Origin of the sequence: Desulfobacula phenolica (assembly GCF_900105645.1) — a bacterium.
Taxonomy (GTDB): Bacteria; Desulfobacterota; Desulfobacteria; order Desulfobacterales; family Desulfobacteraceae; genus Desulfobacula; species Desulfobacula toluolica.
In genome coordinates this window covers 461,372-519,042 of record NZ_FNLL01000001.1, presented here as the reverse complement: position 1 = coordinate 519,042, position 57,671 = coordinate 461,372, and the positions used below count along the sequence as shown (strand labels likewise).

General features: G+C 40.0%; 48 protein-coding genes and 2 tRNA genes (2 of these 50 running past the window's edge). 16 read left to right on the top strand and 34 right to left on the bottom strand.

Annotated elements, in window-relative coordinates; translation table 11 throughout:
- The 10 genes from BLT94_RS02185 to BLT94_RS02140 all read right to left on the bottom strand — a co-directional run.
- Positions 1-782, bottom strand: partial view of a TonB-dependent receptor plug domain-containing protein gene (locus BLT94_RS02185; protein ID WP_175530245.1) — the start only. Its footprint begins 1,297 nt before the window's first position; 782 of the gene's 2,079 nt are visible here — the first part of the coding sequence; its start codon is at positions 780-782; the stop codon falls past the left edge of the window.
- Positions 783-1,094: 312 nt separating this feature from the next.
- Positions 1,095-3,146, bottom strand: coding sequence for a BREX system Lon protease-like protein BrxL (gene brxL, locus BLT94_RS02180; RefSeq protein ID WP_092229956.1), 2,052 nt, complete (start codon positions 3,144-3,146; stop codon positions 1,095-1,097).
- An 11-nt stretch (positions 3,147-3,157) separates the two neighbouring features.
- The gene (pglZ, locus tag BLT94_RS02175; protein WP_092229954.1) at positions 3,158-5,653 is read right to left on the bottom strand and encodes a BREX-1 system phosphatase PglZ type A; all 2,496 of its coding nucleotides are present in this window, start codon (positions 5,651-5,653) and stop codon (positions 3,158-3,160) included.
- Positions 5,654-5,804: 151 nt separating this feature from the next.
- A complete protein-coding gene (locus BLT94_RS02170) occupies positions 5,805-6,602 on the bottom strand; it encodes a hypothetical protein (protein ID WP_014958230.1) in 798 nt (265 codons plus the stop codon).
- Entirely contained in the window at positions 6,602-7,717 is a 1,116-nt protein-coding gene (locus BLT94_RS02165) for an AAA family ATPase (protein ID WP_092229953.1), read from the bottom strand. The genes BLT94_RS02170 and BLT94_RS02165 overlap by 1 nt, the downstream gene beginning before the upstream one ends.
- Before the next feature lie 2 nt (positions 7,718-7,719).
- Entirely contained in the window at positions 7,720-8,868 is a 1,149-nt protein-coding gene (locus BLT94_RS02160; RefSeq protein ID WP_092229951.1) for a DUF262 domain-containing protein, read from the bottom strand.
- Positions 8,869-8,913: 45 nt separating this feature from the next.
- Positions 8,914-12,411, bottom strand: a complete 3,498-nt coding sequence (gene pglX / locus BLT94_RS02155; RefSeq protein WP_092229949.1) for a BREX-1 system adenine-specific DNA-methyltransferase PglX — start codon at positions 12,409-12,411, stop codon at positions 8,914-8,916.
- Between the two features lie 42 nt (positions 12,412-12,453).
- On the bottom strand, positions 12,454-16,035 hold the full coding sequence (brxC, locus tag BLT94_RS02150; RefSeq protein ID WP_092229947.1) for a BREX system P-loop protein BrxC: 3,582 nt from the start codon (positions 16,033-16,035) through the stop codon (positions 12,454-12,456).
- Positions 16,036-16,051: 16 nt separating this feature from the next.
- Positions 16,052-16,663, bottom strand: a complete 612-nt coding sequence (locus BLT94_RS02145) for a DUF1788 domain-containing protein (protein WP_014958235.1) — start codon at positions 16,661-16,663, stop codon at positions 16,052-16,054.
- Positions 16,660-17,295 carry a DUF1819 family protein gene (locus BLT94_RS02140; RefSeq protein ID WP_092229945.1) on the bottom strand — a complete coding sequence of 212 codons (636 nt, stop codon included), beginning with the start codon at positions 17,293-17,295 and terminating at the stop codon, positions 16,660-16,662. Before BLT94_RS02140 ends, BLT94_RS02145 begins: the two co-directional genes overlap by 4 nt.
- Positions 17,296-17,575: 280 nt before the next feature.
- Here BLT94_RS02140 and BLT94_RS02135 point away from each other — a divergent pair, with 280 nt between their 5' ends.
- A complete protein-coding gene (locus tag BLT94_RS02135) occupies positions 17,576-18,175 on the top strand; it encodes an LbetaH domain-containing protein (protein WP_014958237.1) in 600 nt (199 codons plus the stop codon).
- A gap of 265 nt (positions 18,176-18,440) precedes the next feature.
- Here the strand turns inward: BLT94_RS02135 and BLT94_RS22625 are convergent, their stop codons facing one another.
- The 4 genes from BLT94_RS22625 to BLT94_RS02115 all read right to left on the bottom strand — a co-directional run bounded on the left by BLT94_RS22625 (position 18,441) and on the right by BLT94_RS02115 (position 20,535).
- Positions 18,441-18,548: a 4Fe-4S binding protein gene (locus BLT94_RS22625; protein ID WP_175530244.1), complete on the bottom strand. Its 108-nt coding sequence runs from the start codon at positions 18,546-18,548 to the stop codon at positions 18,441-18,443.
- Entirely contained in the window at positions 18,538-18,762 is a 225-nt protein-coding gene (locus BLT94_RS02125) for an aldo/keto reductase (RefSeq protein ID WP_139168966.1), read from the bottom strand. The genes BLT94_RS22625 and BLT94_RS02125 overlap by 11 nt, the downstream gene beginning before the upstream one ends.
- Before the next feature lie 52 nt (positions 18,763-18,814).
- A complete protein-coding gene (locus BLT94_RS02120) occupies positions 18,815-19,660 on the bottom strand; it encodes a pirin family protein (RefSeq protein WP_092229941.1) in 846 nt (281 codons plus the stop codon).
- A 287-nt stretch (positions 19,661-19,947) separates the two neighbouring features.
- The gene (locus tag BLT94_RS02115) at positions 19,948-20,535 is read right to left on the bottom strand and encodes a hypothetical protein (RefSeq protein ID WP_092229939.1); all 588 of its coding nucleotides are present in this window, start codon (positions 20,533-20,535) and stop codon (positions 19,948-19,950) included.
- Positions 20,536-20,580: 45 nt separating this feature from the next.
- On the opposite strand from BLT94_RS02115, the gene BLT94_RS02110 reads away from it, so the two are divergent.
- Complete coding sequence (locus tag BLT94_RS02110; RefSeq protein ID WP_245742905.1) at positions 20,581-20,835, top strand: tyrosine-type recombinase/integrase; 255 nt, start codon at positions 20,581-20,583, stop codon at positions 20,833-20,835.
- 52 nt (positions 20,836-20,887) lie between these two features.
- On the opposite strand, the gene BLT94_RS02105 is transcribed toward BLT94_RS02110, so the two are convergent.
- Both BLT94_RS02105 and BLT94_RS02100 read right to left on the bottom strand, forming a co-directional pair.
- Positions 20,888-20,972 (bottom strand) — tRNA-Leu (locus tag BLT94_RS02105).
- Positions 20,973-20,994: 22 nt separating this feature from the next.
- A tRNA-Leu gene (locus tag BLT94_RS02100) sits at positions 20,995-21,081 on the bottom strand.
- Between the two features lie 121 nt (positions 21,082-21,202).
- Here BLT94_RS02100 and BLT94_RS02095 point away from each other — a divergent pair.
- Genes BLT94_RS02095 through BLT94_RS02060 form a run of 9 tightly spaced genes read left to right on the top strand, consistent with a single transcriptional unit; the run spans position 21,203 to position 29,573 of the window.
- Entirely contained in the window at positions 21,203-22,147 is a 945-nt protein-coding gene (locus BLT94_RS02095) for a bifunctional riboflavin kinase/FAD synthetase (RefSeq protein ID WP_014957001.1), read from the top strand.
- On the top strand, positions 22,134-22,658 hold the full coding sequence (gene def, locus BLT94_RS02090) for a peptide deformylase (protein ID WP_092229937.1): 525 nt from the start codon (positions 22,134-22,136) through the stop codon (positions 22,656-22,658). The genes BLT94_RS02095 and def overlap by 14 nt, the downstream gene beginning before the upstream one ends.
- On the top strand, positions 22,655-23,602 hold the full coding sequence (gene fmt, locus BLT94_RS02085; protein WP_092229935.1) for a methionyl-tRNA formyltransferase: 948 nt from the start codon (positions 22,655-22,657) through the stop codon (positions 23,600-23,602). Before def ends, fmt begins: the two co-directional genes overlap by 4 nt.
- Positions 23,603-24,961, top strand: a complete 1,359-nt coding sequence (gene rsmB, locus BLT94_RS02080) for a 16S rRNA (cytosine(967)-C(5))-methyltransferase RsmB (protein WP_092229933.1) — start codon at positions 23,603-23,605, stop codon at positions 24,959-24,961.
- A complete protein-coding gene (locus BLT94_RS02075; RefSeq protein ID WP_092229931.1) occupies positions 24,962-26,017 on the top strand; it encodes a PASTA domain-containing protein in 1,056 nt (351 codons plus the stop codon).
- Positions 25,957-26,607, top strand: coding sequence for a ribulose-phosphate 3-epimerase (gene rpe, locus BLT94_RS02070; protein WP_092229929.1), 651 nt, complete (start codon positions 25,957-25,959; stop codon positions 26,605-26,607). The genes BLT94_RS02075 and rpe overlap by 61 nt, the downstream gene beginning before the upstream one ends.
- Before the next feature lie 22 nt (positions 26,608-26,629).
- Positions 26,630-26,755: a hypothetical protein gene (locus tag BLT94_RS22480; RefSeq protein WP_281243334.1), complete on the top strand. Its 126-nt coding sequence runs from the start codon at positions 26,630-26,632 to the stop codon at positions 26,753-26,755.
- Positions 26,756-26,760: 5 nt separating this feature from the next.
- Complete coding sequence (locus tag BLT94_RS02065; protein ID WP_092229927.1) at positions 26,761-27,930, top strand: MFS transporter; 1,170 nt, start codon at positions 26,761-26,763, stop codon at positions 27,928-27,930.
- 11 nt (positions 27,931-27,941) lie between these two features.
- Positions 27,942-29,573, top strand: coding sequence for a B12-binding domain-containing radical SAM protein (locus BLT94_RS02060; protein ID WP_092229925.1), 1,632 nt, complete (start codon positions 27,942-27,944; stop codon positions 29,571-29,573).
- Positions 29,574-29,606: 33 nt separating this feature from the next.
- Here the strand turns inward: BLT94_RS02060 and BLT94_RS02055 are convergent, their stop codons facing one another.
- The 4 genes from BLT94_RS02055 to BLT94_RS02040 are packed head-to-tail and all read right to left on the bottom strand — an operon-like array spanning position 29,607 to position 32,829.
- On the bottom strand, positions 29,607-30,392 hold the full coding sequence (locus BLT94_RS02055) for a lysophospholipid acyltransferase family protein (RefSeq protein ID WP_092229923.1): 786 nt from the start codon (positions 30,390-30,392) through the stop codon (positions 29,607-29,609).
- On the bottom strand, positions 30,382-31,263 hold the full coding sequence (gene map, locus BLT94_RS02050) for a type I methionyl aminopeptidase (protein ID WP_092229920.1): 882 nt from the start codon (positions 31,261-31,263) through the stop codon (positions 30,382-30,384). Before map ends, BLT94_RS02055 begins: the two co-directional genes overlap by 11 nt.
- On the bottom strand, positions 31,260-32,630 hold the full coding sequence (gene miaB / locus BLT94_RS02045; protein ID WP_092229918.1) for a tRNA (N6-isopentenyl adenosine(37)-C2)-methylthiotransferase MiaB: 1,371 nt from the start codon (positions 32,628-32,630) through the stop codon (positions 31,260-31,262). The genes map and miaB overlap by 4 nt, the downstream gene beginning before the upstream one ends.
- Complete coding sequence (locus BLT94_RS02040; RefSeq protein ID WP_092229916.1) at positions 32,620-32,829, bottom strand: DUF4911 domain-containing protein; 210 nt, start codon at positions 32,827-32,829, stop codon at positions 32,620-32,622. Before BLT94_RS02040 ends, miaB begins: the two co-directional genes overlap by 11 nt.
- Before the next feature lie 195 nt (positions 32,830-33,024).
- Between BLT94_RS02040 and recJ the strand changes: the two genes are divergently transcribed.
- Positions 33,025-34,734, top strand: a complete 1,710-nt coding sequence (recJ, locus tag BLT94_RS02035; protein WP_092229914.1) for a single-stranded-DNA-specific exonuclease RecJ — start codon at positions 33,025-33,027, stop codon at positions 34,732-34,734.
- Positions 34,735-34,911: 177 nt separating this feature from the next.
- Positions 34,912-35,337, top strand: a complete 426-nt coding sequence (locus BLT94_RS02030; protein ID WP_092229913.1) for a hypothetical protein — start codon at positions 34,912-34,914, stop codon at positions 35,335-35,337.
- 201 nt (positions 35,338-35,538) lie between these two features.
- Here the strand turns inward: BLT94_RS02030 and BLT94_RS02025 are convergent, their stop codons facing one another.
- The 5 genes from BLT94_RS02025 to BLT94_RS02005 are packed head-to-tail and all read right to left on the bottom strand — an operon-like array spanning position 35,539 to position 38,886.
- Positions 35,539-36,270 (bottom strand): energy-coupling factor ABC transporter ATP-binding protein, encoded by a 732-nt coding sequence (locus tag BLT94_RS02025; RefSeq protein WP_092229911.1) that lies wholly within the window; start codon positions 36,268-36,270, stop codon positions 35,539-35,541.
- A 2-nt stretch (positions 36,271-36,272) separates the two neighbouring features.
- Complete coding sequence (gene cbiQ, locus BLT94_RS02020; RefSeq protein ID WP_092229909.1) at positions 36,273-37,028, bottom strand: cobalt ECF transporter T component CbiQ; 756 nt, start codon at positions 37,026-37,028, stop codon at positions 36,273-36,275.
- Position 37,029: 1 nt separating this feature from the next.
- A complete protein-coding gene (locus tag BLT94_RS02015; protein WP_092229907.1) occupies positions 37,030-37,506 on the bottom strand; it encodes a hypothetical protein in 477 nt (158 codons plus the stop codon).
- Positions 37,503-38,108: a cobalt transporter CbiM gene (gene cbiM / locus BLT94_RS02010; RefSeq protein WP_092229905.1), complete on the bottom strand. Its 606-nt coding sequence runs from the start codon at positions 38,106-38,108 to the stop codon at positions 37,503-37,505. Before cbiM ends, BLT94_RS02015 begins: the two co-directional genes overlap by 4 nt.
- A gap of 1 nt (position 38,109) precedes the next feature.
- Positions 38,110-38,886 carry a DUF4198 domain-containing protein gene (locus BLT94_RS02005; RefSeq protein ID WP_092229903.1) on the bottom strand — a complete coding sequence of 259 codons (777 nt, stop codon included), beginning with the start codon at positions 38,884-38,886 and terminating at the stop codon, positions 38,110-38,112.
- Between the two features lie 294 nt (positions 38,887-39,180).
- On the opposite strand from BLT94_RS02005, the gene BLT94_RS02000 reads away from it, so the two are divergent.
- The 3 genes from BLT94_RS02000 to BLT94_RS01990 all read left to right on the top strand — a co-directional run bounded on the left by BLT94_RS02000 (position 39,181) and on the right by BLT94_RS01990 (position 44,752).
- On the top strand, positions 39,181-40,947 hold the full coding sequence (locus BLT94_RS02000) for an acyl-CoA synthetase (protein WP_092229901.1): 1,767 nt from the start codon (positions 39,181-39,183) through the stop codon (positions 40,945-40,947).
- A gap of 140 nt (positions 40,948-41,087) precedes the next feature.
- Positions 41,088-42,386, top strand: coding sequence for an amino acid ABC transporter substrate-binding protein (locus BLT94_RS01995; protein ID WP_092229899.1), 1,299 nt, complete (start codon positions 41,088-41,090; stop codon positions 42,384-42,386).
- A gap of 206 nt (positions 42,387-42,592) precedes the next feature.
- Positions 42,593-44,752 (top strand): PAS domain S-box protein, encoded by a 2,160-nt coding sequence (locus BLT94_RS01990; protein WP_175530243.1) that lies wholly within the window; start codon positions 42,593-42,595, stop codon positions 44,750-44,752.
- A gap of 87 nt (positions 44,753-44,839) precedes the next feature.
- On the opposite strand, the gene BLT94_RS01985 is transcribed toward BLT94_RS01990, so the two are convergent.
- The 9 genes from BLT94_RS01985 to BLT94_RS01945 form a co-directional block, all read right to left on the bottom strand.
- Positions 44,840-45,211, bottom strand: a complete 372-nt coding sequence (locus BLT94_RS01985) for a YdbL family protein (protein WP_092229895.1) — start codon at positions 45,209-45,211, stop codon at positions 44,840-44,842.
- An 8-nt stretch (positions 45,212-45,219) separates the two neighbouring features.
- Positions 45,220-45,420, bottom strand: a complete 201-nt coding sequence (locus BLT94_RS01980) for a YnbE family lipoprotein (RefSeq protein ID WP_014956978.1) — start codon at positions 45,418-45,420, stop codon at positions 45,220-45,222.
- 14 nt (positions 45,421-45,434) lie between these two features.
- Positions 45,435-47,951, bottom strand: a complete 2,517-nt coding sequence (locus tag BLT94_RS01975) for an intermembrane phospholipid transport protein YdbH family protein (protein WP_175530242.1) — start codon at positions 47,949-47,951, stop codon at positions 45,435-45,437.
- A gap of 43 nt (positions 47,952-47,994) precedes the next feature.
- Positions 47,995-48,969 carry a rhomboid family intramembrane serine protease gene (locus tag BLT94_RS01970; protein WP_092229891.1) on the bottom strand — a complete coding sequence of 325 codons (975 nt, stop codon included), beginning with the start codon at positions 48,967-48,969 and terminating at the stop codon, positions 47,995-47,997.
- Positions 48,966-49,784, bottom strand: a complete 819-nt coding sequence (locus tag BLT94_RS01965; RefSeq protein WP_092229890.1) for a putative molybdenum carrier protein — start codon at positions 49,782-49,784, stop codon at positions 48,966-48,968. Before BLT94_RS01965 ends, BLT94_RS01970 begins: the two co-directional genes overlap by 4 nt.
- Before the next feature lie 182 nt (positions 49,785-49,966).
- On the bottom strand, positions 49,967-52,420 hold the full coding sequence (locus BLT94_RS01960) for a response regulator (RefSeq protein ID WP_175530241.1): 2,454 nt from the start codon (positions 52,418-52,420) through the stop codon (positions 49,967-49,969).
- Complete coding sequence (locus BLT94_RS01955) at positions 52,401-52,994, bottom strand: chemotaxis protein CheB (protein WP_092229886.1); 594 nt, start codon at positions 52,992-52,994, stop codon at positions 52,401-52,403. Before BLT94_RS01955 ends, BLT94_RS01960 begins: the two co-directional genes overlap by 20 nt.
- Positions 52,991-53,830, bottom strand: a complete 840-nt coding sequence (locus BLT94_RS01950; protein WP_198408368.1) for a CheR family methyltransferase — start codon at positions 53,828-53,830, stop codon at positions 52,991-52,993. Before BLT94_RS01950 ends, BLT94_RS01955 begins: the two co-directional genes overlap by 4 nt.
- A 20-nt stretch (positions 53,831-53,850) precedes the next feature.
- Positions 53,851-57,671, bottom strand: the 3' portion of a protein-coding gene (locus BLT94_RS01945; protein WP_092229884.1) for a response regulator. 310 nt of this gene lie beyond the right edge of the window; only the last 3,821 of its 4,131 coding nucleotides appear in the window; the start codon falls outside the window, past its right edge; the stop codon is at positions 53,851-53,853.

Genomic DNA, 57,671 nt, shown 5'->3' with positions numbered 1-57,671 from the left:
AAACTTGAGACATCATCCAAATCATAGCTCACCTTCCCGAAAACTTTTCCGCTTTCCCTGTGCCTTTTGATCTCGTAGTCTTCAGGATCTTGCGTCATATAAAAACCGTCTGACTCCTCATACCCGCCGGCAATCAGCAGGCCGAAATTATTTATTGTCTGGCTGTGAAAGACATTGCCGGCATAGGTGTCTGAGGTGCCAGCCTCGGCCCGGACAGAGGTCTTGCGATTGATTTCGGATTTTTTGGTGATAATATGAATCACCCCGCCGATTCCTTCTGATCCATACATGGCAGACGTCGGCCCCCTGACAATTTCAATGCGCTCAATGGCCTCCTTGGGGATGTGTCCCCAGGCCACCCAGGCAATGGAGTTGTTAAAATTATCGTTTTGCGGCACACCGTCAACCAGAAGCAGAACCCTGTTTCCGCCGACACCGCGAACGGTGATGGGATTTGAAACCCCGCTTGTCTGTGTTGCAAAATGCCGGGTATTGTAGACCCCCGGAACGATGCGAATAATGTCTTCCACCCGCTCAAAAGGCGAGGCCATGATTTTTTCTTTTGAAAGCACTGTGACACTTTGTGCTGCGTCACTGACCAGTATTTCATTTCGGGTTGTGGATACCACGATTTCATCCAGGCTATAAATTTTTTCATTTTCAACGGAATCTCCGGCAAAAATAAAAACCGGAAAAGCCAGAAGGCCTGCAAGTAAAAGAATAAAATTTGATAAAAAAATTTTATTCCGGGTGGCCGCCTTTGCAAAAAAGATTCGGGGCATATATTCCTCCATTTAATTTTGATAGAAGTATTTGTTACATTGTCTGTTTTTCAGGCGGCTGTCTTTTCCCATAAAAAAAAACCACCAATCCAGTACCGGTTCACCGGGACACTGCCTTCGTGGCTTTGTATTTTTATGATGCTGCTTTATATTTATTTACACTGTACTTAAAAATATATCATCTTCATGATGATGCTTGGCGCATATTAATAAACCATTATTTTTTGTCAACCTGTTTTTTTATCATGCAAAAACATTTTATAATCAAATTGCTTTTGTTCTTATTTTTTATTCTTCCGCAATCCTTTGATATCAGCTGTCAACTCTCAAATAGGTGATCTCAAAAGCCTTGCAGGATCTATATTGCTGAAGCCGGTTGCTCAGGGAGAACGAATCATTCATTTCATAGTGCTGAAAAATATCAAGGCCCCGGTCTAATAGGATTTTCCAGCCATGGTCGGTAACAATATGCCGCGCATGGAGGATCTGGTTTTCATCAAATTCCCACGAAAATCTAACTCCGGCTATGGCGCAATTCTCCTGGATCTTCATGAAATTTTCCACCTGCTGCGGGCCTTTGAATTCATCTTCCGCCGTTATCAGGTGGACTTTCACTTCATCGTCTTTAGGTTTGATCTTGGCTATGGTTTCAAGAAACTCCATGAAGTTTCTGATCTGATAAAAAATACGGATATATGAATCTGTCACTGTTATTTTTCTGGCACCCTGGAGATACTGATCAAAGAGCTTGTCATATGTTACGCCACGTTGATTTTCTTGCACAATGACCTGTCTTTCTTTGAGTTCGGATAATTTTTCCTTGGCAGCGTCTTGAACCCGGGGCTGCTCAAGTTGTTGCGGATCAATTTCAGTTTCAGATTCTTTGTCTTGAAACGAACCAAAATACTGAGGATACTCTTCCTCTTCAAGGCTCTTCACATGGATGGTTTTTCCACCATCATTGCAGGTGTATGCAAATCTTACAGCAGCATAGGTGGAATCAATTTTCATCAGTTGGTCTTTCACCCTTTTTCTGCCTTCAATTGCAAACTGCAGCACCTCTTTTATCTCTTTTTCAGTTGCCTCTTTGTGAGGAAATAAAATTTTCATCATGCCGGAAAAGGTTTTATTTATACCGTCCTTATCCCTGGTTGAAATATCGCTTACCAGGTTAAAGTGTTGAGCATACAGGTCTGAGTAATCATGGTTTCTGAGTGACCTTAAGATTTCAGCAAGATAGTCCACTACAAATCCATATCCATTGGAAAACATCTCTCCACGGATAATGTCCACTTCCCAGCCGGGAAGGTAAAAGTGGATTCTATCCAGGAACGCTGAATCATAATACTGTTCCGGCAATTCATCAAAGAGATCCGTGTGCTTGAGCATATACGGCAAAGTATGCCGGGTGTTTCCAACAAATACCATGGATGCTTCTGCACCGATGGTCTCCACCCCCCGGGAAAAGGATTTGTTGGCCATGTAATTTTTCATGATATCCACAAGTGCTTTGTTCACTCTTTTTTTCTTACCTGCGAACTCATCAAATGCAACTATATCCCAATATCCTACAAGGCCGATTTTACCGGAATTATTGTTTACAAACAACTTGGGTACGGTGATCTCTCCGCCTGATATCAGGATGCCATGGGGAGAAAAGTCGGAAAAGACATGAGATTTGCCTGTCCCTTTTGGGCCAAGCTCAATCAGATTATAATTTCGTTCACAAAATGGTATCAGACGGACCAATTGCAGAAGTTTACTTCTTTTGCCCAGCTTTTCAGGGTTAAAACCGATACTTTGGACCAAAAGGTCTATCCATTCATCCGTGTTGAACTGTTTTCTTGCGGCAATATAATTATCATAATTAAAATGCGAAAGCTGGATGGGTTTGAGTTTGTTGATGATCCAGGGTGAGGTTGACTTGTCCTCGAAATGTTCATACTCCATATCCACAATGGTCCAGACCCCGCTGACAAGAAGTTTGGGATGTTTTTTTACCGTATCTGAATCAACTAAAACTTTTTTGATCCCCAGATTGGCAAAAGATGCTTCATATACATCTTTTGCATCATTAAGGGCAACACTGACTTTATCAATAATCTTATGACGGCCTTTCTCCCTGATAACAGACTTGATCAATCCTGATTCATTCCGATGAACATAGTGCTTTCTTAAGACATCTTTAACAGTATCAATCCCTGTTTTGATGCTTTCTTCATCTGCCGTGGCACAATACTGCCCCAGCAGATATTCAAGAACATAGGAAGGAACAATGGCGTTGCCTTTGACTGTTTTAACCAGATCTTTTCGAACAACGAGTCCTGAAAAATGTTCATTTATCTTGTCATCAAGCGCTGTCATAATAGTTATCCCTAAAAGTCAAAATCACTGGTAAATGATCTTCTTATCACATAACGTGCTGATTTATATTCTTTAAAGTAAGCGGTTCCCGGCTCCTTTTCTTCAAGGCGCAAATAGACCTCCTGTTCATTCTGGTCATCAGCCTTTTGGGTCAGGACAAACCGTATTTTTAATTCTCTTTCTCTTGGATTTTCAGAAGTGAATTCAAAGTTCAGATTGTGGCAGTCTGAAACAAGATCGTTATTTTTTGAATAGATCCCGGCCCGCAATGATCTTGATTGAACTTTATCCGTAACCGGCTGAGCCTGATAAAAAATTACTGCGAACTGGCCGGTGGTTATAAACGATGTAGATCCGCTAAAGATATCAATACCCACTTTGGAGATATCACTCGTCCGTTTTTTATGGATATTGATGACAGGAACAACCACTTCCTGCAATGTTGCCCCCCCATGAACAAACCTGGAGCCAGACCCTTTTAACCGTAATCTGTTAATGGATTTGGGTATCTGGATTTCCATATCACCTTCAATACCGGCTTGTTTTGCAGTAAAGCATTTCATGCCGGTACTCTGTGGCAAGTCTTTACCAAGAAGGAAACGCCTGTCACGATGCAACGCCTCTATGCCGGAGATATCAGTGCCAAGAAAATCACTGTCTTCAAGCACCCGATCCTGATAGATAAACCCATGATCCGAAGTCACTAAAAGATTGGTGGCATTGGCTGAAACCAGTTTCTTTATAATTTTTATTAACGCCTCAAGGGTATCTTCAGCCGCATTAAAAACCCGGCCTTCCGACTCTTTTTTGTCTCCGGTGTCATCAATCAGATTGTGATAGACATAAACCACATCATGTTCCCGAAACAGTTCTCGGCATTCGGTTTTATTCATTCCCATGAGTTCATCCGCTCTCATGGCCCTGGCTGCTCCGCTTACAGCATTCTGGAGAATCTTTGATCTGTTTTCCGTGCCTTGAGTGCTTTTCCCGTCCACAAAAACTGTGGTTGAATGATTGTCTGAAAACCGTATGTCCTTGTTGGGCAACAAAGATGCCATGCCCAACTGGGTGAAGCTGGGAAGTGTGGTCAGCATTGGGGAGATTTTGGCATCAAACCTGTCTTCCTGTCTGATACGGCTGAGAAGTTCATGCCCGATTTCATACCGCAGGGCATCTGAGATAATAACAAACACTTTTTTTTTGTCGTTAAGAAAGGGGACCACCTGTTGCTGAAAAAAGTGTCTTTGAAATTCTATACGGGTTTTGCCCCAGCAGTCACATTTATCAACCTGATTCTGCCAATTATTATTGACCGTCAGCAGATAATTATTGGAATACATATTTTCAACCTTATCTGAGAGCGCCTTGAGCATTGAGACCTCGCCCGATTGTCTGGTATGGAAAATATATTTACGATAAAGCTGATCAAGGCGATACCAATAATTGGCATATTTGGTTAGTCCATCATCCATGGATTCGATGGCAAATTCAGTCTCATCCAGAAATTTGATGAACCGTGCCCCATAATCAATGGCCTGGTAGAGAGCTTTGTATGTTTTGTACCAGTGACTTAACTTTCTTTTTCTGATTAAGCGTTCCCGGTCACCGGATGAAACAGTCTGATCCACAACACTCTTGACCAGATCGCTTAATATTTTCAGATCCACAAGTTCAAAGGAATCAATCTCCTCAAGAGACGCGATGTCTCTTGTCTGAAGATCTTTTTCAATGGCCAGGATATCGGCACATTCTTTTGATAATGTTTCAAACGCCTTCTGATGTTTAACGCTGTCTTTCCAGCGTTTGAGAAATACCAATGCATCAGGAACAAGATTTGAATCATTGCCCAGACTCATGTCGTAGCATGATTTAAACAGCCCAATCGTAAAATCCTTAATCCCGGGTGAATCAGATGTATAACCAAAACTCAATTCCAGCCGGTTCCACAAAAATGCGTCAAGACCACTGTTTTCAATAAGCTTTAGTTTCTCATCCTTTTTAACGGCAGATTCGGAAAGAAGATTTTCAAGAATATCATCTAGCCGTGGCTCTGATGCTGCACATACGGCAAGCATCTTTATCCTGACAGCATTTTGTGTGTCATCGGACGCAAGGATCTTTTTTAATTTTTCTCTTCTTTTAGCGGCGTTAAAAAACACAGCATGATCATTGACAATATCGACAAATTCAATACCCAGACCAAGTTCATTAAGCCGGAGGGCTGACTGGTCTGCCCTGAACTCTCCAAATGCCAGTTGAACATCTAAAAGCCAGTTGTCCAGATCTGAAGGGGCCTCTGCTTCATGGTATAAAAGAAACTTCTTGTCCGGTTCTTCCCGAAGGATTCGATGCTTGACCCTGAACTCGTTATTGTTCAATTCAATTTTTTCAATGTCTTGGAATTCAAGTTCTTCATAATCTTTGCGTAACTCTTTTTTTGCATCGTACCAGAAGACAATTCTGTGTTTTTTAAATATTTTTTCAAGGGATTTGATTATCTGCGTCATCTTAATCCTGTTAAAACTTTATAGGTTCATTTAAAGGTTCAAAATCAGCACTATTTTTGAACCTTTAAATTCTTATGCCCTGTGCCTTTGTACTTTATCTTTGGTTCTTTTTTAAATTTAAATCTTTATGAGTACTAACCTTCTGATATTATCATTTTTCTTTAACTCTGCTGCTTTCATCGGTAAAATTAAGCTGTGTCAGTTTCTTTAATTTTTTGTCAGAATTACATTCAGAAATATTGTCGTTTAGTAATTTAAGATTATTCCAGAGCTGGTTATAATTTGCCCTGTTGATTGACAGGTTAGTAAAATTCTTTTTACAGTCATTGCAAAAAATCAGGTTTGAAAACTCAATATTCCTCTTATCCCAAAGAAGAGTACCCTTTCTACTGCTCTCTTTTCGCTGTTCTTGAAGCTGCTCAAAATGCCTTTTCCAATGTTCAACCCTGGCTGCATTTTTTGCAACACATTTTTTTTTCTCTATCTCTCCATTTTCATCAATTGTATCCCACAATAAAGCGATCCCTGACAAATCCCAAAGATCACTGCTTAAAAAACTGACGGCGACCGCATCAAGCATAAATGCAGCACCAAGGGAAGGCGTTTTGACTGTATTATCTGATGCCAGACAGAATTCCGATAATTTGAAGTGGTCAACACAATTAATATCGTCAATGGGGATTTGAGGGATATCTGTACTGGATATCAGGGATTTAATACGCATGGAATAATCCCTGTCCTGGTTTTTTATCCATTCCCGCAGAAAATAGTTATCAGACAGCAGAATGTTATACCAGTGGCTGTCAAATTGTTCACTCACACGAATGGGACTGACTCTGGCTTGAAATGCAACTTTAACAACCTGAAAAAAGTGAATCAGGTGGTTATTCGCATCAATTTTTGTTTTAAACGGGAGAGATTCTTCATTAAGGATCAGGAACTCATGCATCACAGATGCCCCAGCAACTTATCAAGATTCTTATCCCATTCATCGAAAAAACCTTCAGGCCATTCATCCAGCCTTCCATTTTTATCAATAAAGGGTTGTATCATATCGATTGTATGTTCAATATTATTTAATTGTTTGAAAAAATAAAAAAGTGATATGTTTTCAGGCTCAATTAATTTAGTCAATACCGCTATCCTGGCACCGTTTAAAAAATGATCACTATGGGTCTCAACAATAATCTGTACCCCCTCTTGAGCAGCCCTGGCCATAAGCTTTGCCACTGCTGACTGCCCTGCAGGATGAAGATGAGCCTCAGGATTTTCAATAATTATCAGATCTCCCTTTTTTGATGCAAGTATGGAAGTAACGACCGGCAGAACATATGTTAACCCGAATCCAACATTCTCCGGTCTGAATTTTTCAGTATACCCTGTTCCGGTTTCAAACTCGTAATGAAGACTTGCCTGATTTATATCTTCAATTACATTGGCAGTAATTTTAATTCCCGGGGTAATTTCAGACATCCAGGCATCCACCTGGGCAAGCAGGGTGGCACTTTTGGCTTTTTCATGTAGTAACTTTTTATTTAAAAGCTGTTTTGCACCATTTTCAAAAAGATAGTGGGCAGTATATTCACCATTGTTACCCAGTGAATTAAGAGTTTTTACATCATATTCTGAAACCGGATAACTGTTCTTTGGGCCGGTTCTTTCTGCTGCCAGATATTGAAAATTATCAGAAAACAAAGCTTGTGAGAAATCAAATTTGTCAGGTGTCAGTTTATTTATTGGTTGTAGATTAGATTTGCTTTTATAATTAAAACTGATATCAAGGTTTTTCTTATCTTCCCATTCAAGAACAAAAGAAAACATCTCGTTTTCCGCATCTATGGATAAAGCATCTTTTCCCTTTCCGATATTTATATAGCTGCCGTTAAGCAACAGCCCCCTGTCTGTTAAAACCTTCTGTTCAAAAGACTGCCTGAGCAGAAGCATAACCTGGATTAAAGATGATTTACCCATGCTGTTCAAACCTGAAACAAGGGTCAGGTTACTTAAGTTTAGTTTAATATTTTTAAGAATTTTATAGTTCTCAATGGTTATGGAGTGAAGCATTTTTATGCCTCCTTGACAATAGATTGAACGACCTCATTTACTTTATTGAAACGAAGTCTTACATTATCAGAATATGTAGTAGAAACAGTTATGGCATTATAAAACTCAATGTTATTCAATAAATTTATAAATTTTTGAACACTCTTTTCTTTTCTTGCTTTTAAAATTTCTCTTTCATCATAGGGCAGCAAAGAAAAAACAGTGGTAACAACTTCAAATAATGCCCTGTTGATCATCTTTTTTGACTCTTTTTTAGCAAGGGATTTTCTAAATGCATCAGCTCCAAACAGTTCCCAAGAGAGCATGACAGCATTTTTAAAATCATTTTTTAATGTATCCAATACCTGCTGATCAAGGGTTCCCAGGGTCTCCATGGTATTATTTAAGTGTTTTATCATGGGTTCTCGGTATTGGTTAAAATCTGTAAGTCTGAATGAGACAAATCTTAAAATCAACTCTTTATCCAACATCCTTCTTGAAGAAGCCATGACACACTCTTTAAAATACTCAGCATCGGCAATACTGCTTAAAAAAATTGAAGCCTGCCCATTATTTGCATTCTGGCTTAATGCATGTCGAATTTCCTGGGGATTCAGGGTAAGCCCCCCGGTATTAATACGGTAAAAAAGACTGTATTTAACATTTTTTGGAGTTCCAGGCTTTATAAGATAGAGAGTAACAGGAGCCTCTTCAATTCTACGTTGATAAGCTCTTGGCAGATCTGAATATTTTTTAGTATCAAGTTCTTTTATAAATTCAAGCCCTTTAAGCTTTAAGGTATTATCAACAACAAACTTCTTAATGGTTGAAAGCCGTTGAAGTCCATCTACAACCACCCACTTTTCATCTATTGAAGCATCAAAATAGAATGCAGGGATCGGAAGTTTGATAAGAAGTGATTCAATCAAACGGCACTGAATTTCATTTTTCCAGAGATTTGCAGTTCGCTGAAAATCAGGATTAAGATCAATCTCATCGTGTTTCAACCTTTTAATCAAATTATCCATAGTTGTCTGCTGTATCTGGATATCAATTTGTTTGGGATCAAAAGGTTCTTTTAAATCAGCAATTTCATTGTCAAGATCTTCCTGTTCTTCTATATCAAACTCCATTGTATCCTTATCCTGCAAGATTGTTTTTATCTCTTCCATATTTCATTTGTTCTCCCACAATAGCTTATGTCTTAAAACTGCATATCAACTCAACCCTGCAATTTTTTTAAGCGCTTTACCAAACTTTGGGTAGTTTACCTTTACTCCATCATCAAGGTCAATTTCTATCTGTTTTGTCGCCAGGGGATAGAGGATATCCCGTTCATATTCATTCACCTCATCCAGCACCTTTTTGATTTTTTCGATCTCTTTTAAGGCCTTTGTTTTTTCTCCTTGAGAAGCAGATGTGCTGATACTGATATTTTCAAGGTTGTCTTTTCTGGCAGCCAGCTTGGTTCTAAACTCCCTGAGGTAATCATTGAGGATTATGGAAACCGTATCCGGCCTGTATCTGTGCATGTAGATCAGGGCATTGAAACTGCCCTTTGGCGATGAAAACATCCAGTATATGGGGCGTTTTTTGTACATTTTCACATGATATGTGTAAAAATCTTTGAGAAAGAATTTTCGAATATCCTTGCCAATGGCTTTTTCAATAAACTCAAGGTTTTCCGTGTAGTGTTCTTCTCCGAATGTTACTTTTAAGAATTTTTTAAATCGTTCGGCTATGTCATCTGTAAACCAGTCAACATCCATGATGGGGATTACGTTGTCATTGTCTGGGATAAATGTTGGTTCTGGTATTTTAACAAGATAATTTTCAAGCGTTTCTCCCTGGTTCGCTAATATCAATCCATCACTATCCAATGAGTAACGTCCGAATATACAACCAACTGAGTAAGAAATAAGTTCCCTTATAGTATCAGACAATAGTAATGCTTCAAGTTCTTCACTCGTTTTTTGGCTTCCGTAGCGATAATGGGGATTGCAATTAAGAGTAATCTCCGAAAATGACAAATCAGAAACCAACTCTTTCTGTAGATCATAAATTTCTATAACAATTTTATTATTCTCTTCTTCAAGCTGTTTAAGATGTATTGTTCTTGTTAACCATTTTGCTTTTAATTCTTCAAAAATCTCACCAATATTGTGTGATATTAATGTACGATCAAACTGCTCTTTATATCTTCCTTCAATGTTTCGTGCATGGAGAATCATAGGGGAAGCCAAAAAATCCCATGCAGGTTCGTATGAATTCCAGTCGTTTCGAGATTCATCTATACAAGATTTAGATATTTCTTGTAACTTGGAATTATCAGTCACTTTTTTAAGCTTTGGAATTGATTTTATATCTCTTAATTGAGCATGAAGGGTTGGATTCAGGATAGGAAGTAAATTTTTAGTATAATTCGAGTTTAATAAACATAGATATTTATAAATTTGCTTTAGATCTTTAAAAAATGCTGTAGGTCCTGACATATCAAATGTTGTATTTTTCGGCAAATATCTGAAGCCTGTTCCACCAGAAGTGATATCTGTCCAAGTTATACCATCCTTATACCAAAATTCCTCTGCTATAATCCTGCACGAACTATCTTTCCTGTAGTGCATCCTTGCCTCTTCTGACCAATCTACAACATGTTCTAAATTACCAAACCATTTTCTATAGGCTCCACCTTTTGAATAAAGTAGCCATTTTCTGTCTCTGCCTATATGCTTTCTATTAACTTCCCAATGATTACGAACATATTTATTATTATTTGCAGTCTTATTTTGCCCTTCAGTGATAATATTATTACCCAGTGTGGGCTCATTAAATGTGTCGAGAATACTTTCATCAACCCAATATGCTATTGGGCTCCCCGGAACCTTTTTAAAGTCTGAAGTAGAAACATGATAGAAGACTTTTGGAGTATTATTAACAATAGCATCTATCATCATTTCGTTCTTTTCTTCTTCTGAGATACCATCAACTAATCTTAAATAGACTCCCGGAAATTTATTTAAATAATTTTTGTTTAAAACAAATGCTGTTGTCGAGACAACTTCTCCGCCAATACTATTAAATGCTCGTGGTCCTAAATGCGCCATGGATAATACGGTATTTTTTCCCAATATCTGTTTTCGCAGTTTTTCATAGGAAGAAAGGAACATCCAACTCTGCATCGTTATCATTGAAACGATACCTTGTTTCATGACCATTTTTAAACTTCGTTCTATAAATACTGCAAAGAGATCTGTTTTGCTTTGTGGATAATTATCTTTCACCCATTTTCCCAACCGCCCGTTCATTCCTTTTCCCATATACGGTGGGTTGGTGATGACAACATGATACTTGGGACTTAAATAGTTTGCTTGACTTAATACTTTCAACACCCTCTCATGAATATCCTGAAGGAACATATCATCGGACACTTTTTTTTCATCCAGAAGACGCAATACATCAGGGATATTTGTTAATTCAGGACGAATCAATGAACCAAAATTATCCGCTTCCTCAAACTGATACAGTAAAGTTGAAAGATCCATGGTAAAAAGATCAGGGGCAACTGCATCCATATAACTTTTAACCTCATGCTCTTTAAAAGACACATTTTCAAGGACACAAATATTGGGCTGCACATTCTTTTTAAAGAAACGACGATACTTTTCTCTTGCTTTCATAAACAATGCAAAGGCTGCAAGCTCTCCTGCCCGTTCATCAATCTCAATACCGTATAGATTATTTTCAAGAATGAGCTGTGGAATTTGAGGGGCATCATATCCTTGTTCTTCATAAACGGCATAAAGAATTTCAAACGCATACACCAGCATGTGACCGGAACCGCAGGCAGGATCGCATATTTTTATCTCTTCCGGAGATTTGATCACAAGAAAATCTGTTTCTTCCTGCTCCGGCTTAATATAATACGCCATTTTATCAACAAGCCTGGAGTCTGGATGATTCAAAATCCACAAGCGTCCAAGAGAATTCTCCACCAAATACCGGACAATCCAGTTGGGTGTGAAAAGCTGTGTGGCTGCAGGAATATCTTCCGGTGTCACTTTTTTATTTTTTTTAAGCCCGGCAAACACCTCATCCTTTTTTTCCGAGATATAAAACTGGTACAGCCAGCCAATCACTTCAACATCGGCACAAGCCTCTTCGGACAGGGCTTCACGGGTAGCGGTCAAGATTGAACTGTCTGACAACAAATCATCGGGCATCAACAGTTCTGTAAAGTCTGCAATCTTTTCAAACAGGAACGGCATAATGCTGTTGTAATCGTTACAGACTGCGACCAGCAGCATCCGGTATGCTTCCTGCTGTGGCTCCGGGCTTGGAATGGTTTCATTGAGCAGGCCAAACACTTTTTCTTGATCAATTCTCAACCCGTCATCAATATGGCCCTGCTTGGCTTCCATCAAGATTTCCGGCTGGGAGAACCCCCGGGCAGGTGATACCACACCCATGGCGGTATATCTGTTTGCATCCATGAACCTTAATGCGCAAAACCGGTTGAACCAGATGTAGGCCACTTTTTCTATTACCTGGTCGCGGGATGTCCGGGAGATTTTTTTTTCAAGATCTTTTACGGCTTTTTCCCGTTCTCTTCTGGCCGCACTATTGGTATCCAGCACGATGGACAGCTTTGTTGCAACCAGGTCTATCAATTGTCTTCGCGCATTCTGTGCAAATTGTTTCAGCTTTGATGTGTTCAATTTTAATCTGCTCCGTCAGGATCTTCTGCTATTAAATTCGTGTCAAACCTGTACACGTTTTCCAGCGTTTATTTCCCGGATAATGGCTTTTTTGAGTACGGACAAATAGTCTTCTACTTCAAATTCATTTTCAATCCAGGCTTTGGAATAATTCACTTCAATTTTTTTGATACCCACCACTTCTTTGACAGGTTCATTTTCTTTTTCTTTTGGCTTTGCCTGCCCTTCTTTTATTTTTCCTTTTCCAAGGCAACTGTCTTCAATAGAGGTTTCATAGTCTGTTTGATCTGATTTGGACGGTTTGGGTTCAGGTGATGCCGGTTTCGGTCGGCCAAGGTAACTCAGCTTGCTTAAGATGTTATTGTATTCATCATCTTCAAACCGGCGCAGGGCGTCACTGATCATGGCGATCAGGGTCTGATCCTGCAGTGTCTCAAGTTGTGTTTCAAAAGGTTTTTTCAACTCATCCTGAAGGCTGGCAGACAAGCGTATAAAATCTTCCATGCCGATCATTTTATTGAGCAGGCTATTGATCTTGTCAATTGCCACCTGTCTGGTTGTTTTAAGTTTTTCATCCAATTTATCAGACACTGTTTCAACCAGGGATTTAACCCGGCTCATCTTATTGTTTTTGTAACAACTGCTATCCTTTAATATGTCAAGAATCTGGCCGGATTCATCCCCGTCAATATAAGAAAAATTATGCTCCTGGCGCTTTAAAAAATTGACGGCATCATCATAGATCGTTTTCAAGGGGCCATTCATGAACCTTTGAATAGGATCAACTACATCTTCTTTCATATCCAGCAGGCTGTCTTCAATTTTGTGCAAATCGGTTAAAAAGAAAGTATAGGGTTTTGCCTTGAGTTCTTTGAGTATTGCTGTAATTTTCTCCAACCCGGCCAGGAACGGATATTTATGGCGTTCAGCAGCAAGCTGTGACAGTGCTTCAATCTTTTCTTTAATGGCTTCTGCTGTTTCTTTGCCAAGCGCCTTTGCTTCTGTAGAGGATGTGGGGCTGTCAAAGAATTCTTCGTAAAATTGTTTCAGGCTGCGGATCTGGGCTGCGGTAAAATCATTTAAAGGTTCAATGATCAGGTTTGAATGGACATGGGTATTTAACAATGCTTTTTCAAGCTGGTCATCTTCAAGGATATTACTGTCAAAATTCAACTCCACCTTTCCTGCTGCACAGAGTTTGGCTGCGATGCACAAAACAGCGGCATAATACCAGCCGTAGGATTTTTTCCCAAACCGTTCAATAAGGCTTTTGACCGTGGTTCTGATACCGTTTTTTTTGTTGGCTTTAACAAATGACAGCATCTCCTGTTCTGCTTCACTGAGAAGCGTTACATCATCACCAAACAGATTCCCGCTGTCCTTCAGGCATTTGGTAACATAGCTTTCAGTATAGGTAAAATCTTTAAGCATCTTGAGATTCGGGTAAGTCCTGACAATCAGGTCATGGAATCCTTTTATGATTCTTGCCTGCGGATCTGTACCGCCGATATCAACCAGATTGGCATTGATAAACAATTTTGCTTTACCAAGAAGGTTTTCAATATGCTGTTTAAGATCGTTATACCGTTCCTGGTTCTGTAAAGTTTTGTCTGTTAAGATTCTTTTGATGGATTCTTGCTGGGTGGTGGAGATGTTTTGGCGGATATATTTATTGGTTCTTTCATACATCAGAAGATCACGCATCATGCGTTCATCCGGGGGCATAATCACCAGAAGCTCATCTCTTCCGGCCGACTGCATTTTCAGGACTTGTTCATTGTCTGCATTCTCATTAAAGGGGCTTATGACATGGACGCTCAGTTCATGTTCCCGTCCAAACAGCTTGTCATCCATCTTTCTTGAAAATGGATAGTCCTGGCCATTTTGGTCATATCGTATTTTTCGCAGCTTTATGATGGTGTCAAAAACGATTTTATACAGGTGGTCATCTACAGCAGAGGCTTCAATGTCTGTGTTTTTTATTTCTTCTTCAACATCCTTTTCTTCATCTGTCAAAAATTCAAATACCTGGCCGTTTCTCCGGATATATGTCTGCTGCTCAAGAAGGTTCAATGCTTCAGTCAGGTTCTTGTTCAAATGCCCCATGTCCTTGTTAAATTCATCCAGCATCAGAACCATAAGGTTTCTTTGTGTGGCCCTGAATTCTTTAATATATTTTACAAGAAACAGTGCCTTGAGAACCTGTACTGCAAATTTATTGTCCAGATGTCTTTCAGCAAGCTGTATGGATCTTTGGATCTGGGCTTTTAAGGCACTTCTGATTCCTTCAAACATGAGATCAAATGTGGCAAGCCGGCCCACTTCATAGTCTGAAATGTGAACCGCCACCTGCTGAAAAACCCCGAGCATAGACCGTTCTCCAACAGACCTGTGCTTTCCTTCAAAGGCGTTGTGCATGGACAGATTCTGGATGGCTGTCTGAAATAAGATGAACTGATACGGTATAAAAGGATATGTATGGATAAAGTGGTCCTGATCTTTAAAATTTCTGTATAGCTGGGCACCGTCTGCAAAATCAAACAGGGTTTTTAAATTATTAACCTGATCATCATACACTTTGGACAGTTTATGAATCCCGGTATCATTTTTTTGCAGCAACCGCTTCCGGATAACTTCAGCCACATCCGCACTGGTCAGTTTCATCCTGTTCTCAAATCTGGCCTGGATTTTTGAAAAGTCGTTGCTCTGCTGCTTGTTCATTTCACCGACAAGTGTATTCATGTCCTCCTGAGCCGTCACAATTATCCAGGCTCGCCCACGGCTTTTGGTTGCAAGGCTTTCTGCTATGGTCTGAAGATTGGTCATCAGCTTGACATTGTCCGCAACATATTGGCCGACTTCATCCACAAAGAAGTTTAACCGGAAATTGGTTTCCTGCGTTTCAATATAGCTGTTAACCTGTTCGGCAAAGTCTTCAATGGACAGACTGTAATCACTTCGATATTTATCAAGTATAGCCGTGACCTCTTGACCGGTTACGCACTGGTATGCTTCGTCAATATGGGCTGCCACACGTTTGGCCCTCATCCTTCCCCATTCCCAGTCTTTTGAGGACGCTGTTTTAAAGGCATCTTTAAATTTATCCAGCAGGTTGTCCCGGTCAAGTTCTCTTTCAAACTGGGCAATATAGGCCTGTTTCCCATAATATCCGCAGGATTCGTCAAATACTTTTACAAATACCGCCACCAGCGCATCTATTTGAGTCTTGCTGATCACATCCGCCTTTTGATCAATATTGAACAGGATGCTTTTTGAAGGAATGCTGACAGCTTTTTTCAGGTCACCTTTAAGGATCTGATTATCGCCGCATTTGGGAAGTATAATGTCCAGTACTTTTGCCCCTTCAACCTCACGGTTTTCCATAAGCAAGGCCAGTATCTTCAGCAGATGGGACTTGCCGGACCCAAAGAAACCGGATATCCATACGCCATTTGCTCCGTCATAGTTGTTATATGCGTCAAGAAAGGATTCCAGGCGCTTTTCAACTTCATTGGTTAAAACATATTCTTCAACTTCAAGACGCAGGCTTGCTTGATCATCTGCCTTAATGACACCTTCTATGGATCTGTCTACCGGTTTTTCAAATATGGTTTTTAATGCCATTTTCAAGTTCCTTAAATCAAATCTCGCAGTGATATATATTGAATGCTCTATAGTATTTGTCATCGTGCAGCCTGCCAAACAGGTCCAGGGATGCGCCTGATTCCAGTGAATGGGTATATTCCCCCGGAAAAAACATGACCATGGGGTGGTTCTTGACTGTGCTTTGCAAATTATTCAAAACATTATGAGACCGGATATAGGGGTATACTTCACCTGCACCGGACATAAAAACAACATCGTGGTCTTGTTCTGTTATGGTTTTTGCGATTGCAGGCACCAACACGGTTTCAATATCCAGAATGGACTGTAACTCTTCTTTTAACTCATCTTTGGTCATCTTGGACTCTTCTTCCAGATACCATTCCCAGTCACCATTTTCTTTCAAGATCTCAACAGATATGTCATATAAATTGATCTCCAGAACCTGAACGCCGGTTTGTGACAATTTGTTGGTCAACTGTTTTAGCATCCTTTCCATTTCAACAGCTTCGGAAGGTCGATATGGACAGATAAAAAAAGGAACTTCATTTCCAAGTCCCTGTTTTTTTAAGAATCGATCACTGCTGATCAGTGTCTGAAGATGTTTGAATCTTTCCGGTATTGGTTGTGTTTGCGTATCAACAGTCATTTTATCAACTCCTTGAAATCTGTATCTGAGACCGGCAGTACAAGATATATCCCGGATTTGTCAGTGAACAAAGCCCTGGCAACTCGTTTGGTTAATATTGCGGGCAGTATTATGTTCCTCTCTGATGTGATCTCCGCTTGCCGGAGTATTCTGAAAAGAACCTGTTTGAGTTTTTTTTTTGTTGAGTCTTTGAGCTTTCCCAAATTTTTGTGCCATTCAGCTTTGGTGTCAAAAAAAATAGTATAGTCTTCGTCTGTTATAGAATAGTTCATGAGTAAAAACTTTTCCCGAATTACTTCAACGGCAAAATCACGGATAAAATCATACCGTTTACAAACTGAAATCCAAAGAATCTGGAGTTGCTCCTGCCTTGAACCGTCGTGAATTATTTTTAATTGTTCCGAAGAAAGATTTTTTAGACGGGAGAGTACTTCACGGCATATCCTTTCAAGAGAATTGCTTGTCCTTGCCTGGAATAGGTTGGTTTTTAATATTTTTTCCCGGACTTTTGCCCAGTCTTTAATTTTCAAATATAGCTCTGCTGCTGAGACGGATTCTTGATAAAACAGTCCTCCAACGGTAAAAGACATTCGATATTTTGGTAATGAACCGTTTTTATTATGTAACCCCATTGATAAAAAATTTCATTCCCCTTTCTAACATGCAACCCAGAATCAATTGATACATCCTTTGATTCAACAACTTGAAATCCGTAGGTGATCCTTTCTGAAAAAGTCAAAATTGTCAATATCTATTCCCTTATAGTTTGATTAAGGGCGTCCCTCTTTTCCACAGAAATAAAAATGTTTATATTGTTGACCTTTTTATGTAAAGTGGAATAAAGGATAGGAAAGCGGAAACGATCATCAATTGAACCTTAACGCAAAGCACATATGGAAAGGAGTGATCATTATGGTAGATTTCTGCAGTAACATCCGACCTAATACAGTCGGAGACAGGCCCCAAATTCATCCTTCTGCCTATATTGACCCTGCGGCTGTAATTGTCGGGAATGTCCACATAGCACAGAATGTTTTTGTAGGTCCAACGGCTGTCATCCGGGCAGACGAACCAGGACCGGACGGTAAGGTCTGGCCCGTCACAATAAACGCTGAAACAAATATCCATGACGGGGTGAATATTCATGCTTCAGGAGGAAGCTCGGTTGAAATAGGGTCCCGGGTTACTTTGGCCCACGGTGTAATCATCCACGGACCGTGTACCATCGAAGATGAATGTTTTCTCGCACTTCGGGTCACGGTTTACAATGCCGTTTTAAAAAAAGAAACATGGGTTGGCCTTGGCACAATGATTATGCATGTGACGATTCCTTCCTACACCATGATACCTGCCGGAACGATAATTCGCTCCAAATCAGATGCTATCTATTTCCGGACTGTGAATAAAAAAGAATCCAGATATCACCAGGCCTCTTTAAATGCAACTAATAATTTGCGGGAGGGGTATCTGGCACTTGCCAGGGGAGAAAATTTGAAGGATTTAAAAGAATAATTGAAGGATATTACAGTCAATTATCTCTTTTCCTTTTCCAGCACCTGCTACTAACAGTCATGGCAGATTGAGTTGCAACAACAAAACATGAAGGTCGCTGTTTGGATTTTTAAAAACTTTCATATAAATATTCTTGCCTCTTTGTTCAATTTATTCATTAAGAGATGTTGAGTCAGCTCATAAATAGAATGATAAGCAGGTATTATTTTATGTGCGGTGTCATCATATTTATTATGAGGTATATACTGTTTCAGGCTGTCTCTTATCATTCTTCCCGGATGCGGATCATACGCAGTTCCATTGATATAGCTTCGGCAGGACAACTCGTTACACAAAGTCCGCAGCCGAAGCATGCGTCAATGTTATATTCCATAATAAATTTCACTGTCCATATATACCCGCGCTGAATCAAAATAGGTGATACCCTGTTCATAAGCCTCCTTAATAACAGCCTGTGCCTGGTCTTTTTGTCCAGTTGTCCGAAGGATACCTTCCCCGCCAAGGCCGACCAGGGTAAGCTTTTTATCAGAGTTTTGAAAAAATTTTGATTTTGCAAATTTGATTTTGTTCTCTGGACCATTTGTCATGACGTTCGTCCTTATATTTATTTTACTGTTAACCTTTCAGGCCGGATCATCATTATTTTTTAATAAATGTGCCGTCCCGGTATTCTTGAAAGGCAACCGCCAGTTCCTCCTGGGTGTTCATGACAATAGGGCCTCTCCATGCGACAGGTTCTTTGAGCGGATTACCTGTTAACACCAGAAATCTGAGGTTTTCATCGGCAGCTGTAATTGATAAATATTCCCCTTTTTCAAAAAGAACCAAATTGCCGTTTTCTATAAATTTGTTATCTGTAGTTCCACTGCCGCCGATCACATAAATAAAGGCGGTATAAGTCGGATCAACTTCATGTATAAAGGTTTCCCCTGCCGGAACGGCACAATCCAGAAATTCAGGATCAATTACAATGTCATCCATTGGGCCTTGTACACCGGCGATATTTCCTGCAATTACTTTGATTTTAATATTGTTTTGCGTACTTATTTCAGGAACCTGGTCTGCTGTAATATCACGGTATTTTGGTGAAATCATTTTTTGTGATGCGGGCAGGTTGGCCCAAAGTTGAAATCCATACATAGCCCCTTTTTTATCGCCTTTCGGCATTTCCTGGTGGATAATCCCGCTGCCTGCCGTCATCCACTGTACATCCCCCGAAGAGATGATTCCCTTGTTGCCTAAGCTGTCCCCATGTTCCACATCCCCCTTAAGAACATAGGTTATGGTTTCAATGCCACGGTGGGGGTGCCAGGGGAATCCTTTAAGATAATCTTCAGGCGTATCGGACCGAAAATCATCAAGCATCAAAAAGGGGTCAAACGTTGGCGCTTCATTGTATCCAAACACCCGGCTCAGATGAACCCCTGCCCCCTCTGTAGTTGGTTGACGGGTTAATATCAATTTTACTTTTCTGACATCCTGCATGGTTCCCCTCCATTTACTGTTTAAAGAACTTTGGGCCTCTCTTGCTCTGAGACTGTTATGGTATCCGCCATAAGCAGGTTGCCGAAGATCAGACAGGACGAAAGGGGCGGAAACTTTATGTTAAGCGAATTGAGGTTAGTTCTTCATTTTATATTCAATCAGACCCATGCGCAATACATGATTTGGCAGCGGATAAAATTTTCTTGGGATTAGAAAGAGAGGGAGTGGATTACGAAGAGACCGCAGCCTTTCCCGGTCCAAGTCAAATGAGTTGTTCCGCCCTCTGTTTAAGGTATCCATGTGATAATACCACCATCTGGATTTTGTTGTTTCCATTGCCAAAAAGAATCGATATCACGAATTCCGTTTTCAATAACAGCTTTATATATCTGTATTCCCATCACCTTTTTTCTAATGGGAATATCGTTTTTAATTCTGAGAATTGCTTCACGAGTTTCTTGTGTCAAAACTTTGGAAATACGTTCAGCCACATTCTCAAAATGACCAACATAGGGGGATTCATTTAAAATGTGAATCATATCGATCTGCCAAGAATACCCTTCTTGATCATCATAAAAAGCATGCCACTCGATGCATTTGTCTTCCGCTTCAAGTAGATTTGTGTAGTTAATCGTTTTAATGCGTTTATTCTCTGCAAGTCTGGATATCACTGAAAAACTATCAGCAAGCCTAAATGGGTTTGTATAAATATGAAAATCAATATCCCGATTATTTATCAGTAAGCCTGTTTTTAGTGAACCTACCAAATTGATGGTTGCGCCAATTGAAGACCATAATTCAATTATATTTATATCGTCAATGACACCCCAAGCTTTTTTTTGTATTTGTTCTGCAATTTCTAAAATATGGTTCATTAATATTTATCTCATTTTCAATTCATAGCCGATTAAATAATTTATATGAATCTGCATATCACAGCACATGATTTAAGGCATACCTTCAATACATACATGAGAAAGGCCGGCACCCATGATACCGTGACCATGGATATAACCGGGCACTCTACCCGGGAAATGTTTGACCGGTACAATACAGTTGATGAAAAAAAAAAGGCTGAAGCTGTAAAAAGAATGGAATTTTTTTTATTCAGTCATGGAGATAAGGTCAATAAAAAAAAGTTGACTTTTAGCGGCAAAAGTTTAGCAAATCGTTGACCAAACGCAAACAGAGGTTTAGATTGAACCATCTAAACCTCTGTTTTTATTATGGTACCGAAGAGAAGACTTGAACTTCCACGCCTTGCGGCACTAGATCCTAAGTCTAGCGTGTCTACCAATTCCACCACTTCGGCTTAATCCCTTAAGCACATGATTTGGTGCCGAAGGGGAGATTCGAACTCCCACAAGCGTTCGCTCACTTGTCCCTGAAACAAGCGCGTCTACCAATTCCGCCACTTCGGCTCTAAGCCTTCCATACTGCACATAAACGAGCAATTAAAGATTGCTTAAAAATCATGATTAGGCTATATATATGTGTTTGAAAGCTTTGTCAAGATTATTGTTCCAAATAGAAAAGGTAAATATGGAATTAATTGAAAATATAGATCAGATTAACAGCCCGTTTAAAAATGCGGTCATTACCATCGGCAACTTTGACGGTGTTCACAAAGGACACCAAAGCCTTTTTCAACAAGTGATAGAAAAAGCAAAACAGATCAACGGAACATCCGTTGCCATGACATTCGATCCTCACCCGCTAAAAGCTTTGGGAATTTCAGGCCCGCCCTTGATTACCAGACGTGACCAAAAGCTTGAACTTATTGAACAATGCGGCATAGATGTTTTGTTGTGCATCCCTTTCAACATGGAGTTTGCCGCCATTACCGCCCATGATTTTATTGAAAACTTTCTTGTGAATAAAATCGGAATGAAAGCTATCATTATTGGCGCGGACTATTCATTTGGGAAAGACAGACTGGGTAATGTAGATCTTTTAAAAACAGAAGAAGACAATCTTGGATTTAAAACCATTGTTTCACCATGGATAAATAATACGGATTCGGATCTGGAAAGAATCAGCAGCACCAGGATACGTGAAATTGTCAGTCAGGGAAATGTTGACCAGGCCATGAAATATCTTGGCCGGCACTATCAGATCAGGGGTAAAGTGATCAAAGGTCGCGAACGTGGCGGCAGCCAACTGGGATTTCCAACTGCCAATATCAAACTCCATGATGAGTTGTGCCCTAAACTGGGGGTCTATGCGGTTACGGTGGAAACAACAAAAGGCAATTTCTGGGGGGTGGCCAACATTGGTTTCTCACCTACATTTGGAGACCATATATTTACCATTGAGGTTCATATCCTTGATTTTAATCATGACATTTATGATACCCGTATCCGGGTCAATATGGTTGCAAGGTTAAGGGATGAACAAAAATTTGCCAATATTCACGAACTTTCCGAACAGATTAAAAAAGACATTGAAACAGCAAAGGATATTTTAGAGAAAAATGGCCATTCTTAAAATTTTAACCTATCCTGAAAAATCGCTATTGCAACCATCAGATAAGGTTGGCACCATTGACGATGACATAATAAAACTAACCGAGGATATGGGAGAAACCATGTTTGAGGCACCTGGCGTCGGGCTTGCCGCGCCCCAGGTTGGTGTGAACAAACGAATTATTGTCTATGATTCAAATGCAGCAAATCCGGAAGATGACGGGTCAAAAAAAAAATTTACAGCCTTGATCAACCCCGAAATAATTTCAGCTTCGGGCAGCATTATTTCAGAAAAAGAAGCCTGTTTAAGTGTGCTTGACTATAGCTCTGATGTTAAAAGATATGAGACCGTAACGGTTAAGGCTCTTGATACTGAAGGAAAACAACTTGAATTTGAGGCCCAGGGAATTCTTGCCGTCATCATGCAGCATGAAATTGATCATCTTGATGGTATACTGTTTATTGACAGAATCAGCATCTTAAAAAGAACCATGTATAAAAAGAAACTTGCAAAAAAGTTGAAAATCAAATGAAACAAAAAATACGTGTCATATACATGGGAACACCTGATTTCAGTGTTCCGGCTTTGCAGCACCTGGCGGCACAGGATGATTTTCATATCAGCCTGGTGGTCACGCAACCGGACAGGCCCAAGGGCAGAGGAAAAAAACTTGCACCCTCCCCTGTCAAAACTGCTGCGCTCGAGCTGGGCCTTGATGTTTTTCAACCCGAAAAAATCAACACACAAGAGGCAAAAGACAAACTTTTATCCCTTCAACCTGATTTTTTTGTTGTTGCAGCCTTTGGACAGATCCTTTCACAGGAAATTTTGGACATTCCCAAAGTATATCCCATAAACATCCATGCCTCGCTGTTACCCAAATACAGGGGGGCATCCCCCATCCAGGCATCCATTCTTAATATGGATGAGATCACCGGGGTTACCACCATGGTTATGGCCAAAGGAATGGACACAGGAGATATTCTGCTGACATCAGAAACACCCATATCAGAACATGATACTGCCCAGGATATCCATGACCGGCTGGGGGAAATCGGTGCGGACCTTATTGTGAAAACCATTCATGCCATTTTGGACAACCGCCTTAAACCCATGCCCCAGGATCACTCAAAGGCCACGAATGTCAAAATGCTCAAAAAAAGTGACGGCAAGATCAACTGGAACCTTTCCAACCGACAGATCCGTGCCCATATCAATGCCATGACACCCTGGCCAGGCGCATTCACCCATCTTGAGAATAAATTGATCAAAATTTATACCGCCAAGACATCTGACAAACCGGTCAACCATGAGCCAGGAGTCATTTTTCAATGCGATAAAGAAGGTATCCATGTAACAACCGGAAACGGCTGCCTGACAATTCTTGAACTGATGGGGTCGTCCGGAAAACGATTAAAAGCCATGGACTTTTTATGCGGTCACAAGATTGATCCGCCTGTAAAATTTGATCTTTAGATGATTAAAGATCCCCGACACATCGCCTTGAATGTTTTATGCTCCTGGCACAAGGCATCATTGACCCTTGACAAAAGCCTGGAAAACCATTCAGAAGAGATATCCTGTCTTTCCAAAAATGACAAAAACCTTTGCAATGCCTTGATATTCGGTGTTCTTCGCCATAGGGAATCTATTGATCATACCCTTTGTGCTTTTTCAAATATTCCCTTGATAAAAATAGACACAGCGCCTTTATATCTATTAAGAATAACTTTATTTCAAATTCTGTACATGGACAGAATTCCGGCCTTTGCCGCCATTAATACTGCGGTTGATATTGCAAAAAAAACTTCAGGAAAAAAAACAGCCGGATTTATTAATGCCGTGCTAAGAAATGCGGCAAAAAACAATTCAAAAATCACTTTACCTGACCCAAAGGCGGAACCGGCAAAATTTATTTCCATCCAATATTCTTTGCCCTTATGGCTGTCAGGAAAATGGAACCATGCTTTTGGATTTGAAAAATCAAGCTTGCTTTGCCGACAGATCAATACGATTCCTCCGATTACCCTTCGAACCAACACATTGAAAATTGACAGGCAATCTCTTGCCCAAAAACTTTCTTTAGTCGCAAAAAACATTGATTTGACTGAATATGCAGATCAGGGAGTCAGTTTTACCAACCCCAGTATACCCATCCGGGAATTTGAAGCATTTAAACTTGGATTGTTTCAAATCCAGGATGAAGCCGCACAGATTGTCACACAGTTATTGTCGCCCAGACCCGGAGAAAAAATTCTGGATGCCTGTGCCGGTCTTGGGGGAAAAACCGGCCACATTGCCCAGCTAATGGAAAACAAGGGGATAATTATCGCAGCGGATGTGGAACCCAAAAAACTTGAATTCCTTGAATCAGATGCAAAAAAACTGGGCATTGAGATTATCCGGACAAAACCAATAAATTTGCTAAAAACCTCGATCAAGGATTTTGACTTTTATTTTGACCGTGTCCTGATAGATGCTCCCTGCACAGGGCTTGGCGTACTGCGGCGGAATCCGGATGCTAAATGGAAGCGCTCAAAAAATGATATTGCACGGCTTGCGGCAAAACAAAAAAAAATGCTCAATGCAGCAGCCAATCTCGTCAAACCGGGGGGGATTCTTGTCTATGCCGTCTGTTCGTGTGAAAGAGAAGAAAATGAAGAGGTTATCCACAACTTTTTAAATAAAAGAAAAGATTTTTCAATTGATACCCATTTTAAATCCAACAAATATTCCAGGTTAATGACCCGGGACAAATTTTTAAAAACATATCCCGACACAAACAATATGGATGGTTTTTTTGCGGCCCGCTTAAAGAGGAAATCCAGATCTTAAGTGAAATTGATTTTAAAATATTGTTTTATTTTCCTGTTGGCATTTTCCATTGCAGGCACCATTGGCTTTTACTCGATACGTCTTTTTACCCAGAGTGCGGATGAAATTGTGTTGCCCCAATTAACAGGCAAAAACATTATTTATGTGTTGGAAACCCTCACCAACATGGGATTAAATGCAAAACTTTACGGCACCCGGTATGATGATGCCTTTCCCAGGTATGCTGTCATATCCCAGGACCCTCAGCCGGGGTCTACCATAAAAAAAGGCAGAGATGTCATTATTTATATTTCAAAGGGGGCAAAAGAAAATATTATTCCGGATTTAAGGCAAATCCCACTTGAACAGGCCATGATCCTTCTTGAAAAAAACGAATTTAAAAAAGGGCATGTCTCTTTTACATATTCTGTAAAAACCAAAAACAAATGTGTCATTGCACATTATCCGGAACCTTTTTCCACGGCTTTGAAAGGCTCTTCCTGTGATCTGCTGGTCAGCCGGGGTATCAATCCTGTGGCCGTGATCATGCCGGACATAACACGATTACGTCTTGAAAAAGCATCGGCTGTCATTGAAAATCTTCATCTTGATATTTCTCAAATCATATCAAACGTGGATCCTCATCAGGATTGGGGGATTATTTTATCTTCAACCCCACACGCCGGCAGCCATGTGACTGAAAATACGCCCATAACCCTTTTTGTCAACGCTCTGGAAAAAGGCAGGCATATGTCACCGGACAAATTAAACAGCCTTATCCTTTTGACCCATTCTCTGAGTCCCGGCATATTAAAACAGCATGTCAGGGTTGAAACCGACATGTTCGGACCTATAATAAATCTTTACAATGAATATATGAAACCAGGTGAAGACATTAATATTTTAGTTCCCCCGGCAATTAAAACCAGGGTGAACATATTTATTGATCAAACCCTTGAAAAAACAATTATTATTGATCCTTGGAAAGAGGACATTGACGCAGGAGACAGTATCTTATGGGAATCATCGCCCCTTCAATTTTATCAGCCGATTTCACCCGACTGGGTGACGAATTAATCCAAATTAAAAAAGCCGGTGCAGACTGGATACATATTGATGTCATGGATGGACAATTTGTACCCAACATCACCTATGGCCCAATCATTGTCAAGGCATGCGAACGAGCTTCGGATCTGGTACTTGACGTGCATCTAATGATTGAAAAACCGGATTTGATCATCCCTGAGTTTGCCAAAGCAGGAGCCCATTACATTTCCGTTCATGCCGAAGCCTGCACTCATCTTCACAGAAGTCTTCAGCTGATCAAAAGCTTCGGTGTAAAGGCAGGTGTGGCATTAAATCCTGCAACTCCTCTGTCTTCAATTGAATGGGTTGTGGATCAGCTGGATTTTGTTTTGATCATGAGCGTGAATCCCGGATTTGGCGGTCAAAAATTTATTGAATCCAGTGTTGAAAAAATAAAAGCCTTGTCAAACATGCTTAAAGAAAAAAATTCCACGGCCATAATCCAGGTGGATGGCGGAATCAACAAAGAGACCATTAACAAAGTTTCCAAGGCAGGTGCCACCTCTTTTGTTGCAGGATCTGCAATCTTCAACACTGAAGATTACACAAAAGCCATATCAAATTTACGCCTGAATATGTAACCGGAATATGTGAAGGATAAAAATGAAGAAAATCACAACCCATGCACAAAGCCTTTTAAAAACCTGTTATGCAGTCTATCGTCTTTGTGATCAATTTGTTAAACATGAGGGCTGGATTCAGGCCTCGATCAACAGAACAAAACATTAGCCGCCATGACCCAAATCAAATCCAATGATAACACGGTTAATTACAATATTATTTTTGTCTTAACCCTGATTCATTTTGCCGGTGATTTTTATTCTTCCTTTTTTGCCCCGTTATTGCCTGCTTTTGTTGACAAGCTGGATTTAACCCTTGCCCAGGTCGGGTTGATAACCGGAATGATAAGGCTTCTTTCTTTTATTGTACAACCTGTAACCGGATATCTTGCGGACAGGTATGAAACCAGAAGCTTTGTGCTTGCAGGACTCTTTTTAGCCTTTTTCTTTATCCCGTTTTCAGGCATTGCCCCAAATTTCTGGGTACTGATGACGGTTCTTTGCATAGGGTCAATCGGGTCATCAATTTTTCATCCAGCCACAACAGGCATGGTGCCCTTATATGCCGGCAACCGCACAGGATTCTGCCTGTCCATTTACAACACAGGAGGAATCCTTGCCTTTGCACTGGGCCCGGTATTTATCACTTGGTATGTGGGTCAATTCGGCCTTGAACAAATGCCCTACACTCTTGTTTTAGGAGCGCTTGCCCTGCTTTTCTGTATCAAATACCTGCCGGTTCCCGTCAGCGAGAACCTTTCCCATCTGGGATTTTTCGGATCTATTAAAGATACCCTTGGCAAAGTATACAAATCCATTTTCCTGATATGGCTGGTGATGGTTCTTCGGGCGGTAACCGGGCAAACATTTATGACCTTTATGCCCATTTACCTGACTGACAAAGGCCATAATCTTGTTTCCGTGGGATTGATTTTTTCTCTGTTTATTCTGGCAGGCACTTTCAGCGGCCTTTTGGCAGGCTGGATGGCCGACAGAACGGATTTTAAAAAAATCTTTTTTGTTTCCCATGCCTTTATGACCCCGGCCCTTTTATTATATCTTTATCTTCCGGGCCAGTTTGTTTATCTCGGATCTTTTCTTGCCGGATTTGCGGTTCTGGCATCACTTCCCCTTGGAGTGGTAATGGCGCAAAAATTAGCCCCCAAATCCAGGTCCATGGTATCAAGCCTGATGATGGGTTTTGCATATGGCCTTGGTGGTGCATTGTCGCCTATAGTCGGCAAACTGGCCGATATTTACGGCCTTGAAAATGTTCTTTTTTATTCAGCATTTATCCCTGTTGTAACCCTGATTTTCATTCTTAAATTTCCAAAGGTTAAATAGACGGGTTTGATATGAATCCATCAAAAGTTATTCTGGTTCAACCGCCCATAGAAGATTTTTATCTGACCAAAAAAAGAACCCTGCCCTACGGACTTGCCTCCATTGCAGCCTGTATCAAAAAAAGAGGATTTGATGTTGAAATCCTTGATGCCCTTGCAACCGGCAAATCAAAAACAATTGAATATCCTGAAGAGTTTTCCTATCTTAAACCTTTTTATGGACAAAAGGATGTATCCGCGTTTTCCCTGTTCCATGAATTCAGGCATTTTGGATACTCTTATGAACATATCGGAACAAAAATCAGGGAAAAAGAACCCTTTTTAGTTGGCATCTCATCTTTGTTTACAGCCTATTGCAACCAGGCGTTAAAAACGGCTCAAATTATTAAAAAGTTTTATCCGCAGTGCAAAATCGTATTGGGCGGTCATCATCCCACAATGTTTCCTGAAAAAACATTAAATTGCAGCGCTGTTGATTTTGTGCTGCAAGGAGAAGGTGAAACCAGCATGGGCCTGCTGTGTGAAGCGTTAAAAACCAATTCAGATTTAGAACAAATCCCGGGAATTGCCTTTAAAAAGGATAATTCCGTGTTCATATCACCCCCATCCTGGATGAAAAACCTTAACAGCCTTCCTGTCCCTGCCATGAACCTGATCAATTATAATTTTTACCAAAGAAAAAACAGGCGGGCAACGATTGTTGTTTCAAGCAGGGGATGCCCTATGCAGTGTTCCTATTGTTCCGTATCCGCTGCATCCTCCCATGCCCCCTTCCGGCAAAGAACCGTTGAGGATGTGATCAAAGAGCTTGAAATGCAGACAAAAAATCATGATGTCGGGTTTATGGATTTTGAAGATGAAAATTTATGCCTGAACAAACAATGGTTTGTTGAGCTTTTCTCAAAAATAAAACACCTGGTTGCAGAAAAAAATATCGAACTTCGGGCTATGAACGGCCTGTACCCTCCTGCCATTGATGAGGAAACCGTCTCTTTGATGAAACAAGCGGGGTTTAAAAACCTTAATCTTTCTCTGGGATCAACATCAAAAGAACAATTGAAAAAATTCAGGCGCCGGGATGTAAGAGCATCCTTTGAAAACGCTCTTGACCTTGCCCAAAAGTATGGTCTGGAATGTGTCTCATATATTATTGCCGCAGCACCGGATCAGACCGCACAAAGTTCTCTTGAAGATCTGTTATACCTGGCGCAAAAAAGAACCCTGGCCGGACTCTCTGTTTATTATCCGGCACCAGGAAGTCTGGATTACCAGCTTTGCAAGGACAAAAAAATCCTGCCCAAAAGCTTTAGCCTGATGCGGTCTACGGCACTGCCGTTGAATGACACAACATCAAGAATAGAAGCCCTTACCCTGTTAAGGCTTTCAAGAATTATAAATTTTATGAAACATCTGAAGGATACAACAGGGAACATACCTGAGCCGGAACCTTTTTGCGACTCAAAGACAGATCTGTCTTTTGACCGACAGACCGTATCGCAAAAACTGCTTCAATGGTTTTTGCAGGATGGTAAAATCAGGGGTATTGATGCCGGTGGAAAAATTTATACCCATACTGCCGACAGCAGCTTGACACAGCAGTTTATTGAAAGAATCAAAACCCTTACGGTTGCCGGTGTAAAATAAGCAGGAAACACCGGGCAAGATTTCTATTTTAGATCAGTTCGCTGGTATGCCAATGTATTTTTCCTGTTCAAGGGCAATGTGTTCTTTGACATGGGAGCTGATCATCTTTTGTACCATCTTTGCAATATCATCAATCTCCATATGCTCAAAGGTTGAGAAAGGTATTTCATCCAACACTCTGATCTCCATCCATTGCTTGCCCTGAATCATTAAAGAATGTTTTGGCAAGGCATTCTTTGTATTGTTAATCACCAGAGGAAGAATGGATTTTTTCATTTTTTTTGCAAGAATAAACGCACCCGGTTTAAAGGGTTTTACCCGCCCGGTTTTTGAACGGGTTCCTTCAGGAAACAAGATGATGGAAATATTTTGTTTCAGCAATTTTTCACACTGATCCATCATCTGACGGACACTGTCTTTATCTCCCCGCCTCAATTTCACATACCCGTTCAATACCATGTTCCAGCCGATAAACGGCAGTTGAAACACCTCGGCCTTGGAAACCCATCTAAATGGATAAAAAAGCCGATATGCCACAAGAATATCCAGTTGCGACTGATGGTTGGATACAATGACATAACTATTTTTCATATCCATCTTCTGCCGGCCCGTTATTTTAACAGACCATATGGGCATGCACCACAGATACAAGGAACCCCAGAAAGATGAAAAAAGATTTAACAAAACAAGTCTTCTGTCAAAAGCCTGCGTCAGCAATCTAATCAAACAGGCAACCATAAACATTATAACAGAACTTAAACCAACAAATGCGATATATGCATATGAAAAAAAGGCAGTTCCCAGACTTTTAAAGCTCATAAGGCGTAAGACTTTCCCATCCTGTTTCAGTTACAACTATGGTCTGTTCAAACTGGGCAGACAAGGAACCGTCATTGGTAACGGCCGTCCACCGGTCTTCAAGCACATGGAGATCTCTTTTGCCCAGATTAATCATGGGTTCAATGGTAATGACCATACCCGGAACCAGGGCAAGACCCTTTCCCCTTCTTCCGAAATGAAGAACCTGGGGCTGCTCATGAAAATCAATGCCCACACCGTGACCGACAAACTCTCGAACCACGGAACAGCTCTGAGCCTCTGCATAGCTTTGGATGGCATGACCAATATCCCCCAGTGTAGCTCCCGGAGCAATAATTTCAATCCCTCTTTTCAAAGACTGGGCTGCAACATTGACGATTTTTTTTCCTTGTTCAGTTGGTGTTCCCACAAAAAATGTTTTACTGGCATCAGCATAATACCCGTCCAATATCGGGGTTATATCCACATTGACAATATCACCATCTTTTAAAACACGATCTCCGGGAATGCCGTGGCAGATGACGTCATTGACCGAAACACAGACACTTTTCGGAAAACCCCGGTAATTTAACGGTGCCGGAATTGCACCTGCCTTAATGGTTTCCTCATGAACCAGGGTATTGATATCGTCTGTCTTGAGTCCTGGTTTTATAATTTTCTCAACCTTATTGAGAATAGATATTAAAAGGTCACCACATTTTTTAATGCCTTCTATCTGGTGGGGTTCTTTTAAAGTGATATCATATCTTTGTTTGTATTCTTCTCTTATGCTTATTTCCATTTTTTTATTTCGGCAGCAGTTTTTATATTTTTTTCCGCTTCCACATGGGCAAAGGGCATTTCTTCCGATTTTTACAGCTTTTTTTTTCATCTATACTCACAATCTCCAACAGGATGTCCCCATAATGAATGGGGATAAGCATCTTTAATTCTAATATTGATCCTATCGCCTATTTTGGCATGTTCGGATGGAAAATGCACGATTTTATTGGACTCACTTCTTCCGGTCATCTGTTCCAGATTTTTACCGATTTGTTCAAACCCGTCCCGTTTTTTTCCGCTTTTTCCCTCAACAAGGACTTCCAATACCTTGCCGACCAAGTCTTTGTTCTTTTTTTCAGTATACTGCTCTTGTAATGCCAACAACTGATTTAATCTGTCAAGTTTTTCTTTCTCGTCAATCTGATTGGGAAACTTGGCGGCAGGTGCGGATGAACGGTTTGAATACGCAAACGCGAATATGGAATCAAATTCAATCTCACGCAGCAAATTCATTGTATCATAAAAATCATTTTTACTTTCCGAAGGAAACCCGACAATCATATCCGTTGAAAGAGCAATATCAGGACATTGCTTTTTCAGGTCATAAATCCTGTTAATATATTTTTCCCGTGTATACCCCCGGTTCATTTTTTTTAAAACCTGATTTGAACCCGACTGTACAGGCAGATGAAGATGGTTGCAAACTTTATCAAGATCACGGATTGCATAAATCAAGTCCATGGAAAGATCCTTTGGGTGTGACGTGGCAAATCGTATCCGATAAATTCCGTTGATTTCATTGATCCTGGCCAGAAGTTGAGGAAAAGAGATTCCGCCTTCTTTTTGTCCGTAAGAATTGACATTTTGTCCCAAAAGAGTGACTTCCCTGACACCTGATTCGGCAAGCAAGGTTATCTCTTCCACAATTTTTTCCGGATCACGGCTTCTTTCCCTGCCCCGGACATAGGGAACCACACAATAGGTACAAAAATTTTCACACCCCTGCATAATAGTGACAAACCTGGAAATTTTATTTTCATCAAAACAGGTGCTGTCCGGCATGGCTTCATAAATCATTGACGAGTCTTCAATGTCCACCACTCTCAGCTTACCGGATTTAACCGCATCAATATGCTTGCCAAACCTTGAAAATGCCTGAGTGCCTAAAACTATATCAAGATGCGGAATTCGCTCAAAAGCTTTTTTACCCTCCTGCTGAGCCACACATCCGGCCATGACAGTTATCAGATGTGGTTTTTTCTTTTTGATTTTGGCAAACCTGCCCAAAAAACTAAACGCTTTTTCTTCTGCCTTGTGCCGGATCGAACAGGTATTGCAAACCACAATATCGGCTTTATCCATATCATCGGTTTTTTCAAACCCGTAAGAACTAAGTATCAAGGCCAATTTTTCAGAATCATAAACATTCATCTGGCAGCCAATTGTATAAACATATGCATATCCGCTATACTTCATTAAACAAAAAATCCTTTTTTAAATCTTCAACGATCATTTGGGCTGACTCCATGCGCTCAGGTGCAATGGCAAGCCTTATATGACCTTTTTGAGAATCCAGGGTTGTGGCAATTGCCACACCTTCATGGGCTTCTAAAACAAACCGGATAAATCCTATTTTGGTTTTATCAACCATATACTCTTTATGAACCGTTTTCATATTTTCCCACTCTTATTTTCTTTTAAAACTTGTTAATATATCACTATTTTTACGAACTTAACATAATTAATACAAACCAGATCAAGTTTACGCTATACCACTAAATGTTTCATTTTTAAACTTTATTAATTGATGAAATTTTTATATCAAATTGACTTTCTAATGGTTTACTTATATAAATTCTTTCTAATTAATATGGATACCATACTCAAATATCTTGAACCGGACCGGGAAATAGTCGAACGATTAACCAAAGGTCTGAACTGCCACCCGCTTCTGGCAAAAATGCTTTCAGCCAGGGGAATTACAAATATTGAAGATGCGAACTTCTTTTTAAACCCCAATGTTGAAAATCTTACCAATCCTTTTTTTTTAAAGGATATGGACAAGGCAGTGAAAAGAATCTTTACTGCAATTGAAAACAAAGAAAAAATTCTTATTTTCGGCGATTTTGATGCAGATGGCGTGACCTCCACAGCCCTGCTCAGTGACTTTTTTGAATATTGTGATGCCAATGTGTCATGGTATATCCCTCACCGCATCAAAGAAGGCTACAGCCTTCAGACAGATCATATTCAAATGGCATCGGATCAGGATATTGACCTGATCATTACGGTTGATTGCGGTGTCAGCAGCCACGAAGCCGTTATCAAAGCCAAGCTGGAAGATATTGACGTAATCGTAACCGACCACCATGAACCGGGGATTGACCTGCCTGCTGCCCTGGCGGTCGTAAACCCAAAAAGAAAAGACTGCCGGTCCGGATTAGACTACCTTGCAGGTGTGGGGGTTGCCTTTTTTCTTGTCATGGCACTTAGAAAATTCTTACGGGACAAAGGATTCTGGGAAGACATCAAGGAGCCCAATCTCATAGACTATCTGGATCTGTTTGCCATTGGAAGCATCGGGGACATGGTTCCATTAATCAATGAAAACCGTGCGCTTTGTATTGCAGGGCTAAAAAAAATCAAACAGGGAACAAGGCTTGGATTAAAATCCCTTGCTGATATTTGCCGGGTTGATCTGAAAAAAATTGATTCAGATGATATTTCATTTAAACTTGTCCCAAGAATTAATGCTGCAGGCAGGATATCTCATGCCAGAATCTGTGTTTCGCAGCTGACCTGCACAGATGTTGTCAATGCGGAGAAAACCGCATCCCTTCTGGATCAGTTAAATCTCAAACGGCAAAAGATAGAAAAAGAAATTATCCTTACCATAGAACACAGATTGTTAAAAAAACCGGGCTTGCTGAATAAAAAGCTTCTCTTTTTATGGGATGACCACTGGGATCCAAGTGTTCTTGGAATTGCCGCATCAAAACTGTCAAAAAAACACTATTGCCCTGTAATTTTATTGTCCAGCGCGGGTAAAAAAGCCATTGGTTCAGGCCGGAGCATCAATAACATCAATATTCACAAAGCACTCACAAACAGTGAACACCTGCTTGAAAAATTTGGCGGCCATGCTATGGCTTCAGGCCTTACGGTTAAAAAAGACAATTTAAAGGCATTGTGTCAAAGCTTGAACCGGCATATGGAAAATTTCTATTCTGAAAAAGATTTTCACAAATCAAAGACCATTGACGCCACTCTTGATTTTGAAGATATCAATTTTAATCTGGCCAAAGAGATGGACAGGTTAAGACCTTTTGGTATGGCCAACCCGGAACCGGTTTTTATATGCAAAGATATCTGTGTCGCCTCTTCTTATATCATTGGAAACAGCCACAGAAAAATGATTCTTAAAAGTGCAGGCTCCATTTCTCAGCATCTGGTTGAAGCTTTTCATTTTAACATCAGTGATCCTGATAATCTGCCCGATTATTACCCTAAGATTGCCTTTAAGCTTAAAATCAATAAATTCAAAACACACGCTGCCCAGATAATTATCGAAGACCTTTAGATTTTTTGCTTGAAAAATGACCTGTTTTTATTATATAAATAAAGATTGGTATTTTATGTTTTTTTTTATAACTGCCAAGGGCAGATTTGCTGTTTTATTCAGCGTTGCCCACAACAAAAATTGAAAGTCTCTGTGTTAATTTTTCAAGACTTTCTTATAAAATTTAAGGATAATTTTATGGCTAAAATTTTTTATACCGGAAACAGGGAAGCAAAGCTTCTTTCAAAGATCGAATCCTCTAAAGAACGGGAAAGAATCAAAACCATCAATACAATCCGGGACAACATAGATATTTTTAGCAATAAACTGTCCATGAAACTTATTGAAACCGGCCTGGTTGAAACCGTCTCAAAATCAAGCATTGAAAATCAAATCGCAAGATGTCTTGATACGCTCTGCAAAGCAGAGGATTTTGATATTGATTACATGATTGCACCTTTGAGGACCCTTATTTCAAATCCCAATATTGCCAGCCTTTATCTGACAGCATTTATTGTGGAGAAGCTCATTAATCACAAAGATGTTATTGATGTTTACGGCAGTGATGAAGATATTTATTATTGTATTCAAAAAGAACTTACCGCTATTCTGTCCAATGTCTGATCCGACACGACTTTAAATTCAAATCAAACTTCCAAATAAAATTTGTTTTTATTTGATGTCTTTGTATTCACCCCCCTCCTATTTGTACCGTTAGGTATGCAAATAAAAGAACAATCAAAGGACAAAAAGTTGTTTCCGGCCAAAGGCTATTAATGATCTTCAAGCCCTTCATGGCAAATAATAATTAATTTAAATTAATCATTATTCATGAATATGGGGCTGCTTACCATGTTTGTGAATATGCTCATGACGATGGATGTGAATTTTATCATCAGTTAAAATTCTGCCGTTTTCCATGGAATATATTTTATCTGTCACTGCTTTAACAAAATCGAACTCATGTGAAATCACAAAGTAAGATATATCAAGACCATTGAGAATGTGGATTAATTTTTTTTGAACCATATTATCCAGGCCGGCAGTAGGTTCATCAAGCAACAGGATTTCAGGTTCCATGGCAAGCACTGCAGCCAGTGCCACAAGCCGTTTTTGTCCGCCGGACAGCCGATGGGTCACGCTTTGTTCAAAAGACGGAATTCCAAGTCTTTCAAGGGTTTTTCTTGCAATTTCAATTGCATCGTGTTGTGAAAAGCCAAGGTTTAACGGCCCAAATGCCACATCATCCAGCACGGTCGGACAAAACAATTGATCATCGGAATCCTGAAACAACAAACCTATTTTGGATCGAACCGGTAAAAAATCTTTTTCATTTTTTAACACATTACCAAACACTGTTATTGTTCCGGAATCAGGTTTGCAAAGCCCCATGATCGTATGCAGCAAAGTTGTTTTGCCTGACCCGTTGGGAGCCATCATCCCAATCCTGTCACCTTTATTGATCTCAAGATTCAGGTGATCCAAAACTTTTTCATTTGAGCCGGGATAAAAAAAACAAATGTCTTCTAACTTGATTACGCTTGAATTGTCATTCACTGTTAAACCCAGATAATTTCAATTATGACAAGACTTAAGCTTGCCGCAGATACAATTATTAAAAAGCTGGAGTTTAATCTATTTGACGGGTAAACGTCAAGGGTATGAAATTTTTGATTGAATCCACGGCACAACATGGCCTGATAAACTCTCTGGGCTCTGACAGATGCCCTGACAAAAAGCATACCGGCCAGATAAGCAAATGTTTTATAGGAATGCAGATTGGTTCCGGGTTGAAATCCCCTGAATTTAGCCGCCCGCAAAAGCCGTCTGTATTCCGCCTCAATAACGGATATGTACCGGTAGGACATCAGGATCAGAAAAACCATCTTATCAGGCACATGAATTCTATGAAGTCCGTTTCCAAGGGAAGCTATGGTCATTGTGGCAATAAGGGCTGTAAAAAAAAGCAATATGGTGATGGATTTGATGGTGATCTTGCAGCACAATAGAACACCGGGTTGTGTTATTTTCAAGCCATAATATTGATACAGGGGCTCTCCGTCAAAGGTTAGCGGAAGAATGATCCAGATCATCAACAAAAACCAGAAAAGGGGTTTTAACCGTTTGAGAACATCAACCGGATTCAATCTTGCCATTGCAATTAAAATCATTGAAATACCAAAATAAATCATTGCAAGATTTAAGTTGTCACAAAGAGCTGTGGCAACAGACAAGACAATCGAAGCAATGATGCGTATTTTGGGATCCAGCCGGTGGATAAAAGACCGGCCTGCTGCAAATTTTTCTTCTATCATTTCAGGATGCTTTCCTTTTTAAAAGCCTTATACCCAGAGCCAGCAAAAAAATAATGCCAATGCCCCCGATTATCTTAAACGCAGACGGATTTTTTTCCAGTTTTTCTTTTTCATCCATGGCTGTCCGGATATCCACAGGTGAAGGAACAGCAACCAGTTCATCTTTGGACAGTCGCCACTGTCCCTTATGACCGGTTCCCGCATCAAGATTTAAAATAAGATCTGAATCAATATTTTCAGGAATCTTGAACACATGGTTTCCGTCCTGGTCGGTCTTCCCGGTATAAACAACCATGTCTTTTTCATCAACAACCGTTATTGTGCAGTCTTTGGCCTTTCTTTTCGAGCCAAAGCTGCTCTCAGTATGAATCATTCCATCTTCCACCCAGGCAAAAATGATCACCTTGTGGGCAATGGCACGGCTTGCAGGAATTATCGCTAAAATAAGGGCTAAAATAAGTGTGTTTTTTAATTTCATTTTTTCTTCAACGGTATAATTTCAGGGTAAACTTTTAAAAGGAATGCCACACAAAAGCCGGTTACAATTCCTTCGATGATCATGACGGGAATATGAGCCATGATAATGGTCAGGCTGGTTTCAAAAAAATTTTTGTCCGTGAACCATAACGCCCCGCCCAACAAAAGGGATGACAACAATATGGAGAAAAACCCTGCGCAAAATCCACCGGCAAAAGTCAACCTTGATGATTTTCCCAGCAGGGGCAAAAAAAGATAATGGGACAGCACGGCCGGCACACCCATCACCACAACATTAACCCCTAATGCAGTGAGTCCGCCATATTGAAAAAGAATGGACTGAAGCAGCAATGCCGTCAGGATTGCCGGGAATGCTGCAAATCCAAGCAGCAATCCCACAATTCCGTTTAGGATCAGATGGGCGCTTGCCGGTCCGATATTCACATGTATCAGTGATGCCACAAAAAAGGAGGAGGCCAGGATAGCCACATGAACAATGCGGTCGTAATTGATTTTTTTCAGTCCCAGACCGGTTCCGGCAATGGCTATTGCCGCACCGGCAGCCAATACCGGACCGGAAAGAACGCCTTCTGAAATATGCATCTTATTTTTCCTGCCAATTCTCAAATTTTACCCATAAAACCGCGCCCAACTCTATATCTTTTTGTTGGTTATCCTGCATCATTTTTTCATCGGATGTGTTTAACGCTGCAAAACCCCACCATCCTGCAATCGGTGCGGCATAAGTAAACACTCCGTTGCCGTCGGCTTTTACGGCCTGAGTCACCATATAATCTGTTGGTGCGTGGGCTTTTTTATCCTTATTATAATATTCCACTTCAACCTCTGCATATGGCACAACTTTGCCATCCAGCTTTACAATCCCCTGAAACACGTTTCCGGCATACAGACCAAAGGGCTTGGACAACGGCACGATTTCAGTTTTCAGTCCAAGTTCACTGTCCCATCCTTCATCATCACCAAAGGCTGCCACAATGGTTTTGGTATAATGAACAATAAAACAATCTTCAGCCGGTTCCCAATAGGGCTTTGGTTCCATTACAAAGGCATAGGCCCCGGGTCTTTTAATGGCATACCCTGTCTTCCAGGCGTCATGGTCCATAACTTTTGTTGCTTGAAGTTTTTCATTCAAATCCTGTTGTTTGCCATCTTTGACCACAAAAAAATTTTCCGGCTTGACCAGCGGCATTCCAACTATTTCAAAAGGATGGGAAAAAGACAGTTGGATATCAACTTGTCTGGAATCATCCTGCATGACCATATTGTCTGATGGTATAACCATTCCAAAATGAGCATATGACGACCCAAAAGAACAAAAGAACATTAAAACAGTTGAACAGATCACATTTAAAAATTTCATTTAAACTCTCCTTAAAATAAAAAAACCACAAAGGTGACGGCATTATCCTGCCGATAAATCAACCTTCATGGTTTAAATTGTTTATTAAAAAATATTTTTTTCAAGCTTCTGCTTGAGGTTGGTTTTACTTATCCTTTCATGATCCAAATGTCAACGGATAAAACAATAAACCTCTGTTCTTAAGGATACAAAGCCCTGTTAATATAAATTTATTAAATACACCCTTTAAAAAAGATGCTATAAAGAAAAAATTTTTTAACTTATAAAGAAACAATAAAATTGCAGGAATATTTTATGGAAATGGAAAAATTTTACAGAGCGGTCATGGAACTCAACCAGATGGATGACAATGAACAAAAAGAAAAGGCTGCCAAAGCATTCTTTGAAAAATTAAATTTCATGGAGTTCCCTGAATATTTTAATTGGGTTGAAGAAGTTTTTGATAATATACATGTCAAAGAAAGAGGAGAAAACCTGGCACTGCTCTGGACGGATATTGTTACAAAGGAGACAAAGCGTTATACATACAAAGAATTTTCAGCAAACGGAAACAAATGCCTTAACTATCTTCGAAATGCAGGCGTGAAGCAAAACGACAATATGTACATGATGGTTCCCATTGTCCCTGAAACCTGGTTTGCAACTTATGCCGGCATAAAAGGCGGCCTTGTGGCAGTGCCTACGGCTACGACCATGACCATGAGGGAACTGCAATACAGATTTGAAACATATGAACCGGATGTTATCATCGCTGATCAGTCTTTTACCGATTTGATGGATGAGGCCTTAACCGTAACCGGGATCACCCCCAAGACAAAAATCGTACTTGGCACCAAACCGGGATGGACAAGTTATGCCGATATTGAAAATGAATCATCTACAGCAGATGCTGCCAGAACAAAATCCCATGACCTGTTGTTCTGTTTTTTTACTTCCGGAACCACAGGGCTTCCCAAGCGGGTTGGACACAGCGCAACCTCTTATCCTGTGGGGCATTTGTCCACATCCGTAATGATCGGGATAAAACCGGATGATATCCACCACAACCTCAGTGCGCCGGGATGGGGCAAATGGGCATGGAGCAGTTTTTTTGCCCCCTTGAATGTTGGTGCGGCTGCAACAGGATTCAATTTTACAACCCTTGACGGAAACCTGTACTTAGAAGCTGTTGCAACACACAAAATAACAACATTCTGTGCGCCGCCCACTGCCTGGAGAATGTTCATTAATATGGATATATCAGCATATGATCTGTCCTGTCTGCGCCAGTCCATCAGTGCGGGAGAACCCCTCAATCCGGAGGTTATCATCCAGTGGAAAAAATTCATCGGCACTGAAATCCGTGATTTTTACGGACAGACCGAATCTACGGCAATGATTGGCAATCCCCCCTGGATGACAGGAAAAATGCGTAACGGATCATTCGGATATCCGTCGTTTATGTACGATGTTGCCCTGATTGATGACGAAGGAAATGAAATTTTAACCCCTGACGAGCCCGGTCATATTGTTGTAAAACTGGATAAATTCAAATCCAAAGGCCTGTTTACAGAATATATTGGAAGCCCTGAAAAAATGAATCAGGTGTTTATTGACGATTATTACTATACCGGGGACCGCGCATCATTTGATGCAGACGGGTACTGGTGGTTTGTAGGCCGGGCAGACGATGTTATCAAGTCCTCGGACTACCGTGTGGGTCCTTTTGAGGTTGAAAGCGCCCTGGTTGAGCATCCTTCCGTTGGTGAGGCCGCTGTTATCGGAACACCAGATCCAAAAAGACACCAGCTTGTTAAAGCCTATGTTATCCTGAATAAGGGATTTGAACCTACAAGGGAACTGGCCCTGGATCTGTTTAAACACACCATTGCAATTCTTGCCAAATTCAAAATTCCCAGGATCATTGAATTTGTTCCGGAGGTTCCCAAGACCATCAGCGGCAAAATAAGAAGAATAGAGCTAAGAGAGCAGGAACTCGCACGATTGGAAGACAAAAAAGAAACAAGCCCCAACGAATATTTTTACTGGGATTTTCCCGAGTTAAGTTCAAAAAACAAATAAATCAGCAAAAACTTTGTCAGTCCGGCACACTCTTCCTTGGAAAACAATCTTTCCATTGCATTATTGGGCTGGACTGATTATCATACCCTACCCTGTTGCCATGGAATGTTATTCATAAAATCTTTTCCCCGGAGGCATGAATGCAAAAAAAAATATTTTTTTTATTTTTTATCGCCATAGCCCTGGGCTCCACTCTTATTTTTTTAAGCCGAAAACCAACTGATCCCACAGAAAATAGAATAATATCTCACAATACCTGCTTTTCTGCTGATGACAGGCTTTCACCACTTGAAAACCCTTTGAGCAGAAAAACAATTGATTTTGGTGTTTCAATTTCAAAAACAGGCCGGTTTTCCGTAGAAGGTAACAATGTGATTCAAGGTTACACGCTATGGCAGGAGCATGCAAATAAAGCCGGGGGCATTAAAATTGGAACCCGGTCATACCGGGTGAACATTAAGTCTTATGATGACAAGAGTAACATTGAAACCGTAAAAAAAAATATAACCCGGCTGATAAAAGAAGATAATGTTGATTTTATTTTAGGGCCGTTCTCCAGTGAATTTAATTTTGCCGCCAGTCAAATAACGGAAAAAAACGGTATCATTATGATAGCGTCCGGAGGTGTGTCAGACTCTATTTTTACCAGAAACCAGCATTTTACATTTGCAACTCAAACCTCGGCCAGTTGGTGGTTTAAAGATTTTTTTAATCTGATATCACAGGTCAGGCCAGCTCCCAAAACATATGCTCTGATATCCCCGGATAAACTATTCACCCGAAGTGCGGCCAAAGGGGTTCGAATATGGGCTGCCGCACAAAAAATTCAAGAAGTCTATTATCAAATCATTGACAAGCAAACAGATGATTTTACCCCCTATTTACAGACAATGGCGTTAAAAAGACCTGATATTATAATATTAACCAGCCATTATCAGGATGCCGTGAACTTCAGCAGACAATTGTCAAAAATAAAACAACTGAAACCAAAAGCAGTGGTCATGACCATTGGTCCTTCTGAAACAGATTATGTTCAGGATATTGGTGACGCGTCAGAAGGGATGATCGGTATTGCACAATGGGCTCCCAAAAAATCATTTAATGGACCTGTTTTCGGCACACCCAGGGATTATATAAAAGAATTTAAAGACAAATACGGCCGACAGCCCAGCCAACAGAATGCCACATCAAGTGCCAGCGGGGTTATTTTTCAACTGGCCCTGGAAAAATGTACTGCCCTGAATTCAAAAGAACTGATAAACAACATCAGAAATATGGATGTAAAAATATTTTATGGACGGATAAAATATAATTCAAGGGGAATGAATATCGGGCATCAAATGGCGCTTGTGCAAATTCAACAGGGCAAAACAAAAACCATATGGCCCCCGCAAGCATCTGAAAGCACCATCAATTATCCCCTTCACAGCAAATATTAAACAAAGCCGCTCATATGAAACAAGACAAAGGGATTACGCAAAATAGCACGTTTAAACGAGGCACAGGTCTGTTTGATAAAATTTTAATCTTACACGTTTTTTCAACAACTGTTTTATTTCTTATTATTATAGTTTCATATTATTTTATTGAAAAAAATGATTATGATAATAGCCTATTAAATAAATCTATCTTAATACATGATCTTTTGGAAATTTCATGTGTTGATCCCGTTGTAAGCACCATTGCATATGATAGAATTAGCCCGGCCATTGAAACATTGTATAGAAAAAATCAAGAAATTGTTTATATTGAAATCTATGATGACACAGCAAATATAATAGCTTGCGTCGGAAACTTTCCAGCGCATCACCTGGATATCGAAAAAATCGTCCACCTGTCCAGAAATCAAACCATTTCCGAACTGCAGACAAATAAAAATGATTATGAACTGATCACACATCTAAATGTTGAAGACCGCCATATAGGGCTTATAAGAATAGGAGTTACAAAAGAATATCTTCAAACACAACTGGAAAAAAACATTCTGTATTTTCTCGGTTCTTTTATCATTGCCATTGCCCTCACCAGTCTTGTTTTTTATTGTTTTACCAACAAATGGATTGTAATGCCCATTATTAAAGTCAGCAAGATAATGAAAAATGATGGACATGATTCCTTGCCGACTCTTTTTGACAAAATAAAAAAATACAACATCTCAATAACAAAAGATGAAATCGGGGTGATGTCCATTGCTTTTGAGAGGATGATTTCATCCATCATGAACAGAACAAGGGAAAAAGAGAAAGCAGAAAACCGTTACCGATTAATCGCAGAAAACGTTTCAGACGTTATATGGACAATGGATATGAACTTTGTTTTCACCTATATCAGCCCTTCAATCCATCAACAAAATGGATATACCGTTGAGGAAGCAATGAAAATAACGCCAAAGGACATAATGCCTCCCGACTCATTCAAAAAGGCAACAAACCTGCATCAAAAAAAACTAAAAAGTATTGAATCTGGTGATCCTGAGGGCTGGGAGTCCACCATATTTGAAATAGAACAATACCGCAAAGACGGTACAACAATCTGGACCAGCATTAATATAAAATTTTTACCTGACTTACACCTACAACCTGCAAGCATTCTTGGGATAACCCGCAATATCACAGATCAAAAGCGCGCAGAATCAGCACTTGCAAAAAGTGAGCGCAATTACCGGGAAATATTCAACGCCACCAGTGATGCCTTATTTATATTAGACAATGAAAAAAACAAGTTTTTTGATGTAAACATGTCTGGATTGACTATGTTTGGCTATGAAAAACAAGAACTATTGAAATGCACTGCTACAGATATAAGTTCAGGAATTCCTCCCTATGATCAGAAAGGTATTGATGAAAAAACAAAAAAGGCAGTGGAGGAAGGATCGCATATATTTGAATGGCAGGCAAAGAAAAAAAACGGAGACATATTCTGGACGGAAATAAATCTCAAGTTTTCAAAAATCGGTAATAAAGAAAGGATGCTGTCAGTTGTCAGGGATATTAATGAACGTAAAAAAACCCGGGAGATGATGGTACAATCGGAAAAGATGCTCTCCGTAGGCGGACTTGCCGCAGGCATGGCCCATGAGATCAACAATCCCCTGGCAGGTATGATGCAGACAGCAGATGTAATGAGCAAACGCCTTACCAATATTGAGATACCGGCCAACATGCGTGCTGCAGAAGAAATAGGTATTCATATGGATGATATAAAGGCATTTATGGAAAAAAGAGGCATTCTGCGCATGATCAAAACTATTAACGAATCCGGCGCTCGGATGGCGGCTATTGTCAATAACATGCTAAGTTTTGCCAGAAAAAGCGACACTCAGGTATCTTCACATTCTCTTTCGGAACTCCTGGACATAACCCTGGAGCTTGCAGCCACTGAGTTTGATTTAAAAAAACATTATGATTTTAAAATGATTGAGATTAAAAAAGAGTATGATGACACTGTACCACCTGTCCCCTGTGAGCGGGCAAAAATTCAGCAGGTTCTTCTCAATATCCTGCGCAACGGTGCCCAGGCCATGCAGGAGAATCAAACCCCAAACCCTTTGTTTATTGTCCGAACACGCTTTGAAAAAAAGCGAAAAATGGTTTCCATGACAATACAGGACAACGGCCCGGGAATGAATGAAGAAACCTGCAAACGGGTGTTTGAACCATTTTACACCACCAAACCTGTGGGGATCGGCACAGGCCTGGGGCTGTCCGTATCCTATTTTATCATCACTGAAAACCATGCAGGAGAAATGAGTGTGGAATCCACACCCGGTTCCGGGGCCAAATTTATAATCCGCCTGCCAATATAGCCGGGAACCCGGTGCATAAAACGACACGATCAACCCCTGCCGTTTTCAAATCATCAAATTTTCAGATCGTCAAAATTATTGTTGAAATCACTTTTTGTGCCATGATCCATCCTGATTTTGAAAAAATTCTCCCGGGTCTGCCTTTTCTGCTTTGCGCTTGGCCTGAATTTTTTCAACAACTTCCAGTGAAGTATTCTGCTGTTTTGCAAAATGAGTGTAAATGGCTTTCCTGTCTTGATTTTCAGCGGCAATAACATCTTCCAGTTCCCTGGCAGCGGTGACAAATCCAAGATAGCCTCTGTTATCTTCTCCTATAATGCCTTTTGCTTTCAAACCTGTAATTGCAGGCAGCCGCTGTTTCATTCTTTCTTTAATGCCGGCTGCAAAGGCAACCTGGAATGATATAAAAAAGCAGACCATCAGTAAAACATATATTTTTAAAATATTGCGCATATTCATACTTTCTCCTATTCTTTTATTTCATCTTCAGCCGCTTCAAGGTCATCGAAAAAGTCATCAAGGGCTTTTTCAACCCTGACATTCACATCAATGGTAATGTGAATGGGCTTGATTTCAACAGGCTTCACCTCAATTTCATGGCTTGACTGACACCCTGCAAAGGCAAAAAGAACAATGAACAATGCCATGAAAAAAACTTTTCCGGACATACGCTCTCCTTTTTTTAATTTAGGATTGATTTTAATTTATTACCAAATTTCATCACTTCATTAAAGGGAAGATTTAAATTCACATCCAGTTTTATTCCCTGGAAACTTGATCCGGGACTTGATGCATCCACCCGGATAAATCCTCCCAACTCTTTTCGATATTCAAAGGGTAATAGTTTCGACGGTTTTCCATCAAGCTCCATATTCACATAAAGCATGTCTTCAAATGAATTAAATATAAGTTTTGCCCATTTATAATCAAAATCCTTCAAAGCTTCCTGAGCAATATCGAGTTGCACAAACTGCGGACTGTCCATTGGAATACCCGCTGTAATCCTGCCGGCATTCTCAATCATCACCTTTCCCCCACTTCCCGGAGTTGAGAATAAAAACCCATTGTCAAATGCAATATTCCCGTCAGAATAAATCACGGGAATTCGTCCATTTAATGTGCCGGTCCCCTGGGAATTAAACAAGCCCATCTGTTTTAACAGTTGTGTCAATTCCAGGCGATCACAATAAAGGGTTAGAAAATAGGCATTATTCTTCTGGGGAAACCGTATGGATTCCGATGAAACAAGGCCGTTACACCACTTGAACCGGATGTTTTCAATGAGCAAAGAACTGGCATCTTCCAGACTGAATCGAATTTTTGCATCCGATATTCTGATCTTGTTCGCTTCAATTGAATCGATGGTTAACATCTGACCCGGAACAGTTTCCGGCACCAGCAGGTCATTGAAATCCACGGTGGTATTGATACCTGTTGCAGTAAATTTCATATCCGGCATATGAATTTTACCATCATTTATTTTCACCTGCATGGATGTGTTTAATTGACGATTACTATAATCAGCCTTTCCATTGGCCCAGGCCGTTACTTCAATATCGGCGGAGTCAAGCTTTTGAGGAATCATTTTTTTAATATCCTCATAAGTTAATTTAACAGGATTTATTTTAAAATCCAGTGATGCCCAAAGCTCTTTTTCAAACCCTACAATTGAGTTGAATTGAGCTGTTACATCCTTCACTGTCTTAAAGTCAAGACCTCCGCTGACACGGAACTCTTTTGAATCAGTTTGAATAATTCTGCCTCTTGTGCTGAAGTTATACTGGTTATTGTATGAAACTGCCGGTATAAAATATGTTCCATACGACCTTTTACCGGTATTGGGATAATGGATCGGAATTTTAAAATCAATCCCCGAAGCTTTGATCTTAAACTTTGAAGATCTCAGGTTGCCTTTGGAAGCCTTTAATATCATATTACCGGAAGGGATGTTGTTCCTGTCAAAAAAGAACACTCCTGACCCCTCTGCCAAAGGAAAGGCTGATTGCACTAAATCCGATTTGATTTTGACCTTGTTTGCCGCAAGCATCCATTTTGAGCTTAAACCTTTTCCTTTACCTGTAAGATCGACATCAATATCCAACGATAGTTTTGTATCGGCAAAAGCAAGTTCCTGTTTTTGATTTTGAATGCGGCCTTGTTTCAAATCAAGACTTATTTTACCTTTCCCTTTTGACTGCGTACCACTGAACCCGGCTTTAAATTCAGGCTGTTTGATATCCACAAGAGTTGATCCATGTGCAAATTCACAATGTTGTATTTTACTGTTTTCAAGTGTCACATCAAACTTATGATCTTTTTTCAAATCAAGTGTCACAGAGTATTGCATCCGGGTTAGCGGCAGCATAGGCCAGTCAATATTAAAGGTGCCGCCCGCACTTATTTTTTTGTTGTCAATCAAACAAGTGGCGGCAACATCAGTAACAGACATCTCAACAGGTTGCCCGACAACAACTTGGGAAATATGCATATCCCATTTCTTTTTAGGTGAGGATGATACCAGCTTAAAATCAACCGGACCTTTTAATTGAACACCTTTTGTTTTTTGGAAGAGCAATGTGTTCATATGCTCTAAGTCAAATGAGTTGCCTTCAAGTTTTAAAAACTCAACCCCCTTATGCAGATCATAGGTAATACGAATATTGAGTTTTTCGCCAAAAGGATATAATAAAGCCCGGACAAATATTTTTTCATCTGTTGCGCTCAGGTTGGACAACACATCAAAAGGAATCAAAAACTCATCATCAAATGCGTGTAAAATAATTTTAGCATTCTGCAAGACAATTTTTTTTGGCAAAAAAGACAGCAACGATGTATCCGGCTGTCTGGTTTGATCTTTTGAGGTGCCGGGAATCGTAAATCCATGAATTTCAAACTGATTATTATCATCAAGACTTGCATGAACATTTAATCCCGATACGGTCATTTCACTCAAATGAATGGACGGCAAATTAATACCAGGCAAATATTTGATATCATAATCATAAAATCCATAATCAATATTAAGCAAATCAATAAAAATCCCTTTGCCTATGCGAATTTTGGAAATAACAGTATTTGAAAAGCCTATTTTTTGTATATCAAATTCTATATCCTTGGAATTTAAAACCTGCTGCAATTTTTCTTTGATTTTGGGTTCCACAATATGGGGAAGATTGAGGAAAACAAAAAACAAAACCATAAAAAAAACCAGGAAGAGAAAAAAAACGATTTTTATAGCTTTTTTAAAAAACATTTTTGATATTCACTGTAAGATACATATCCCCTTTGATACCGCCTGGAAAAACCCTTCCCATTCCGGAAAGCCGTAAACGGGTTCCGTGTTTCACTCCGGGAGGAATCCTGACCTTGTAAAGGGGTTTATAAAATCCCCATGGAATCGTCACCATTTTATTGACACCGGTAATGGCTTCAATGGATGTGATTTCAATATCTCCAAAAAGATCCGGGCTGTCCGGCGTGTTTGATGTAACAATCATTTGAAGCTTTGGGGTTCGCTTTTTAGCGGTAAATTGACTGATTTTTTCTCTGGTGCCTGTTTGAGGCAGTGTTTTGTTAACCTTAACCAATAAAAGCCCTGCAACAAATCCTCCAATGTGTGCCCACCAGGCAATACCCGATCCGGCACTGCTGCCGGCTGCATTGAAAAACTGGATTAAAAACCAGACTCCCAGAAAAAGAAAGGCGGGAATTTCAACAAACCAGGGAATAATAATAATTGGAATCACTGTTAAAATCCGTGATTTTGGATACAGCAGAAAATAAGCCCCCATAACACCGGCAATAGCACCGCTTGCGCCAATTGTCGGCACCACGGATACAGGGTTTAAAAAAAAATGGAAAAATCCTGAAATAATGCCGCAAATCAAATAAAACCCTATAAATCTTAATGATCCGAAATATTCTTCAACATTGTCCCCGAAAATATATAAAAACCACATATTCCCAATAAAATGGAAAAACCCGCCATGTAAAAACATATAAGAAAAAAAAGAAAAAAATTGATTGGCCGTTGAAAAATGCCTTGATACTTCATGTACCGTATATTTAGCCGGAACCAATCCGTAAACATAAAAAAATGCCTCATGATCCAGCCCGATTTGAAGTTGCAGCACGAATACCGACGAGTTAATGCCCATGAGAAGATATGTCACGACAGGAAAACAATTGGATGGCTGATTATCCCGAATAGGTATCATTTAACCACTCTTAATATATGGTCTGTTTCAAGATATTTCTTAAACCGTTTTAAAATTTCCATAACAGCATCTTCAATGGTACAGGTATCATCCTCTGTCTTGGAACAACAATCGTTTAAAAGTTCCTGATTTCCACTGTCAAATCCCATTTTATGCCTTAAATAGTCCAGCAGGGTAAAGTACAGCATATGGATCTTTTGACAATCAAATTTTGCAATAAATATCCGGGTCTTGAGCGGCAGGTCGTCACAAAACATGACAACCGCCTCTTCCATGGTTTGAGGGAAACTCTCTTTAACCGGGCCACAAGGAATGCAGTCGTAGATGCCATTGTCCTGATCTATGTCTGAAAAAATAAGGTACAAAGTGACCTCAAGAACAGTTTTTACATCCTTGTATATCCAGGGATGATAACTTAACCTGGGGCCTGCAACATTCAAAATCCGGATTTTATTTTCCATTATAAATGATTTTAAAATCATGGCAGCCTCAAATTCATCTGTCTTTAAAAGATCGATATAACAATTGGGTTTGCCAAGAACGTTTGCATAGGTCTGTGTCAACTTTGATCCGCCGGAAAGATTCCCCCGTGAAATAATAACTGTCCCATGGGAATCAATAATATTTTGTTTTGTTCTTTCCCGGTAATCAGTGGTCTCCATTTCAACCAATTGATATTTCATTGGCAAAGGCCCTTGTTCGGTTATTCTGCCCTTTGGAATCCACCCGCCATGTTCAATATTGAATTTAATGGCAAAATCTAATGCCGCCCTGTCCGCACCGGTTTGTCCGCCTGAAATTATTTTTTTCAACATTTTAATAGTATCACTGCCTTATAAGAATTTTTTTCTATAACTGCCACGGGCAGTCTTAGCCTTTCACCCATGTTTGCCCACAAAAAAACATGAAAGTCACTGTTTGGATTTGATAAGACTTTCATATAAAATACCAGTGAGAAGTATAACTTCAATAAAACTATAACTTCAATAAAATTTTATTATTTTAAATTTTTCTCCAGTACCTCGCGTATTTTATCGGCAAAATCCTTCATTACAATCGGTTTCATTAAAAAACCCTTAATTCCCAGAGCCGCTGCTTTTTCTTTAGAAACAGCTTCGCTGAACCCGGTGCAAAGCAATATAGGAATATCAGGGTTTATTTTTATCAACTGCGCCGATAATTTATCTCCTGGCATATTGGGCATAGCCATATCAGTTATAACCATATCAAATTTATCGGGATCGGCACGAAAAATTTCAAGAGCTTCAATACTGTTGGTACTTGAAACAACTTGATAACCCAACCGTTCAAGCATATGTTTTTCCATTGTAACAATATCTTTTTCATCATCTACAAGCAGAATTTGTTCATTCCCTTTTTTTATTGGACTGTTCTTTTGAACAGGCTGTTCTTTATAAAACTTCTTAAATATCGGCAGATAAACGTAAAATTGAGTACCTTTGCCAGGCATGCTGTCAACCCGTATGGAGCCTTCCATGCTTTTAACAATACCATGCACGACAGAAAGCCCCATCCCTGTGCCCTTCCCTTTTTTCTTGGTGGTAAAAAAAGGATCAAAGATTTTTTCTATCAAATCTTTATTCATACCTGTGCCGGTATCGGCAATTGTCAAGCAGGCGTAAAGCCCCGGTTTTATATCCAAACTCAGCACATCCTGATTGCTCAATTGAATTTGCTTCAAGTTTACGTTCATCTCTCCACCGGTCGTCTCCATGGCGTGATAAGCGTTTGTCGCAAGATTCATCACAATTTGATGAATCTGAGTCGGATCAGCTTTGACTTCACCACAATCAGTATTAATATCCTGTTTGATTTCAATTGTTGTGGGAATTGTCGATCTGATCAATTTTAATGCTTCTTTTATAATAGGCTGCATCTTCATCAATTTCAATTTACCACTCCTTTGACGGGAAAATGTAAGGATCTGTTTCACCAGATCCTTAGCCCGCATGCCACCGGAATAAATTTTATCCAGACTATCACGAAACGGACTGTTTTCCGGGATATCCTGCTGCAGCATTTCAGTATAACCGATAATCGGGAACAGTATATTGTTGAAATCATGGGCTATCCCCCCGGCCAGGGTGCCGATGGCCTCCATTTTATAGGCCTGGCGAAGCTGTTTTTCCACTTCCAGGTCATGAGTGATATCTCGTGCAATACCGATCACATATTTGGTATTTAAAGGGACGCTGCTCAGCTTGGCAATCCTGCATGTACCATCCGGCCGGTAATAGGTGACCCTTCCAAGCTCCCTGACTTCACAGGATTCGGAAATAGCGGCAAGCAGATTATCTGCATCCTTTGATGTAATATCACGGGTGGTCATCTGCTTTAGTTCATCCAATGTTCGTCCGGTAAGATCAAGAGCGGCTTTATTGGCATCTGTGTAGCGGCCCGTGGCTCTTTCTGCAATAAAAATAGCATCGTTTGTTTTCTCAAACAGGGTTCTGTATTGTCTTTCGCTTTTTTGCAATGCTTCAAACGCTTCTACCGCACGCATGGTTTCACAGCTGTACGAGGCCAGTATGATGCCGATTTCCTTATCCTGTTCGGTAAATGGCGGTTGGGTTTTACTGTGAAGGGTCAAAACCCCGGACACCTTCCGGGAGGTTCCAAGAATCGGAAAAACCAGAAGTGAACCATCCAGATATCCACCCCATCCACTGGACTTTATAGTATCATTTTTTGCCACATCATCTACAAGAGAAGGCTTTCCGCTTTCCATAACCTGCCTTAAAATCGAAAACTCATCCAAAGGAAACGACAAATAATCAGGGGCATGGCCAGGGTCAAGGCAATGCAAAAGCCGCAGACCTTCTTCTTCTACAAAATAGAGACTTCCTCCTGAAGCGGTCATGTGACTTGCAAATTCCTCAAGCAGTTTGGGTCCAAAAGAACTGATTTCAATACAACCTGTCAACCCCTGTGTTGTTTCAACAATTTTTCTGAGCCTGGTATTGTTGTCTGAAAGATGGGCGTTTGCCCTCTCAAGTTCCAGGGTTCTCTCCCTCACAAGCTGTTCAAGCCCACTTTTCATTTTATAGATCTCCAGAAATACTCTGACTTTGCTCATCAGAATAAATTCATCCAGCGGTTTAAATATAAAATCAACAGCTCCTTTGCTGTATCCTTTGATCTCTTTGGCATTGTCCCTGTCAATTGCAGTGACAAAAATAATGGGAATATTTTCAGTGCGCTCGTCATCCTTTAAAATTTCCGCTACTTCATAACCGTTCATTTCAGGCATTTGAACATCTAAAATAATCAGGGCAAACTCATTATAAAGAGTGGTTGAAAGAGCCTCATTGCCGGAACCGGCACTTATGATATCGGCATCAAGCTTTTTAAGTATCTTTTCAAGAACAAAAAGATTTTCCGAATTATCATCCACGATAAGTATTTTAGGTTTATGAATTGCAGCCTTCATGATCATCCTCCAATAAACCGGTTATGAAAGAAGGGATATCTTCCAGGGATAAAACAAAATCAACACACTGTGTTGCAATTGCCGAACAAGGCATCAGATTCACCTCTGCCGTGTTCGGGTCCTGTGCTATTGTCAGCCCTTTGTTTGCTTTTATGATTCTGATGCCATTACTGCCGTCACAATTTGCACCCGTAAGAATGATTCCTATCAGATGAGGGCCAAAAGCCCGGGCTGCCGTTTCAAACAAAACATCAATGGAAGGCCTTGCATAACACACAGGTTTGTCCACTGACAGGGAAAGGGTGTGATCTTTTTCAACAAGAAGATGATAATTACCAGGAGCAATATAAATTTTTCCGGTTTTTAACAGTTCCTTATCTTCTGCCTCTTTAATAATAAGTTTAGACATTGTGTTCAGTGAGTTCACAAAAAAATCATCGTCTGCAGGCATTCCATGGTGAACAATGATAACAGGACAGGGAAAATTTTTTGGAAACATGGGAAGCAGGATATTAAGTGCCTTAAAACCACCTGCTGACACTCCCATAACCACGGCATGAAAATCAAATTTCATCTTTTTTCTCCCGGACAGGTTTTTATTTTTTTTTGAAAAATCCTTTGTTTTTTAACAACAGGCACAAAAAAATATGAGATATCTGAAAAATCAATGGTTTCACGGCTTCCCAAACAGAGAAACCCATGATTGCAAAGACTTGTTTTAAAAAGTTTTAACACCCTTTCCTGCAGGTCTTTGTTAAAATAGATCAATACATTTCTACAAAAAATCAGGTTCATCTCCCCGAATACATTATCGGTTGCAAGATTATAGTTTGCAAAAACAATATTTTTCTTAAGGGATCTGTCAATAATAACGGAATCATAATCCGCATGATAATACGTTCCAAACGACTTTTTACCGCCTGCTCTCTGGTAGTTCAGGGTGCTTTTTTTTATATCATCACCTGAATATATTCCCTTTTGTGCTGTTTTAAGTACTATATCGTTAAAATCAGTTGCATATATCAGGGATTTTTCATACAAGCCTTCCTCTTTGAGTACAATTGCCAGCGAGTATACCTCTTCACCCGTGGAAACTCCCACTGACCAGACCTTGATAAAGGGAAAGGTCTTAAGATATGGCATCACCTTTGTTCTTAAAGATAAAAAAAATTTTGGATCACGGAACATTTCAGTGACATTTACGGAAAGATTATACAAAAAAGAACTGAAAAACCTCTTGTCATGAATAATATGAGGGATCATGTCTGAAATGTTTTTAACTCCTGCATCAGACATGCATTTTTTTACTCTTCTTGTAAGGGATGCACCTGCATACTGGCTGAAATCATACCCGTATCTGAGCCGTACAGCCTCCATGAGAACCTTTATTTCTATCTCTTCATTATCCATATAATTCACACCACCCAAGTCTACGAATAAAGCCATATTCTGAGCATGGTCAGCAATTTTGACGTGTCAATAGGTTTGGACAGATAATCGTTTGCCCCGCATTTGATGCATTCCTCTCGATCCGATTCCATTGCTTTTGCAGTTAAGGCAAGGATGGGCAGGCTCTTAAATTCCTTTTGTTTTCTGATTTTTTTCATGGTTTGATAACCATCCATCACCGGCATCATAATATCCATCAGAATAATATCCGGTTTTATGCCTTGATCAAGGATATCAAGAGCTTTTTGCCCATTATCTGCAATCACGACATCCATGCCTTTGGATTTTAAAAACTTGTTGAGCGCAAAGGCATTTCGCATATCATCATCCACCAGTAAAACTTTTTTTCCTGGCAGTATGGATTCACGCTCTCTTAAGCTTTGTATTATTTTCTTATGATTTTCCGGCATATCCTTTTCCACACGGTGCATGAAAAGGGCTGTTTCATCCAGAAGTCTTTCCATGGACACGGCACTTTTCAAAACAATGCTGGAAGAATATCTTTCAAGTTTTTGTGTCTCTTCGCGGCTTAAGTCACGACCCGTATAGATTATCACTGGAATTTTTTGCACAACAGGATCGGTATTAATGATGTCCAGCAATTCAAACCCTGTGATATCTGGAAGCCCCAGATCCAGAATCATACAGTCAAATTTCTGTTTTTTTAACAGCCCAAGTGCCTTGTTCCCGGTTTCAACGGCAACTGCATTGATGTCATTGGTTTTCATAAGCTTGAGGATGCTCATCTTAAGCTCTTTATCGTCTTCAACAATAAGAAGTTCTTTGACATCGCTTGCCAGGACACTTTCAATCCTGTTGAGCGCTTTTTGAAGACCCCTGGTATCAACAGGCTTGGTAAGGTATCCCACAGCCCCTTTTTCAAGCCCCTGCCGTGTATTATCAAAGGCGGACATGATATGCACGGGGATATGCCGTGTGGCCGGATTATTCTTGAGTTCACTTAAAACCGCCCATCCGTCAATACCGGGAAGCCCTATATCAAGTATGATGGCAGTGGGTTGATGTTCGATTACAAATTTAATACCTGTTTCGCCGTCTGATGCAATAATACTTTCATAACCGTTTTTTTGGAAAAAAGCGGCCAGTATAGCGGAAAATTCATTATCATCTTCAATAATCAGCATGGTTTTGCCAGGGAAGTATGCTTCTTGTGTCACCAAAATTTCTTTTTGGCTCTCTTTTTTTTCAGGAATTGTTTTGAGTTCTTTTGTTTTTTTCTTTTCAGGCGATAAAGCAATTTTTTCATCCGCATAAATTTCAGGAATATAAAGGGTGAAAAAAGACCCCTTGCCGGGCGTACTCCTGACTTTAAGTTCGCCTCCTATGAGAATGGCAAGCTCACGGGATATGGACAGTCCAAGACCTGTTCCGCCATAGCGTCTGCTAATGGTTCCGTCAACCTGTTTAAACGCCTCAAAAATGAGCTGCAGTTGACCATGTGGTATTCCAGGGCCTGTGTCGGCAACACAAATGGCTATTGTTTTTTTTCTGTCCCGATCTTTTGCGTCAAATTTCACATCAGGATCAGGCCGGGAAATAATAAGTGCAACAGACCCTTTTTCAGTAAATTTAACGGCATTTCCCATAAGGTTCCTGATGATCTGGTTCAGCTTGAGTTCATCTGTGGTAATTGTTTTTGGCAAATTTTGTTTTAAATCCAGTTTAAACTCGATCCCTTTTGCTTTTGCCATGTGCATAAACTCTGTTTTGCAATTGGCACCAAGGCTCTCAACGCTGATTTTTGAGATATTCATATCAATTTTTCCAGCCTCAATTTTTGAAAGGTCAAGGATGTCATTGATCAGGCGTAAAAGGTTCTGTCCGCTTCTGTGAATGGATCTGGCGGATTCAACCTGTTCTGCTGTGAGGTTTTGATCTTCATTTTCCGCAAGCATATTGGCAAGAATCAATAGACTGTTGAGCGGTGTTCTAAGCTCGTGGGACATATTGGCAAGAAATTGGGATTTATACCGGGTGGCAAGTTCCAGCTGTTCTGCTTTTTCTTCAACCTCTCTTTGCTTTATCTTAAGGGAGGTATTCTTTTTTTCTATCTCATTTTTCTGGGCTTCAAGAATTTCAGTTTTTTCTTCAAGTTCTTCATTACTGGCCTGTAACTCCTCCTGCTGGAGTTGCAGTTTTGATTCTGATTTTTTTAAAATAACGGTCTGTTCTTCAAGTTCTTCATTTGCCGCCTTTAGCTCCTCTTGTTGTTCCTGAAGCTCCAAAGACTGTTGTTTTGTTTGCTCCAACAACTCTTCAAGCTTTTCATTAAACATGGCTGTATTTAATGCAACTGCCAGAATATCACCCGCAAGTTCAATAAAATCGATCTGAAGTTTTGTAAAAGATGAGACCATACCTATTTCAATCACTCCCTTGACATCCTGTTCAAATATAAGAGGCAGAACCAGAATGTTTTTTGGCACTGCAGCTCCAAGAGAAGATTCAATTTTCATATAATCATTTGGCACTTCAGTAAAAAGAATTCGCTGTTTTTCCAATGCCGCCTGCCCGGTAAGACCCTCACCAGGTTTAAACCGGTTCATAAAACCTTTTCTTTGTCTGAAGGCATAATTTGTTATAAGAACAAATTCCTCTTTTTCAGTATCCCTGACAAAAAAAGTAGCCACTTGAGCGCCGACATATTTGGCAATACATGTGATTGCTTTTTGACAAAGGGTTGTCAGATTTCTTTCTCCGCTTATAGTGTTGTTAAGGTTTGCCTGGCCTGTTTTCAGCCAGTCCTGACTGCTTGTTTCAGTATCCGCTTTTTCAAGGGTTGCAAGCATCTTGTTCATGGATACGACCAGATCATCTTTGTTTGAATCAGGTGTAAATCTGAATGAAAACTCTTTTTTATTTATGGCATTCTGCAAATTATTAAAGATCAACCGATACTTTGACTCGCTTTTTTTAAGGATACTGGATGACTCGTTGATCTGCTCCAGCATGGCATTAAACCGTTCTGCTAAAAAACCGATCTCATCTTTTGAAGTCAAACCTGCTCTTACGTCCATATCCCCTCTCTCAGAAGCTTCAAGAACGCGAACAAGCTCTCTTGTTGAGCTGGTAATGGATTGAGCAAGAATAAAACAGATCAAAAAGATAACACTGCAGCCGATACCTGCGACAGCAACAGCAAAACCCACAATCTTACGAAAACTTGAAAGAATATCCTTTTGCGCTACAAAAACAGCAAGATAAATATCCGGTTTAAAATCCCCTGTTTTTTTCAAGGTCAAAAAAGTTGATGCCATAATCAGCGGCTTTGATATAACATATTCCACACCACGTTCAGTTGAAATTTTTACAGCCTTTTTGTCTTTTGCAGGCTTGATTTTTTCAAGAGATCTGTCAGGTGAAAGTCTGCGATTTAAAAATTCTTTGACTGAATGACTGATAATGATTTGAGTGTTCGCGTCAATCATAGCAATATGACTGCTTTTAAATCTGTTTTGAATCATCTGAACATACAACTGGTCAATCATTCCCTGGATTATTGACCAGTCAAGGTATGCAAGAAAAAATCCATTCTGCCTGCCTGAAGAATCTCGTGTTTTAAAACTATAAAGAGCGGTATATGAATTCTGCCAACCGTTTTTTTTTACGAAATCGTTTTTCACAAGAGACACACTGTGATCATTGCCCTCTTTTAATTGAGCAGTCTGTGTGACAATGGTTCCTTTTAAGGTTTTAATATCCATAAGTTCCGTATCTTCGCGAAAAGCTGCCTCAAGAACTTTTCCATTTTCATCTGTAAACAAAAGCAACAAGAATTCAG

Bases quoted from the DNA above. Each gene is read 5' to 3' on its own strand.
- BLT94_RS02055 (WP_092229923.1), bottom strand. From the start codon at position 30,392: ATGAGCTTTAAAAGTCTGGGAACTGCCTTTTTTTCATATGCATATATC.
- pglZ (WP_092229954.1), bottom strand. From the start codon at position 5,653: ATGACGCAGATAATCAAATCCCTTGAAAAAATATTTAAAAAACACAGA.
- BLT94_RS02170 (WP_014958230.1), bottom strand. From the start codon at position 6,602: ATGCATGAGTTCCTGATCCTTAATGAAGAATCTCTCCCGTTTAAAACA.
- BLT94_RS01995 (WP_092229899.1), top strand. From the start codon at position 41,088: ATGCAAAAAAAAATATTTTTTTTATTTTTTATCGCCATAGCCCTGGGC.
- miaB (WP_092229918.1), bottom strand. From the start codon at position 32,630: ATGAAGTATAGCGGATATGCATATGTTTATACAATTGGCTGCCAGATG.
- BLT94_RS02065 (WP_092229927.1), top strand. From the start codon at position 26,761: ATGACCCAAATCAAATCCAATGATAACACGGTTAATTACAATATTATT.
- brxC (WP_092229947.1), bottom strand. From the start codon at position 16,035: ATGGCATTAAAAACCATATTTGAAAAACCGGTAGACAGATCCATAGAA.
- recJ (WP_092229914.1), top strand. From the start codon at position 33,025: ATGGATACCATACTCAAATATCTTGAACCGGACCGGGAAATAGTCGAA.
- BLT94_RS01975 (WP_175530242.1), bottom strand. From the start codon at position 47,951: ATGGTTTTGTTTTTTGTTTTCCTCAATCTTCCCCATATTGTGGAACCC.
- BLT94_RS02015 (WP_092229907.1), bottom strand. From the start codon at position 37,506: ATGAAATTAAAAAACACACTTATTTTAGCCCTTATTTTAGCGATAATT.
- cbiQ (WP_092229909.1), bottom strand. From the start codon at position 37,028: ATGATAGAAGAAAAATTTGCAGCAGGCCGGTCTTTTATCCACCGGCTG.
- BLT94_RS01970 (WP_092229891.1), bottom strand. From the start codon at position 48,969: ATGATACCTATTCGGGATAATCAGCCATCCAATTGTTTTCCTGTCGTG.
- BLT94_RS02140 (WP_092229945.1), bottom strand. From the start codon at position 17,295: ATGGGGTTACATAATAAAAACGGTTCATTACCAAAATATCGAATGTCT.
- BLT94_RS01985 (WP_092229895.1), bottom strand. From the start codon at position 45,211: ATGAATATGCGCAATATTTTAAAAATATATGTTTTACTGATGGTCTGC.
- BLT94_RS22625 (WP_175530244.1), bottom strand. From the start codon at position 18,548: ATGGAATATAACATTGACGCATGCTTCGGCTGCGGACTTTGTGTAACG.
- cbiM (WP_092229905.1), bottom strand. From the start codon at position 38,108: ATGCATATTTCAGAAGGCGTTCTTTCCGGTCCGGTATTGGCTGCCGGT.
- BLT94_RS02165 (WP_092229953.1), bottom strand. From the start codon at position 7,717: ATGCTTCACTCCATAACCATTGAGAACTATAAAATTCTTAAAAATATT.
- BLT94_RS02120 (WP_092229941.1), bottom strand. From the start codon at position 19,660: ATGCAGGATGTCAGAAAAGTAAAATTGATATTAACCCGTCAACCAACT.
- BLT94_RS02060 (WP_092229925.1), top strand. From the start codon at position 27,942: ATGAATCCATCAAAAGTTATTCTGGTTCAACCGCCCATAGAAGATTTT.
- BLT94_RS02160 (WP_092229951.1), bottom strand. From the start codon at position 8,868: ATGGAAGAGATAAAAACAATCTTGCAGGATAAGGATACAATGGAGTTT.
- map (WP_092229920.1), bottom strand. From the start codon at position 31,263: ATGAAAAAAAAAGCTGTAAAAATCGGAAGAAATGCCCTTTGCCCATGT.
- BLT94_RS01950 (WP_198408368.1), bottom strand. From the start codon at position 53,830: ATGGATAATGAAGAGATAGAAATAAAGGTTCTCATGGAGGCTGTACGG.
- BLT94_RS02030 (WP_092229913.1), top strand. From the start codon at position 34,912: ATGGCTAAAATTTTTTATACCGGAAACAGGGAAGCAAAGCTTCTTTCA.
- BLT94_RS02040 (WP_092229916.1), bottom strand. From the start codon at position 32,829: ATGAAAACGGTTCATAAAGAGTATATGGTTGATAAAACCAAAATAGGA.
- BLT94_RS22480 (WP_281243334.1), top strand. From the start codon at position 26,630: ATGAAGAAAATCACAACCCATGCACAAAGCCTTTTAAAAACCTGTTAT.
- BLT94_RS01980 (WP_014956978.1), bottom strand. From the start codon at position 45,420: ATGTCCGGAAAAGTTTTTTTCATGGCATTGTTCATTGTTCTTTTTGCC.
- BLT94_RS01955 (WP_092229886.1), bottom strand. From the start codon at position 52,994: ATGAAATTTGATTTTCATGCCGTGGTTATGGGAGTGTCAGCAGGTGGT.
- BLT94_RS02110 (WP_245742905.1), top strand. From the start codon at position 20,581: ATGAATCTGCATATCACAGCACATGATTTAAGGCATACCTTCAATACA.
- fmt (WP_092229935.1), top strand. From the start codon at position 22,655: ATGAAACAAAAAATACGTGTCATATACATGGGAACACCTGATTTCAGT.
- rpe (WP_092229929.1), top strand. From the start codon at position 25,957: ATGGGAATCATCGCCCCTTCAATTTTATCAGCCGATTTCACCCGACTG.
- BLT94_RS02000 (WP_092229901.1), top strand. From the start codon at position 39,181: ATGGAAATGGAAAAATTTTACAGAGCGGTCATGGAACTCAACCAGATG.
- BLT94_RS02125 (WP_139168966.1), bottom strand. From the start codon at position 18,762: ATGACAAATGGTCCAGAGAACAAAATCAAATTTGCAAAATCAAAATTT.
- BLT94_RS01965 (WP_092229890.1), bottom strand. From the start codon at position 49,784: ATGTTGAAAAAAATAATTTCAGGCGGACAAACCGGTGCGGACAGGGCG.
- BLT94_RS02135 (WP_014958237.1), top strand. From the start codon at position 17,576: ATGGTAGATTTCTGCAGTAACATCCGACCTAATACAGTCGGAGACAGG.
- BLT94_RS02095 (WP_014957001.1), top strand. From the start codon at position 21,203: ATGGAATTAATTGAAAATATAGATCAGATTAACAGCCCGTTTAAAAAT.
- BLT94_RS01960 (WP_175530241.1), bottom strand. From the start codon at position 52,420: ATGAAGGCTGCAATTCATAAACCTAAAATACTTATCGTGGATGATAAT.
- rsmB (WP_092229933.1), top strand. From the start codon at position 23,603: ATGATTAAAGATCCCCGACACATCGCCTTGAATGTTTTATGCTCCTGG.
- BLT94_RS02005 (WP_092229903.1), bottom strand. From the start codon at position 38,886: ATGAAATTTTTAAATGTGATCTGTTCAACTGTTTTAATGTTCTTTTGT.
- BLT94_RS02115 (WP_092229939.1), bottom strand. From the start codon at position 20,535: ATGAACCATATTTTAGAAATTGCAGAACAAATACAAAAAAAAGCTTGG.
- def (WP_092229937.1), top strand. From the start codon at position 22,134: ATGGCCATTCTTAAAATTTTAACCTATCCTGAAAAATCGCTATTGCAA.
- BLT94_RS02145 (WP_014958235.1), bottom strand. From the start codon at position 16,663: ATGACTGTTGATACGCAAACACAACCAATACCGGAAAGATTCAAACAT.
- brxL (WP_092229956.1), bottom strand. From the start codon at position 3,146: ATGACAGCGCTTGATGACAAGATAAATGAACATTTTTCAGGACTCGTT.